We start from the raw sequence: 55,034 nt of genomic DNA, 5'->3' as shown, positions 1-55,034 counted from the left end.
GCTGCCCGCCGCGCCGGGCAAAAAGCCCACACTTGCCGCCGTTGAACTCGGCGGCGGGCCAAGGTGAGGGGAGCGCAAAAGGTTTACAATGTCGGCACTTCAACCGGACTACTGACATGACCCAACGCCTCATCCTCGCCTCCAACAACGCCGGCAAGCTCAAGGAATTCAACGAGCTGCTCTCGACCATCGGTTTTTCCGTCCACGCCCAGGGCGAGTACGCCGTGCCGGAAAGCGACGAACCATTCCACACCTTCGTTGAAAACGCGTTGCAAAAGGCGCGCCATGCATCGCGCCTGACGGGCTTGCCGGCGCTGGCCGACGATTCCGGCGTGTGCGTCAATGCGCTAGGCGGCGCGCCAGGCGTGTACTCGGCCCGCTATGCGGGCGAGCCGAAATCGGATGCCGCCAACAGCGCCAGGCTGATCGCCGACCTGGAAGCGCATGCCGACAAGTCCGCCTATTACTACTGCGTGCTGGTGTACGTGCGCCATGCGGACGACCCGCAGCCCGTGATCGCCGATGGCCGCTGGAATGGCGAGATGATTGCCGCGCCGCGTGGCAACGGCGGCTTCGGCTACGATCCGCACTTCTTCATTCCCGCGCTGGGCAAGTGCGCGGCCGAACTGACGTCCGATGAAAAGAACGCGCTGTCGCACCGTGGCCAGGCCCTGCGCGCGCTGGTGGAAAAGCTGCGATGATTCCGATCAAACTGGTGGGCGCCGTTGCCAGGTCGGCAGCCAAGCCGAATACCGCTCCCGCGCCGCAGGAAGGCATTTCCGGCGCGGCCGGAGCGGCCCTGAAATACCTGCAGCCGGGCGCGCTGAACCTGACGGCCCTGCCGCCGCTGTCGCTGTACATCCATTTCCCGTGGTGCGTGAAAAAATGCCCGTATTGCGACTTCAATTCGCACGAGGTGCGCGGCGACTTGCCGGAAGCCGAATACCTGGCGGCCCTGCGCCTGGACCTGGAAATGGCGCTGCCGCTGATCTGGGGCCGCAAGATCCACACGATTTTCATCGGCGGCGGCACGCCCAGCCTGATGTCGGCGGCGGGCCTGGACCGGTTGATGTCGGACGTGCGCACTCTGCTGCCACTGGAGCCCGATTGCGAAATCACGATGGAAGCCAATCCGGGCACCTTTGAAGCGGAAAAATTCAAGTCTTACCGTGCCAGCGGCATCAACCGTTTGTCGATCGGCATCCAGAGTTTCAATGGCCGCCATCTGCAGGCGCTGGGACGCATCCACGACGACAACGAGGCGCGCCGTGCGGTGGAGATCGCGCACGCGAATTTCGATAATTTCAATCTCGACCTGATGTACGCGCTGCCCACGCAGACGCTGGCCGAGGCGCAGCAGGACCTGGAAACGGCGCTGTCGTTCGCGCCGCCGCATTTGTCGCTGTACCACCTGACGCTCGAACCGAACACCTTGTTCGCCAAGTATCCGCCCGTGCTGCCGGATGACGACGAGAGCGCCGACATCGCCGACATGGTGGCCGCGCGCGCGGCGCAGGCGGGTTATGGCCGTTATGAAGTGTCGGCCTATGCGCAGCCGGGCCGCCAGGCCAAGCACAACCGCAATTACTGGGAATTCGGCGATTATCTGGGCATCGGCGCGGGCGCCCATTCGAAGATTTCGTTCCCGCACCGCGTGCTGCGCCAGGCCCGCTACAAGCAGCCGCGCGCCTACATGGACGCGGTACTGGCCGGTAACCCGGTGCAGGAAGAGCGCGAACTGGCGCGCGAGGAAATGGGTTTTGAATTCATGCTCAATACCCTGCGCCTGACGCAGGGCTTTGTGCCGAACCTGTTCGCCGAGCGCACGGGCCTGGCTCTCAACGCCATCGAGCAGCCGCTGAATGTGGCCGAAGCGAAAGGCTTGCTGTACCGCGACCACCAGGTCATCCGCCCGACGGCGCTGGGATTGTCCTTCCTGAACGACCTGCAGCAGATGTTCCTGGAAGACTGACGCTGCCTGATGCGCTAATGCGCGCTGGCGGCGCGCAGGCGCTGCAGCTTGGCCGCGTATAGTCCGTGCTCGCCGCGCGTGGTGCTGTTGTCCATCGCCAGTTCCAGCTGGCGTCCGGCCTGCGCCAGCTGACCCATGCGCGCATACGCCTGCGCCAGCCAGAAGTGGAATTCATGGTAGTAGGGGTCGCGCGCGATCTCGCGCTTGAACAGGCGCGCCGCTTCCTGGTAGTCGGCCGTTTCCATGGCGCGCTGGCCCTGGTTGAAAAAGTGGAACGGCGGCTCTGGCTGCAGGGCCAGCAATTTGCGCCGCAGCAGCTGCGCTTCCTCCGCGCGGCCCAGGCCGTCGAGTGCCTGCGCCAGGTTGGACAGCAGCACGGTGTTCGATGGCGAGCGTTCCAGTGCGTAAGCGAGCGTGCGCCGCGCCGGTTCGGTATCGCCGTGGCGCAGCTGGATGATACCCAGGGTATTGAAGGAGCCCGCAAACGTGGGGTCTTGCAGGATGGCGGCGCGGGCATACCAGTAGGCTTGATCGAGCTCGCCGCTGGCCATGGTTTCGGCGGCGCGATTGTTGAGGTACATGGCCAGGATGGTTGCCTCGCGCACTTCCTGCGTGCGCTGGCCGACGAGGTCTTCGCCGGGCAGGAAGTCGATGAGCAGGATGGCATCGGAATCGTAGCCGACCGCATTGCTGAGGGGGCGGCGTTCCAGCGCGAGATTGACGTGGCCGGCGACGAAATACATGTCACCGCTGCGGCTCCAGCTCTCTTCGCCCAGGACCACCTGGTAACGTACTTCCAGCCCCATCTCCTTGGCCAGTGCCGCCGTCATCAGCACCAGCGACAGGCAATTGCCGCTGCGCGCATCGAACGCCTGCGCCGCCGTGCGCGTCATGGCGGCATCATATTCCAGCTGCAGCCCGGCCCGGTTGCGCAGGGCATCGGCCAGCGCGCGGCGGGGATTCTTGCTGCGCGCCTCGCGCGCGATATCGACACGCACATAAAGCCGCATGGCCTCGCTCATGGCAAACGCCTGCTGCGGGTCGACCGGCACGGCCGGCGCGGCAAAGCTGGCATCGTTGAACAGGTCGGGCGGAGGCGGCGTGACGGGCGCCGTGGCGCAGCCGACAAGGGCTGCGCACAGCAGCAAGGGGGACAGGAAGCCCAGGCGCAGCTGTTCGCTGACGCGGCGGATACTTTTCATGTTCGTGCTCCCGCAGAACGATGTCAGGCGCAACACGTATCGCTGCCGGTGGAGCGCCCTGCCACCTGAAGCCAGTATCCTCGCGCGCCACGGCGCTGTCAAACCCTTTTGGCGGGTCCTGTTGCCAGCCTAAAACTCTTCCCAATCCTGCTCGCCAGCCACCTGCGCCTGGGGCTTGCGCGCGGCAGGCGCGCTCCTGGTCGCGATGCTGGGTTGCCTGGCGGTGGCGCTCCTGGCCGCCGGCTTGGCCAGCTGGGTGGGCGCCGGCCGCGCGGTGCGCACCGGCGCCGCCGCGGCCATGTGTTCGAGCTGGAAGCCGGCCGCCACTTGCGCCAGGCGCGCGGCCTGGTCCTGCATGCTTTCGGCCGCTGCCGCCGCTTCTTCCACCAGGGCCGCATTTTGCTGCGTCACCTGGTCCATCTGCGCGATGGCCTGGTTGACCTGGTCGATGCCCATGCTTTGCTCGGCGCTGGCGGCAGTGATTTCGGCCATGATGTCGGTGACCCGGCGCACGCTGTCGACCACTTCGCCCATGGTGTTGCCGGCCTGCTGCACCAGCCGCGTGCCGTTGTTGACCTGCTCCACCGAGTCGCCGATCAGGGTCTTGATTTCGCGCGCCGCTGCGGCCGAGCGCTGCGCCAGGCTGCGCACTTCCGTGGCGACGACGGCAAAGCCGCGCCCCTGCTCACCGGCGCGCGCCGCTTCGACGGCCGCGTTCAATGCCAGGATATTCGTCTGGAAGGCGATGCCGTCGATGACGCCGATGATGTCGACGATTTTCGTCGATGCCGTATCGATGGCGCCCATGGTGTCGACCACCTGGCTGACGATGCTGCCGCCCCGTTCGGCCACGCCGGAAGCGGCCACCGCCATCTGGTTGGCCTGGCGCGCATTGTCCGCATTCTGCTTGACGGTGCTGGTCAGTTCTTCCATCGACGACGCCGTCTCTTCCAGCGAACTGGCTTGCTGCTCCGTGCGCGCCGACAGATCCTGGTTGCCGGCGGCGATTTCGCCCGACGCCGTGGCGATCGCATTGGTCCCCGTCTGCACTTCCGACACCACCTTGCGCAGTGCCTCGTTCATGCCGTGCAGCGCGCGCATCAGGTCGCCTATTTCATCGCTGGCGGGCGTGCCGAAGTGCGTGCGCAAGTCGCCATCGGCCACCGTTTCGGCGACCTTCACGGCGGCCTTCAACGGTTGCGTGATCGAGCGCGTGATCAGCCAGGCGCAGACGCTGCCCAGCGCCACCACCAGCACGCACAAGGTCAGCAGCAGGGTGAAGCTGCGTCCGTTGGCCGCCTCGATCGCGTGTGCCGTGGCGTCGATGGCCTGGCGCTGCTGCGACAGCAGGGCCTTGACGTTGTTCTGGTATTTGGCGGCGGCCGGCGCGAAGCTGTCGCGGTAGGTGCTTTCCGCCTGCGCCGCGTCGCCGGCCTTGCGCGCATTCATCACCAGGGTCTTGGCGTCCTGGTATTTGACGCGCTCGGCGATGGACGATTTGAAGATGGCTTTTTCCTCGTCGCTGTCGAGCAGCGCCTCGATTTTCTTCAGCAGTTCGCTGCCCTGTTTGGTGCTGTCGGCGATGGTGTCGGCAAACACGCTGGACAGGGTTTCATCCGTGCTTTTGGCGATCATCGAGGTGCGCGCGATGGCCGAATAGATCAGCACGTACCAGTCCGATACGAGGCGTTCCTTGGCCAGCGGTTTTTCCATCATTTGCCGCGTCGCTTCGGCATTCACGTGAGCGCTGTACAGCGCATACGAGGTGGAGATCACGGACAGCAGCAGCACCAGCGCGAAGCCTGCAGCCAGGCGCGTGCCGATACGAAGGTGGGAGAGGGCGTGCATGGTTGGAGCTCCTGTCGCAGAGGGGATTTAATTGCCTGTGCGACATAGTATGCACTGATAAGTGACCAATAGGCGAGGGAAAAGCGCGCTTGTTTTGGCGCCTGTTGCAGTCTCGCCCGTGCTACAGGTCGAGCGCCTGGTGCAGGTCGGGCTGCTCGGCCCAGCGGGCGAAGGCGGCCGCCATGCGTTCGCTTTCCGCGATGGCGCGGCGCCAGTCGCGCATGCGCGCCGCGTGGTCTTGCCCGTAATGGGGGAAGTCGCGCCGGTCCGGCAGTTTGCCGTTCGGCAGGCTGGCCACGAAGGCGGGCGAGGGCGAGACGAGGATCATGTTGTCGAGTGCGCTATCGCCGCTGCGCGCGCGGCGCCAGGGCATGGCCTTGTCCAGCCAGCCCGGCACGATATGGTCGGCAAAATGCGGGTACAGCACCAGATCCGGTTCGCGCTGGTAGGGCAGGTGCAAATGATAGTCGACCAGGCCGCCGTCCCAGTAGCGCCCTGGCGGCGCGCCAGCGATGTCCGTCACGGCATCGAGCACCAGCGGGATGGAGCCGGAGGCGAGCAGCGCGTCGCGCAGGTTCTCTTGCGCCAGCGGCACGAAGTGGGAATGAAAGGCGTCGAAGCGCGAGCGCAGCCAGCTGGCGCCATCCGGCCCGGCATGGAACACGGCGCGTTCCAGCGAGGCGGCCAGGCGCGCGCGCGCCACGGCGTTGCCGGCGGCCGCCAGCAGAAAGCCGCGCCGGTCGCGCCATTTTCCCGGCTGCGCCAGCGCGCCGACGCCGCGCACGGCCAGCACCGACAGGCTGTGGCGCTCGTGCCGCAGCAGCTGCGCATCCTGGCCGTCGAGCACGGCGTCGAGCAGGGCGCGGCAGGTGCGGCTGACGTGCGCCGCCTCGGGCTTGTCGGGATAGCGCTGGCCCACGTATGCGCGCACCAGGCGGCGCTGCGCGGCCACCGGGTCGGGAAACACGGCGGCGGCCATGCGCCAGGCGCCGATCGAGGCGCCGACGAAGTGGCGCGGGCGCGGCGCCTGCGCCAGAAAATCACCGAACAGCCAGCAATCGAGCTGATGCAGGATCAAGCCTTTCGGCCCGCCCGCGGCGGCAGGGACGATGGCGATGTCGCTCGCGCGCAAGCCGTTTTCGGCAATGCGGGCGCGGGCGCGGCGGCCCAGGCGGATGGTGATGGCGGACGAAGCAGGCAGGGTGAAGGACATGCGCGTGGCGGCTGGTGGCGATTGCCTATTGTAGCGATTGTAGCGTCATGCCGTGCCAAAGGGCGGTGGCAGGCGTGCGACAGTTGAGAGGAAAAAGCAATATTATTTGAAAACTAAAGATGCATTGCAAGCGTGCCGTCCTTGCCTTTTTTTGACTGATAAGAGATACATGAAAAAAACCACCTGTGCCTTCAACCTTGTTCTGCCAGTCTTGCTGGCTGCCACCCTCAGTGCCTGTGGCGGCGGCTCTTCCTCCTCCGATGCCCAGGTTGCCGCGAATCCGGCCCAGCCCGTCAATCCAGTCCCCCCGGTGACACCGGTCACTCCGCCGTCCGCCGGCAGCGACACGGGCAGCGTCAACGCGCCGTTTGCGAAGGGGCTGAGCCCGCGCTACCTGCTGCTGGCCGTTGCCAGCCAGGCTTACGGTACCTTGGGCAGCGTGGCGCAAGACAGTTCCGGCGCCCTGAGCGAGATCTCGGGCGCCAGCTTCAGCGGCACGCCCGCCATCACGCGCGACATTGTCGGCGATGCGGCATTTGCGCAGGGACGGTGGTTCACCGGTACCCTCACGCGCAGCAGCGGCAGCACGGTCATGAGCGGCAACAATGCCAGCGCCCATTACAGCGTCTACAACACGGTGGCCGCCTTGCCCTTCTCCGGCACCTTCCAATGTGATGCGGGCAAGTTTACGGCGCCCAGCTATACGGGCGGCGCCAGCGTGCAGCAGGACGGCTATTACGGCACGGCAAGCGGCAGCGCCACCTTGTCCTTTGGCGCCGCGGGCGCCGCGCTGGCCATGACGGTCGATGCCACGGCCGGCGGCAGCACCGGCAAGGCCAGCGGCAGCGGCACGATCAACACGCCGGCCATGACGGTCATCAGCGGCGGCTTCCTGGGTGGCAGCTCGGGCATGCTGCTGGCGCTGGGCGACGGCGGCACGGGGAGCTACCTCGTCACGGGCGGCTACAAGGTGGTCTTGGCAAATGGCGCCAATTACCAGGGCGTAGCTACCTTCCGCTGCTCCTGATCACGCGGGCATGAAAAAAGCGGCGCCGTGCATTGCACGGACGCCGCTTTTTTTGCGGTGAGGATCAGCGATTAACGCAGTGCCGCGACCATCTGTTTCAGCTTGCCGGAATCGACGCAGAAGGCGCGGATGCCTTCGGCCAGTTTTTCCGTCGCCATCGCGTCTTCATTCATCATGAAGCGGAAGGCTTCTTCGTTCAGCGACATTTGCACGATGTTGGTCGACGGCGCCGCTTCGGCGCTCAGCTTGCGTTCCACCGGCGCATCGCTGTCGGCCAGCTTTTGCAGCAGGTCGGGGCTGATGGTGAGCAGGTCGCAGCCGGCCAGTTCGAGGATTTGCGACGTGTTGCGGAAGCTCGCGCCCATCACCTCGGTCTTGTAGCCGAACTTGCGGTAGTAATTGTAGATGCGGCGGACCGATTGCACGCCCGGATCTTCCGCGCCCATGTAGTCGATGCCCGTCGATTTCTTGTACCAGTCGTAGATGCGGCCGACGAACGGCGAAATCAGCTGCGCGCCCGCTTCGGCGCAGGCGATGGCCTGGGCCAGCGAGAACAGCAGGGTCATGTTGCAGCGGATGCCTTCCTTTTCCAGGATGGCGGCGGCGCGGATGCCTTCCCAGGTGGAGGCGATCTTGATCAGCACGCGCTCGCGGGCAATGCCGGCGTTCGAATACAGGGCGATCAGGTCGCGGCCCTTGGCGACAGTACCTTCCGTGTCGAACGACAGGCGCGCATCGACTTCGGTGGAGACGCGGCCGGGGATGGTTTGCAGGATTTCCACGCCAAAGGCGATCAGCAGGCGGTCGATGATTTCGGCGGTCGAGGCGTTCGGATGGTCGCGCACGGCCTTTTCCAGCAGCGGCTTGTATTCATCCTTTTGCACGGCCTTCAGGATCAGCGACGGATTCGTCGTCGCATCGCGCGGCGTGTAAGCCTGGATCGATTGGAAGTCGCCGGTGTCGGCCACCACGGTAGTAAATTGCTTCAGTTGTTCGAGTTGGTTCATGGCTGCACGGGAAAGAGTGAATGGGCTTGCCGGAGTATTGTACCGAATCCATTGCCCGAAGCATCGACTATTGTCTTCCCCGCGCACTACTTGTTCAATTGAATCTTGCTTTTTTGAGAACTCGCGCATAATTGCCTGGACTTGTTTATTTTGCACATTGTTTTGATAAGCAATGTGTGATGCCACTTTCCAGATGAAGAGCATCCTTTGACACAAGATATCGTTAGCGCGGTAGCCGCCTTCAATGGTGCGACGCGTCTGTATGCATTGTCCATCGGCGATGATGGACAGGACGGCGGCTTGCTGGTCGAAGCCTTCGCCGCCGATGACCGGCTGCAGGCGGTTGGCGCGCGCGAGATTATCGCCTTGTCCACGAATGCCCATGTTGCGCTGGCCTCCCTGCTGGGCCAGCCTGCCAGCCTGCATATCAGCCTGGCCGACGGCACGCGCACGCAGTTTTCCGGCTATATCAGCGCAGCGGCCATGCTGGGCAGCAATGGCGGCCTGGCGCGCTACCGCTTGCGCATCACGCCCTGGCTGTGGCTGCTGACGCAAGTGCGTAACAGCCGCGTATGGCAAGACCGGAGCGTGACGGCCATCGTCGACGAGGTATTGCAAGCCTATGCGCCGCATGCCCTGTGGCAATGGAGCGACGAGGTGGCGCAGTGCATGCGGCAGGCGGGCGAGCGCAGCTATTGTTGCCAGTACCGGGAATCGGACTACGATTTCGTGCGCCGGCTGCTGACGGAAGAGGGCATCGCCTGGCGCTTCGAGGCGCACACGCTGATTTTGTTCGCCGACAGCAGCCAGCCCTGCGCCACGCCCGAGGACGCCAGCAGCGCGCAAGGCGGCGGCTTGCGCTTTCATGGCGCCAGGGCCGGCGAAGCGAGCGACAGCGTGCAAGCGCTGTGCGCGCGGCGCAGCCTGCACGTCGGGCTGAGTAGCGTACTGAGCTACGATTACAAGGCCAAGAAGGCGGTCGCCGCCAGCGTGCCGACGAATCTGGCCATCGGCGGCAAGCATGCCACCGTGCTGGAAAGTTACGATACGCCGGGCCAGTACTGGTATGCGAATGGCGCGCAGGCGCAGCACTATGCCGCGCTGCAGATGCAGTCGCGCGAAGCGCGCGCCCAGTTGTGGCAGGCGCGCTCGACGGTACGCACCCTGCGCGCCGGCACGCGCTTTACCCTGACGCAGGGGCCGTTGCCGCAGGCCGACGGCGCCGCATCCGACTATGTCGTGCTCCGCGTGGCCAGCATCGGCATCAACAACCTGCCGGCGCCCGCGTCGCAGGCGCTGGCAGAACTGTTCGGCCCAGTGCCCGAACTGCTGCAAGAAGCCATGCCTGGCCTGGGCGACGGCTTTGCCGACTTTGCCGCCGCGATTGCCCAGGCGAAAGCCAGCGGTTACGCCAACTGCATCGAGATGCTTGCCGCGGCAACGCCATGGCGCCCCGTGCATGACGGCGGCGACGCGCGCCACCACCCGAAACCGACGGCCTGCGGCAGCCAGAGCGCCATCGTCGTCGGCGCCGACGGCGGCACCAGCGCCAGCGGCGGCAGCGAAATCCATTGCGACAAGCTGGGCCGGGTGCGCATCCGTTTCCACTGGCAACTTGACGGCAGCGCCACCTGCTGGGTGCGCGTGGCGCAGCGCTCGGCCGGCGGCGGCATGGGCAGCCAGTTCCTGCCGCGCATCGGCCAGGAAGTGCTGGTGCAATTTCTGGAAAACGATATCGACCGGCCCATCATCGTCGGCGCCCTGTACAACGGGCAAGGCGAGGGCGGCGTCGCGCCCACGCCGGGCGGCATCACGGACAAGCCCGCGGACGCCAGCGTCTTCGAGCCGGCGCGCGACCATGCGCCATCGGCGCAGGGCAACGTGGCTGGCGGCAACAGTCCGCTCTGGCATGGCGCGGCTGGCGGCAGCGCGGGCCACCGCAACGGCGCGGCGCAATGGGGCATCCGCAGCAAGGAATTCGGCGCCGCCGGCTCCGGCTCTGGCTACAACCAGTTGCTGTTCGACGATACCGACCAGCAAGGGCGCATCCAGCTCAAGAGCAGCCATGCGGCAAGCGAACTCAATCTTGGCCACCTGATCCATGCGGCCGACAATTACCGGGGCAGCCTGCGCGGCACGGGCGCCGAGCTGCGCACCGACGCTTACGGCGCCGTGCGGGCCGGCGCCGGCCTGCTCATTTCCAGCTACCTCGTCAACCACGACGCGCAGGCGCGCGATCCGGCCGGCGACAATGCGCCCGGCATGGTCTTGCTCAAGCAGGCAGCCAAGCTGGGTGCAACCTTCAGCGCCGCCGCCGTCACGCACAAGACGGTCGCGTATGCCAGCCACCTGGGCCCGGCCAAGGCGAATGCCAGCGTGCTCGACGAAAAGGCGGCGCCCTTGCCGGCGTTCCTGACCAGCGTTTCCGGCATGCTGAGCCAGGAAAATACGGCCGCCGCCAGGAGCGACGCGGCGGGCAAGCCGACCAGCCCCGGCGACGACAAGCTGCCGCACAGCAGCGACGCCATCATCGCCATCGCCGCCCGCGCCGGCCTGGGCGTGCTGGCGGGCCAGGATATCCAGTTGGCGAATGGCGAAACCACCTCCCTGATGAGCGGCCAGGACACCCAGTTCGTCGGCGGCGGCCAGTTGCGCGTGCACAGCGGCCAGGCCATCGGCGCGCTGGCCGGCGTGGTCAAGGCGGGCGAGAACAATATCGGCCTGCAACTGATCGCCGCCAAACAGGCCATCGACCTGCAGGCGCAGGCCGACGTGCTCAACGTGCAGGCGCGCGAGGAAGTCAATATCGTCAGCGCCGCCGCGCACATCGACTGGGCGGCGGCGAAAAGCATCCGCCTGTCGACGGCGGGCGGCGCCAACATCACCATCGAGGGCGGCAACATCACCGTGCAGTGCCCGGGCAAGATCACGGTGCATGCCGGCAAGAAGAGTTTTATCGGGCCGGAGCGGCTCGCTTATCCATTGCCGGCGCTGCCTGCCAGCGTCTGCAAAGCGTGCCTGCTGGCGGCCTTGCGTAGCGGCAGCCCGTTTGTCGCGCCCACGGCAGCCTAGAAAAGGAGCCATGATGTACTTTGCCATCGATCTTCCTGACCCTGCAGTTCCAGCGCAGATCGCACAGCAACTGCAGGCCTTGTGCGCGGAAGCGGCGGTGGCGAATGGCGGCCAGCCCTTGCATTTGCTGGCGCTGCTCGACGGCGCCTGCGATGAGGAGTTTTTCACCAAGCGTTACCCGAGCCGTTTGCGGCGCCAGTCGCTGTATGCGTATACCTCGCTGCAAAACTTCAAGAGCGCTGCACCGCATTTAATGGCTGCGCCATCGGCAAGCCGCGAGCAGGCCGAGTGGCTGCAGCGCCTGTTTTCGCTGTGTGCAGGCAAGCCCATGCTCAGCATCATCGCCAGCACGCTCGATATCGACCAGCTGGAGCAGCATCTGCGCCCCTATTTGATTGCCATCACGCCAGATACCGTCGAATGGCCCGTGCGCTGGGCCGATAGCCGCACATTGCCGGCCTTGCTGGCAGCCTTGACTGAAACGCAGTCCGCGCATTTGCTGAGCCCCATCTACCACTGGTGGTCGCTGCAGCGCGATGGTTCGTTGATCAGTTGGCAGGGCGAGGCGCAGCCCAGTCCCGTCCCTGCGGAGTTTGATAAATTCCCCCTCGGCGACGCCGCCTTCGCCGCCCTGGTGGATAGCGCCGAAGCCGACGCCATCCTTGCCAATCTGCATGATGTGCAGCCGGACCTGTTTCACTCCGGCACTCCGGCCCAGTGCCACGCGCGCGTGGCGCGTCATTTACTTGTAGCAAACGCCAGCGGCATCGAGGCGGCGGGCCAGCGTCAGCATTTCAGCGCCCTGGCCTTGATGCTGGCCGATGATTTCACCTTGCATCCTGCGATGGCCAGCCTGTTGCGGCGCACGCGCCAGGGGGCGAATTACCTGTCCGAGCTCGACACGCTGCCCGACGATTTCTGGCGGGCGCGCTCGGCTGCCTAGCCTTGTTCATTCAACTGCTTACTTTGATAAAAGGAAAATCATGAAATGGATTATGTATCTTGGCACTGCCTTGCTGTTGAGCGGCTGCGCCCTCAAGGCCAGGCAGGTTGAGCAAGCTGGCCCAAGTCCTACCGCGACAGCGCAGGTGGGTATTGTGAATCATACCGGGAATTTCATTTACTCCGCGTCGGTGGATGGGGCTGGAGGTGCGGATATGGCCAGATGGGGGGCGGGGGGAGCAGAAATCTGTTGCGCCTCTATCCCGAGAGTGTGGTATCCGGGAATGATGGTTCGGGTGCGGTGGGATATGCCGGATGGACTAAAACATATTATTAAAGAAAAAATGGTGGAAGTGGAAAAATACGATGAGCCTGGCGATATCTATATGCATTTCTTCCCCAATGATAAGGTGAGGGTTGTCGTGTCAAATGCTGGAGGGGGGGCAAAAACTCATCCTATTCTTCACTCCGGAAAACCTGCCAATATTCCTTGATATTATGATCAGTGAAACTCCAAATTCCGCGCCGTTTCCCGTCGATTTTTTTTTAAATCCGTCGATGAAAGAACAATCCGAAATTGCCAAGGAGGCATGTGCTAATGAAGGTAGCGCGCCGTGCAGTATTCCAGTGAGGGTTGGGATTTTCTTTGATGGAACCAATAACAATCTGGAGCGCGATAAGAATGGGGTTAGAACGGGCGTACTCGATCAAAAAACAAAGAAACCCATACCTATTGATGATGTTGTAGTAGATCCCAATGACGCCAGTCATAGCAATGTGGCGCGTCTATTTTCTGCTTTTCCATCTGATAAGCGGGGTGCCGGGTATTACCGATATTACATTCCTGGCGTGGGAACGCCATTTAAGGAAATTGGTGAACTGACTGAGTCTGATGAGGGGAAGGCTTTTGCCAAAGGAGGGCAGCCACGCATTATATGGGGGTTGTTGCAGGTTTTAAATGCAGTTCATCGAACGGTATACGGAGATGAAACTCCATTATATAAATCAGATAAGGCTGGCGAACTTGCCCGTACTTATGATAATGACGTAGGCCACAAAAAGGTGCCGCATCCCTCAACTGGCAGGGAGCGTTTCATGACCCACTCTGACTGGTTCGCTGAGCATATTGAAAAACTCAAAGCGGCGATGGCGGCACAACCGAAGCCGCATATTCCATCGCTGACCTTGTCCGTGTTCGGTTTTTCGCGTGGCGCCGCCGAGGCGGTGGCGTTTTGCCAGTTGTTTGCCGATTTGCTCACACCGCCCAAAGATAAGGTGCAGAAGTTTGCCGGCATCCTTGCCAGCATCGATTTTCTTGGCGTCTTTGATACGGTGGCAACCGTGGGCAGTTCGGGGTCGGTGGCGAAAACCACGATCGCGCCTGGCGCGATGTTCGATGGCCATTGGGCCTGGGCCAATGAATTGCTCAAGCCATTGCCGTCCTGCGTCCAGGCAGGTCTGCATTGTATTGCCACGCATGAGCAGCGCATGAATTTTCCCGTCACGCGCCTGGAAGGGAAAATCGAGGAAGTATATTTTCCTGGCGTCCACTCCGATGTCGGGGGCGGTTATGGCCCGGGCGAGCAGGGAAAGGGGCGTGGCGGACAAGCGGCCTTGCTGTCGCAAATTCCGCTGGCGCATATGTTCAAGGAGGCTCGCCTCAAGGGCGTGCCTTTGAGGCCGTTCAGCAAACTGGAAGCTACGGTGCAAGTTGATTTCCAGGTCAGTCAAGAGCTTGCCAAGGCATGGGAAGCATATACCGCCGAGCTTAACAAGCAAGGCGGTTTGCTGAGCAAGCACATGGAGCTGTATTACCGCTGGCGCGCCGTGCGCGTCAAGACCTTGGAGGCCACGGCCAGCTTCAAGGCGGCCAGCGCGCAGGAGCGGGAGGATCTGGGTTCCTATAACCGCTTGCTGGCAGGCGATCTGGAAGCGCTGCGCGCGCGCAAAGCCTTCCTTCATGGCGATGAGGGGCAACCGTTCAGCGCCCGGGACATTGCGCGCATCAATCACTGGCAATACTATCGCGCCCAAAATCACATCTCCTTGGATGATTGGGAAGCATGGGCGCTCGACATATTCGATCACCCCAAACCGCTGCCGCCCGAAGTGATGCGTTTTTTTGACGACTATGTGCATGATTCCCTGGCCGGCTTTTATATGGCAGGCGAAGTGACGGAATACGACAAGCGGGCCAGGATCGCCTCGTTCGCCGATAAACCGCCTAAAGACGGCTTTTATAAACGCGTATATGAGCTCAGCCGAAAGACGGAAGCCGCGCAACTGAAACAGAAGAATGGCGAAGCATTGACGCCGGAAGAGGAAGCACTGGTCAAGGAAGTGCAGTATGGCACTCCCTATCCGATCCGTACGGATGCCGACAGCGCCGACATGCGTAGCAGGCTGATCACCACGCAAACCTATACGCGGCGCGAGGGTGGCGGCTATATCTTGCGCCGAGGCTATTACCCGCAAAGTGGTTTCTTCCGGAAAAGCGTGCACGAGAAGGAGCTGCAACGCATGCCGACGGCCGGCATCGAGGCGAAAGAAGCACCCGAAGAATTTGTGTGGAGCGAAAACTTAACACAGGATATTGCGCAAGCCAAAGCCGATGAAGAGATTTACCTGGCGCAGCAGCGCTATGCAACGCGTGCCGAGGCGCTCGCATAGAGCGTGATTTCAGCGCGGCTGGAGCCGGGTAGATTCATTTGGCGATTTTATAGATAGCGATGACATCATGACGACGTTGCTCAAGCACCATTGCTGGCGAGTCCTCTTGCTGGCCGCATGTTTACCCGGCGTCGCCACGGCCGCGAGCATTCAGGCGCTGAATTATTCTTCGCGCGAAGTCGATTACATCGCGGTTGAAAATCCTGGCAATACCAACAGCGCCGGCGGTGGCGATTCGATCCGTCCATACGGGCAGGGCGGATCGATATGCTGTTTCAGCGTGCCGGAAAAGTGGCATGCGGATTTGAAGGTGGTGGTGGTCTATCAGTTGTCCCCGGACCCGACCTTTCATCGCGAGACGGTCAGTGTTCCACAGTATCCGGATGGGAAGGCGGGCGATATCTGGCTGATCGTCTATGAAGATGGCAGCGTGGGAGCCGTGGTGTCGCTTTACGGACCGAGCCGACCGGAGTGGCCGGGAAAAATCAAGGGGTATCCGGTGCCGACGAAGGAGTATCGGGATGAGCGTCGTAAAGATAAAATAAAGAGAGAGAGAAATACGCTCGATTTTTTGGAAAAAAGATTGCAGCGTGATTTTTATACTCTGTCAGATGAAAAGATAAAAGAAAAAAAAGAAATTATTGAATTTCAAAAAAAAGTTGTCCAAAGTTTAGATGGGAATGTGCGATGACAGATTTTTTGGCCGAAAGCTATTCTGTAGATAAAAATGATCCATCTGACAAGGAACGTTTTTTTGATGGAATTAATGAAATGGATGAAATTATAGGATTTATGAAGAAGCGTGAGTGCCCACTTCCCGGCTTCCCTCCCCCATGTGATGTCAATCTGTTTTTCGGCTTCTTCTTCGATGGCACCAACAATAAATGAAACGGGATGTGCCGTTTCATTCGCACAGCAACGTGGCGCGCTTGTATCGTGCATTTTCAGGTGATAAAGACACGCATGGCAGTGACGCCAGGCTATGCAAACTGGATACGCAACTGAACGTTAGTAAGGGCGTCAAGGCACGCGCTCTGAGTCTTGGCATTTATGCATAGGGATGAAACCATGAATACCTTACTCAAGAGCCAACTATGGCGAGGGCTTTTGCTGGCCGTATGCTTACCCGGCGTCGCCATGGCCGCGAGCATTCAGGCGCTGAATTATTCTTCGCGCGAAGTCGATTACATCGCGGTTGAAAATCCTGGCAATACCAACAGCGGCGGCGGTGGCGATTCGATCCGTCCATACGGGCAGGGCGGGTCGATATGCTGTTTCACCGTGCCGGAAAAGTGGCATGCGGATTTGAAGGTGGTGGTGGTCTATCAGTTGTCCCCGGACCCGACCTTTCATCGCGAGACGGTCAGTGTTCCACAGTATCCGGATGGGAAGGCGGGCGATATCTGGCTGATCGTCTATGAAGATGGCAGCGTGGGAGCCGTGGTGTCGCTTTACGGACCGAGCCGACCGGAGTGGCCGGGAAAAATCAAGGGGTATCCGGTGCCGACGAAGGAGTATCGGGATGAACGCCGCAAGGAAAAAATAAAAAGAGAAAAGGCTGTTCTACATTCTATGGAGAATGCATTAGATGGCGATGTGAGTGACCTAACTCCTGTAGAGTTGATGAGATTGAAGGGGACAATTGAATATAGTAAAAAGATTATTAATATTCTTGAGGAAAGTGATAAATGACTGCTTTTTTAGTTGATATTTGTCCAGCTATAAAAAATGATCCTCCTGATTTCATTGTTTTTTTTGGCGCGAAAAATGAAAAACCAATTCTTGGTGATTTTGCAAAGGATCGTGAATGCCCATTTCCAGGTTTCCCTCCGCCATGTGATGTCAATCTGTTTTTCGGCTTTTTTTTTCGACGGCACCAATAATAATATGAAACGGGATATGGCATTTCATGCTCATAGCAATGTGGCGCGTTTGTATCGTGCATTTTCAGGTGATAAAGACACGCATGGCAGTGACGCCAGGCTATGCAAACTGGATACGCAACTGAACGTTAGTAAGGGCGTCAAGGCACGCGCTCTGAGTCTTGGCATTTATGCATAGGGATGAAACCATGAATACCTTACTCAAGAGCCAACTATGGCGAGGGCTTTTGCTGGCCGTATGCTTACCCGGCGTCGCCATGGCCGCGAGCATTCAGGCGCTGAATTATTCTTCGCGCGAAGTCGATTACATCGCGGTTGAAAATCCTGGCAATACCAACAGCGGCGGCGGTGGCGATTCGATCCGTCCATACGGGCAGGGCGGATCGATATGCTGTTTCACCGTGCCGGAAAAGTGGCATGCGGATTTGAAGGTGGTGGTGGTCTATCAGTTGTCCCCGGACCCGACCTTTCATCGCGAGACGGTCAGTGTTCCACAGTATCCGGATGGGAAGGCGGGCGATATCTGGCTGATCGTCTATGAAGATGGCAGCGTGGGAGCCGTGGTGTCGCTTTACGGACCGAGCCGACCGGAGTGGCCGGGAAAAATCAAGGGGTATCCGGTGCCGACGAAGGAGTATCGGGATGAGCGTCGTAAGCAGAAATTGAAGAGAGAAAAAGCTAGCTTACTTACGGTGGAAAGAGGACTGTTGCTTAGAGGGAATTCTTTGCCAGATGAGAAGGTAAAGGAGATTCAGGAAATCATTGAGTTTCAGAAAAAAGTCATCCAAAGCTTGGAAGGAAATCCATGATTGCTTTTTTAGCCAAAAGCTATTCTGTAGATAAAAATGATCCATCTGATAAAGACCGTTTTTTTGACGGAATAGATGAAATGGATAAAATTATAAAATTCATGAAGGCGCGTGAGTGTCCACTTCCAGGTTTCCCTCCGCCATGTGATGTCAATCTATTTTTCGGTTTCTTCTTCGACGGCACCAACAATAATATGGAGCGGGATGTGGCGTTTCACTCGCACAGCAACGTGGCGCGCTTGTATCGTGCATTTTCCGGCGGTAAAGATACGCATGGCAGTGACGCCAGGCTATGCAAACTGGATACGCAACTGACCGTTAGCAATGGCGCCAAGGCACGCGCTCTGAGTCTTGGCATTGATACATAGGGGGAAACCATGAGTGCGTTACTCAAGAGGCAACTATTGCGAGGCCTTTTGCTGGCCGCATGCTTACCCGGCGTCGTCATGGCCGCGAGCATTCAGGCGCTGAATTATTCTTCGCGAGAAGTCGATTACATCGCGGTTGAAAATCCTGGCAATACCAACAGCGGCGGCGGTGGCGATTCGATCCGTCCATACGGGCAGGGCGGATCGATATGCTGTTTCAGCGTGCCGGAAAAGTGGCATGCGGATTTGAAGGTGGTGGTGGTCTATCAGTTGTCCCCGGACCCAACCTTTCATCGCGAGACGGTCAGCATCCCGCCGTATCCGAATGGGAAGGCCGGTGATATCTGGCTGATCGTCTACGAAGATGGCAGCGTGGGAGCCGTTGTGTCGCATTACGGACCGAGCTTGCCGGAGTGGCCGGGGAAAATCAAGGGGTATCCGGTAGCGACGAAGGAGTATCGGACACAGCGTCGTAAAGCAAAAATAGAATTGGAAAAAAAATGGTTAGATACTATGGAAAAAGGATTGGCACGTAATAGTAATAAGATGACGGTCACTGAAATTGATGAATTAAAGGATGTAATTGAGTATAAGAAGAAACTCATTCAGAGCCTTGAGGGAATGCATCCATGACTGCATTTTTGGCCACTATTTATTCTGCTGAGAAAAATGAACCAGCAGATTCAGCTAAATTTTTTGATGATGAGATAGAACTGAAAATATTGGGTGATTTAGTCAAAAAAAGGGAATGTCCGGCCCCAGGATTTCCCCCCTCATGCGATGCGAATCTGTTCTTTGGCTTCTTCTTCGACGGCACCAACAATAATATGAAGCGGGATGTACCGCTTCATTCGCACAGCAACGTGGCGCGCTTGTATCGTGCATTTCCCGGGGGAAAAGACACGCATGGCAGCGAGGCGTGGCCGGACTTGGAGGAAAAATACCACAAGAGTTACTTTCGCACCTATGTTCCCGGAGTGGGAACACGCTTCGACGAGGTTGGCGATACGGGCGAGGGATTTAGCATCCTCACCAGCGACCGGGCGCGCGGCCTGGCCTTCGCCTACAAGGGCGAGAATCGCATCATCTGGGCATTGGTGGAAGCATTGAATAATGTGCACAGATATTATACCGATGCTCCCCTGGTGGATGACAAGACGTTTAAACAGGACTTCAATACGCTCAGTTTGCCCAGCAAAGTGCAGCCTTCACAGGCGCTGGTGAACGCTTTCACGCAGGCCTTGCAAAAGTTGCACAGCAATTTGCGGCCATTTGTTCCAACCGATGCGCCGGCGAAAAGCGTCAATAAGGGCAAGGTGCTCAATATCTTCGTGTCGATGTTCGGTTTCTCGCGTGGCGCAGCCGAAGCGCGCTCGTTTGCCTACTGGTTCATCTGGTTATGCAAGCTCGATGCGCAACTGACCGTTAGCAAGGGCGTCAAGGCTCGCCAGTTAAGTATTGGCACTATCGAGGTGACCTTCGACTTCATGGGCCTGTTCGATACCGTCGCTTCGGTTGGCTTGGCGGCTTCAGTACCCCTCCCGAACAGGATGGTGGATGGACATGGTGGCTGGGCCGACGCCGAAGTGTCGCTCAGAATACCTACGTCACCGGGGCCAAGCAAGTGCCTGCATCTGGTGTCGGCGCATGAAGTGCGCCGGTCTTTTCCCTTGGACTCCGTTGCTCACCTGGGCAATATTCCCCCTAATTGTATGGAAATTGTTTTTCCTGGTGTTCATTCGGACATCGGAGGCGGCTATCTGCCGCAAGAACAAGGGCGCGGTACAGATCCAAGCGGAGGCGACTTGATGTCGCGCATTACGTTGGCCACGATGTACCGGGCTGCCCGCCTGGCCGGGGTGCCGCTGAAGCTGGAAGAGGCCAGTGAAGCGACGAAGCGGGCCTTTCGCATCAATCCGCGGACTATAACCACCTTCAATGCGTATATCGGCTTTTGCCATGCGCAGCAAGGCGCTGAACCCTCATTGCGGCTACATAGAATCATGGAATTCCAGCATATGCTGTACATACAGTGGCGCAAGAAAATGCTAGGCAAGATGGGAAATTTACCGAATGTCAAGAATTTGGCAACAAGCTATAAAAGCGGGAAATTTGATTTTACTGATCTCACGATGGCGGACAAAGAGCTGGAGGAAGAGGTTGCGAGCTTTGAGAAGTGGCGCATCGATCAGCGCACGACCAATAGTAGAGGGCAGCCCCGTAATCCTGAATGGAAACCTATTGCCGAATTTTGGGACAAGCCGGTACCACCCGCCGAAGTAAATAACTTTTTTGAGCAGTTCGTGCATGACTCGCGCGCGTGGTTCAAACCGCTGGGGAAAGACATTCCCGACTTGTGGTACGCGCTGGAATTGCTTGTGGCGCAGGAAGAGCGAGCCCGTGACTGGGAGAGCGGTCCGGAGGCAGACCCTGGGAAGCTCAATCCCTATAATTTGAGCACGAAGGAAAAAGAGCAATTGCTGCGATACAAAGCTGTCAAAGGCACCGAAAATGAAATGGATGCGATCGAACCGGACAAGGGCGGACGCGAGAGTAAACTCATGGGAGGTGGCTATTTGCGTTTCCGGTCAATTTACATGGGATCGGATACCTTCAAGCCGTCGGGCGCTCAGTATGCGGGCATGCTACCTGTTTTGCACAAGGAACAGCGCGGTATCGCGATGGCCGATCACAGATCTGCCGATGCGGTGGAGCGGGCGAAGACGGTGTAAGTCAAGCTAGGTCATTGAGCTAGCCGTGCGCCCCGGCGGAGTTTGATAAATTCCCCCTCAGCGACACCGCCTTTGCCTCCTTGGTGGATAGCGCCGAGGCCGACGCCATCCTGGCCAATCTGCATGATGTGTAGTCGGACCTGTTTCATTCCGACACTCCGGCCCAGTGCCACGCGCGCGTGGCGCGTCATTTGCTTATGGCAAACGCCAGCGGCATCGAGGCGGCGGGCCAGCGTCAGCATTTCAGCGCCCTGGCCTTGATGCTGGCCGATGATTTCACCTTGCATCCTGCCATGGCCAGCCTGTTGCGGCGCACGCGCCAGGGTGCGAATTACCTGTCCGAGCTCGACACGCTGCCCGACGATTTCTGGCAGGCGCGCTCGGCTGCCTAGCCTTGTTCCTTCAACTGCCTATTTTTATAAAAGGAAAATCATGAAATGGATTATGTATCTTGGCACGGCCTTGCTGCTGAGCGGCTGCGCCTTCAAGGCCAGGCAGGCTGAGCAAGCCGGGCCAAGTCCTACCGCGACGGCGCAGGTGGGTATTGTGAATCATACGGGCGAATTTATTTACTCCGCGTCGGTGGATGGGGCCGGAGGAGGGAATATGGCCAGATGGGGGGCGGGGCTTGCCAATATTTGCTGCACATCCATTCCTCGAGTGTGGTATCCGGGAATGATGGTCTTGGTGCGGTGGGATATGCCGGATGGACTAAAACATATTATTAAAGAAAAAATGGTGGAAGTGGAAAAATACGATGAGCCTGGCGATATCTATATGCATTTCTTCCCCAATGATAAGGTGAGGGTTATCGTGTCAAATGCTGGAGGGGGGGCAAAAACTCATCCTATTCTTCACTCCGGAAAACCTGCCAATATTCCTTGATAGGATGATCGATAAAATTTCCATTTCTGGACCGCTTCCGAGCACTTTTTCTTGAAGCATCCACGTGTGGACAGTCCCTTATTTTCTATTGCCGTATATGGTAGTAAAGTAGAAAAACCACGTAGCATTTTTTGCAAGGTGAAAATCATGAAATGGATTATGTATCTTGGCACTGTCTTGCTGCTGAGCGGTTGCGCCCTCAAGGCCAGGCAGGTTGAGCAAGCCGGCCAAAGTCCTACCGCGACGGCGCAGGTGGGTATTGTCAATCATACGGGGAAGTATATTTATTCCGCATCGGTGGATGGGGCGGGAGGGGGGAATATGGCCAGATGGGGGGCGGGACTTGCCAATATTTGCTGCGCATCCATTCCTCGTGTGTGGCATCCGGGTATGAAAGTCCTGGTGCGGTGGAATATGCCTGAGGGGCATACCGACGTTGTCAAAGAAAAAATGGTGGAAGTGGAAAAATATGATAGACCAGGAGATATTTATATGCATTTTTTTGAGAATGACGAGGTGAGAGTGGTTGTGTCAAATGCTGGAGGGCCTAGCAAAATTCATCCTATTCTTCACTCCGAAAAACCTGCCAATCTTCCTTGATAAGATGATCGATAAAATTCCATTTCTGGACCGCTTCCCAGCATTTTTTCTTGACGCATCCACGCATGGGCATCCCCCTATTTTCTATTGCCGTATGTGGCGGTAAAGTGAAAAACGACGTGGCATTTTCTGCAAGGTGAAAATCATGAAATGGATTATTTATCTTGGCGCTGCTTTGCTGCTGAGCGGCTGTGCGTTCAAGGCCAGGCAGGTCGAGGAAGCCGGCCCAGGTCCTACCGCGATAGCGCAGGTGGGTATTGTGAACCATACCGGGAATTTTATTTACTCCGCGTCGGTGGATGGAGCCGGAGGTGCCAATATGGCCAGATGGGGAGCGGGAGGACCTGAAGTTTGCTGTGCCTCCATTCCGAGAGCGTGGTATCCGGGAATGATGGTGCTGGTGCGGTGGGATATGCCGGATGGACTAAAACATATTATTAAAGAAAAAATGGTGGAAGTGGAAAAATACGATGAAACGGGAAGTATCTTTATCCATTTTTTTCCAAACGATGAAGTTCGGGTTGTGGTTTCAATTTATCCCGGATATAGCACTGCTCATCCGATACGCCACTATGGGAAACCAAAGGATCCCATTTCTTAGACAAGGATGGTGGGCTGATTTTTCGATGCAAAGGCTGCGGGTGTACCGGTTCCTCCTGTGAAATCAAGGAAGAGACATCCCGGTCGAATGGAGACGTTTGGATAAGGAGCGGCTCCGGCGATGCTGGAGCCGGCAGGGTATCAGCCAGATCAGCCGATGAAGGAATCGAACTGCATGTCGAATTCCTGCAGCGCCTTCTGTGCATTTTGCATTTTCTTGCGGAACTCGGGGCCCCGCTGCAGGGCCAGGCCCACGGCCAGCACGTCGATCACCACCAGATAGGCCAGACGGGCGGAAATCGGCGTGTAGGGGTCGGTGTTGAAGACCAGGTCGATCGGGATCAGCACGGTTGCCAGGTCGGCCAGCGGCGTGCCCGATGGGGCCAGCACGACGACGTCGGCGCCGCCGCGGCGCGCCAGTTTCACGGAGCGGACCAGGGCGGGGCTGTTGCCGCGCTGCGAGATGGCCACCAGGCAGTCGCCGCCGCGCAGCAGGGCCGCGGCGATGCTGTGGATGTTCGGATCGCTGTAGGCCACCGTCGGCACGCCCGAGCGGAAGAACTTGTGCTGCGCGTCGGCCGCCACGATGCCCGATGTGCCCTGGCCATAGAATTCGATCTTGCTGGCGCGTGACAGGATGTCGAGCGCGCGCTGGATCGCTTCCGGGTTCAGGTTGTTGCGCAGGTCGAGCAGGGTGTTGATCGAGCGGCTGCAGATTTTATTCACCAGGTCGGCCGCCAGGTCGTCCTGCGCCGGCTGCTCGTTCGCGCCCGGCATGGCCAGGGCCAGGCCCTGCGCCAGCTTCAGCTTGAATTCATGCCAGCCGTCATAGCCCAGGGTGCGGCAAAAACGCACCACGGTCGGTTCCGACACCTGCGCGCTTTTCGCCAGCGCCGTGATGTTCTGGCTGACCGTCTGGTTAGGCTGGTCAAGCACGGCCAGCGCGACCTTCTTCTCCGACTTGGAGAGCGAATCGAGCTGGGTGCGGATGGAGTCAAGCAGCATTAAATTAGTCTTCTGATTTCGGGAAGCGGTGAAGCAGGGAATTCGCGGAGCACAGCTCCGCGCCTGCGTAACGGCCGTGCCTTGCAAGGCACGGCTCCTTGCCCTGCTAGATTAGTCTTCCGGCAGGGCTTCTTCACGCCACTGCAAGCCATCGCGGCCGATCAGGGCGCTGGCGGCCGCGGGGCCCCAGGTGCCTGCCGTGTACGGAATCGGCGCGCTGTCGTTCTGTTCCCAGTTGTCGAGAATCGGCTCGACCCATTCCCAGGCCGCTTCCAGTTCGTCGCCGCGCATGAACAGGGTCAACTGGCCGCGCAGGACGTCGAGCAGCAAACGCTCGTAGGCGTCCATGCGCGGGGTCTTGAACGACTCGCGGAAATCGAGTTCCAGTTCCGCCGGTTTCAGGCGCATGCCGTCGCCCGGGGTTTTCGCCATCAAATTCATGCGCAAGCCTTCGTCCGGCTGCAGACGGATCACCAGGCAGTTCGGCTGGAAGCTCGACGTGGGCTGGTTGAAGATCGAGTGCGGGATCTGTTTGAAGCGCACGACGATCTCGGCCAGGCTGTCGGCCATGCGCTTGCCCGTGCGCAGGTAGAACGGCACACCGGCCCAGCGCCAGGTGTCGATTTCCGCCTTCAGGGCAACGAAGGTTTCGGTGCGCGAATGTTCCGGCGCATCCGGTTCGTCGCGGTAGCTCGGCACGGTGGCGCCGTCGACGTGGCCAGCGCGGTACTGGCCGCGCACGATGTTTTGCGCCAGGGTGGTGGGCGTGAATTTTTTCAGCGAGCGCAGCACTTGCAGCTTTTCATCGCGCACGGCATCCGGCGCGATCGAGGTCGGCGGTTCCATGGCGACGATGCACAGCAGTTGCAGCAAGTGGTTTTGCAGCATGTCGCGCAGCGCGCCCGAGGTATCGTAGTAACCCATGCGGTTGCCCACGCCCAGCTTTTCGGCGATGGTGATCTGCACGTCGGAAATCCATTCCCGGCGCCACAGCGGTTCGAACAGGATGTTGCCGAAGCGCAGGGCCAGCAAGTTCTGCACGGTTTCCTTGCCCAGGTAATGGTCGATACGGTAGATCTGCGATTCCTGGAATACCTTGCCCACTTCGGCATTGATCTGCTTGGCGCTGGCCAGGTCGCGGCCCAGCGGCTTTTCCAGGACCACGCGCGAATTCGGCGTCACCAGGCCGTTGTCTTCCAGGTTGTCGCAGATCAGGGCGAACAAATGCGGCGGCGTCGCCAGGTAGTACACGCGCGTCAGGTCGGCATCGCCGCGCAGCGCTTCGACCAGCGGCGCGTACGTGGCCGCATCGCTGGCGTTGAGCGACACATACACGATGCGCGCGCAAAATTTGCTCCAGGTGGCGGCATTCAGGGTGCTGGCCTTGATATGGGGACGCGAGTTGGTCTCTACCATTTTCAGGAAGGCATCCTGGCCGCTGTCCTGGCGGCCCACACAGATGATGCGCGCCGTCGGCGGCAAATCGTTCGCGACGTCGCGCGCATACATTGCAGGCAACAACTTGCGCATTGCTAAATCGCCGCTGCCGCCAAACAGGACCAGGTCAAAATCGGTAAGTGCCATAAGTGAGTGTCGTCGCAAAAGTAAAAGGGCCGGAGCGGGGAGAAAGCCGACCGGAAGTGCCAGTCTGTCGCTACTATAATCGATGGTGTAAATTTACTACGTAGAACAGGCAATTGCAAGAAATTTTACTACATTCCATCCGCTGCCGTCGCCATTTTGCCCGGTATGCTTGCCAGTGCTGCCAGCATGGCCATTATATGCCGTTCGCCGCTGCTGGCGCTGCGCCATGCTTTTCACCTGGCTTTTCAAAGCAACCATGGTTGCCAGGGAAATTTTCGATTCTCTCCGTCATCATTTGCGCTGTAGCAACAAGCAAATCAAGAAATGCTGTCCGGATCGCCGTTGGCAGCGTAAAGTAGCTTTGAAGAAAGTAAAAAACCGTATAATTCAAGCTGGAATCGATAGCAACTATTGGTTGTAAGAAATTGTACGATACACACTGCACCGCTAGCGCCGGCCATGCCCCGAACCCGCCATCCGACGTCCATGCGACGTGCAGTCCGCACTGTCCGCAGCATCAGGGACAGGCGACTTAACTTTACAAGACGGCTCAAGGGGACACAATGAATTCAATGCAGCAAGATGTCGATGAACGCACCAGCCTGACAGGCAATAATAAATTCGAACTGTTCCTGTTCAAGCTGGGCACCAGTGATCACTCGACCAGCCGCGAACTGTTCGGCATCAATGTGTTCAAAGTCCGTGAAATCATGGAAATGCCGGCCATCACGGCCGTGGCCGGTTCGCACCCGCACATGCTGGGCGTGGTCAACATCCGTGGCCAGATCGTGCCCGTGATCGACTTGCCGATGGCGGTCGGCTGCAAGAGCAATGGTTTGAAGATCCTGATGGTGACCGAATTTGCCCGCTCGACACAGGCGTTTGCCGTGGAAGAGGTCGATGAAATCGTGCGCCTGGAATGGAATCAGGTGCTGTCGGCCGAGTCGAGCGTTGGCGGCGGCCTCGTCACCAGTATCGCGCGGCTCGATGGCGACACGGACAAGACACGCCTGGCGCAAGTGCTGGACGTGGAACAAATCCTGCGCAACGTGCTGCCGTCGGGCGACCCGGACGTGGACGAGAACAGCATCGGCCCGCAAGTGCGCTTGCCGGCCGGCGCCGTGATCCTCGCGGCCGACGATTCCTCGCTGGCCCGCTCGCTGATCGAAAAGGGCCTCGAAGCGATGGGCGTGCCTTTCATCATGACCAAGACGGGCAAGGAAGCGTGGGAACGCCTGCAGGCGATCTCGGCTCAGGCGGCGACGGAAGGCAAGACGGCGAAAGACAAGGTCGCGCTGGTGCTGACCGACCTGGAAATGCCGGAAATGGATGGTTTTACCTTGACGCGCAACATCAAGAACGATGGCCGTTTCTCCAACATCCCCGTGGTGATCCACTCGTCGCTGACGGGCTCGACCAACGAAGACCACGTCAAGGGCGTGGGCGCCGATGGTTATGTGGCGAAATTTGTGGCGGCTGAATTGGCCGAGACGATACGCAAGGTATTGTCGCGGTAATCCGACGCGGCCATGATCAACACTGTTGTCGGATTACGCGGGCCTTCGTCCCGCTAATCCGACCTTCGCCGTTGCGCAAGAAAAAGCGCCGGACCCTTGCGGGTGTCGGCGCTTTTTCTTGCTGGCAAACGGTTGAGACTGGTCCGCCACGCCTCTGGGCATGTGGCAGTCCGGTAGGTCGGATTAGCGCAGCTAAGCTGCGCGTAATCCGACGCCGCCACGGTCAACAATGGTGTCGGATTACGCGGGGCTTTGCCCCGCTAATCCGACCTACGTGACTGGCAAACGATTACGCCTGGTAAGCTGTTTCCGGCTGGCCCGCCACGTCCACGCGCACGGACAGCACGTGGCCCGTCAACGGGTAGTCGGCGATCTCGGCGGCGGAGCGGTTGTGGCTGGCGCTGGTGATGTACAGGGTGCGCAGGTCGGGGCCGCCGAACGTCACCATGGTGGGGCAGCGCACGGGCACGGTAATTTCACCGAGCAAATGGCCATCGGGCGCGAAGCGCAGGATCTTGCCGCCTTCAAACATGGCCGACCAGTAATTGCCTTCGCTGTCGACGGCCGCGCCATCGGGGCGCCCGCCGTAATCAAACGCTTTCTTGTCCGTGGAAAAGCGCTGGAACGGTTGCGGCGCGGAAATGGCGCCCGTGGCCGCGTCGAAATCGAAGCGGTCGATGCGATGCGTGGTGGTGTCCGAGTGATACATGGTGCGCTTGTCCGGACTGAAGCCCAGGCCGTTCGACACGGTCATGCCGCCCGACCAGACCTTGCGTACTTGTCCCTTTTCCAGCACGAACATTTCTGCAGCATCGGCGTTGCGCGGCTCGAAAATCGTGCCGACCCAGAAGCGGCCGGCCGGGTCGACCTTGCCATCGTTGAAGCGCGTGGTGGCCATGTCGAACGGCGCCGGGGCGATTTCCGCCAGGCTGCCCGTCTTCGTGTCGAGGTGGGCGAAGCCGCTGCGCAAGGCCACGAGCAGGCCGCCGCCGGCGTTGATCGCCAGCGCCGACGGTTCGGTCGGCATGTTCCATTGCTCATGCTTGCCGCTGGCCGGGTGCAAGCGGTGCACGGCGCGGCCATCGATATCGACCCAGTACAGGGCCGCTTCCTTGCCATGCCATAGCGGGCATTCGCCCACTTGCATGGCTTTGTCACTGACTACTTTGATTTCGTAAATATTCATCTATCTCTTTTTAATATGCTGCTTTTGCTGCTTTAGCCAAGGCAATCAAGCCATTGGTCGAGCTGTCGTGGTGGTCGGGACGGGCTTCGCCCGTCAGTTCGGCCTGGATTTTCTTGGCCAGTACCTTGCCCAGTTCCACGCCCCACTGGTCGAAACTGTTGACGTTCCACAAGACGCCCTGCACGAAGGTCTTGTGTTCGTACAGCGCGATCAGGGCGCCCAGGGTGGTCGGGGTCAGCTGGTCCATCAGGATGGTGTTGCTGGGGCGGTTGCCGGGGAAAGTCTTGTGCGGCACCAGCGCTTCGATCTCGCTTTCCGGCAAGCCTTGCGCCTGCAAATCAAGGCGCACTTCATCACCCGTCTTGCCCGTCATGAAGGCTTCCGACTGGGCGAAGCAGTTCGCCAGCAGGGCGTCGTGGTGGCCCGGTAAATCGTGCGTGGCGCGCAGGGCTGCGATGAAGTCGATGGGCGTGATGTCTGTGCCCTGGTGCAGCAGCTGGAAATACGCGTGCTGCGCATTCGTGCCGCAATCGCCCCAGATGACGGGACCGGTCGGCACATCGACGGGCACGCCATCCTTGGTGACGCGCTTGCCGTTGCTTTCCATGTCCAGCTGTTGCAAGTAGGCGGCAAAGCGGCTCAAATCCTGGTGATAAGGCGCGATGGAAACGGAGCCGCAATCGAGGAACTGGCGGTTCCAGAAGCCGACCATGGCCAGCACGACGGGCATGTTCTGTTCCAGCGGGGCCTCGCGGAAATGCTGGTCCATCGCATGCGCGCCGGCGAGGAAATCGCTGAAGTATTCAAAGCCGACGGACAGGGCCACGGCCAGGCCGATCGACGACCAGACGGAATAGCGGCCACCGACCCAGTCCCAGAACGGGAACATATTGTCCGGCGAAATGCCGAAGTCGACGATGGCTTGCGTGTTGGTCGAGACGGCCACAAAATGCTGGGCCAGATCCTTTTCTTCGCCTTCGAGCAGGAACCAGGCGCGCGCCGTGTTGGCGTTGAGCATGGTTTCAGCCGTCACAAAAGTTTTCGAAGCCACGATGAACAGGGTCGTTTCCGGATCGACCTTGGACAGGGTCGCTTCCATGTCGTGGCCGTCGACGTTGGAAACAAAGTGCATTTCCAGGCCCGGGTTGGCGTAGGAGCGCAGGGCCAGGCACGCCATTTTCGGACCCAGGTCCGAACCGCCGATGCCGATGTTGACGATGTCGCAGATCGGCTTGCCCGTGTAGCCGAGCCAGCTGCCATTGCGTACCTTGTCCGTAAACGCCTTCACGCGTTGCAGCACATCTTGCACGTCGGCATCGATATCCTGGCCATCGACGACCAGCCTGGTGCCGCGTGGCGCGCGCAAAGCCGTATGCAGAACGGCCCGATGTTCGGTAAGATTGATTTTCTCGCCAGTGAACATGGCTTCGCGCTGCGCTTCCACGCCGCGCTCGCGGGCCAGGTCCATCAGCAGCGCCATGGCGGTGGCGTCGACGCGGTTTTTCGAATAATCGAGCAGCAGGCCGGCCGCATCGACGGTCATGCTGGAAAAGCGGGCGGGGTCGGCCGCGAACAGCTGGCGCAGATGCACTTCGCGCAGGCTGGCGCTGTGCGCTTGCAGGGACTGGAAACTGGCGGTGGCGGTGATGGCAGGAGTAGGTGCTGGCTGGCGCATGGCGGTCGGCTTGGGTGCTTGTCTCGGTTGAAAGGAGCGCGGCGCGTTCGTGGTGGCGAACAGCGGATCCGGCATTGGTATGAGAATAATACATCAGAAAAACGTAATTTCACTACAGTTTGTGACGTGAAGCCAATTTTGTTGTGCTTTTTTTAGCGATTGCCCTCGTGACATATAAGGGCCGTGTTGGCAGGTGCGGCTACGCGATATTGCCCGGGTTTGCCTTGATACGCCGCAATCCGTCGCTTATTTGTGTTGTTGGCCCATGCAAGAGTGCTTCTTCTTCACCATTTTGTAGTAAAATTTCACGAAATACTCATTTTTAAGGAAATCCATATGGCGCTGCATCCAGTAGTCGAATCCGTAACAGCGCGCATCATCGCGCGCAGCCGGCCATCGCGCGGCGCCTACCTGGCGCATCTGGATGCGGCCCGCATCCAGGGCGTGCAGCGCGGCGCCCTGTCGTGCACCAACCTGGCGCACGGCTTTGCCGCCTTTCCCGCCAACGACAAGCTGTCGCTGAAGGAATACAAGAAGCCTTCCGTGGCCATCGTGTCCTCGTACAATGACATGCTGTCGGCGCACCAGCCTTTTGAAGGCTTTCCGCAGATCATCAAGCAAGCCGTGCGCGAAGTGGGCGCTGTCGCCCAGTTCGCCGGCGGCGTGCCTGCCATGTGCGATGGCGTGACGCAAGGTCAGCCGGGCATGGAACTGTCGCTGTTTTCGCGCGACACCATCGCCATGTCGACGGCCGTGGCGCTGTCGCACAATATGTTCGACTCGGCCCTGTACCTGGGCGTGTGCGACAAGATCGTGCCGGGCCTGTTGATCGGCGCCTTGCACTTCGGCCACTTGCCAGCTGTCTTCGTGCCGGCCGGTCCGATGACGTCGGGCCTGTCGAACCAGGAAAAAGCCAAGGTGCGCCAGCTGTATGCACAAGGCAAGGCCACGCGCGAAGACTTGCTCGAAGGCGAATCGAAAGCCTACCACGGCGCCGGCACCTGTACCTTCTATGGCACGGCGAACAGCAACCAGATGCTGATGGAAGTGATGGGCCTGCACTTGCCGGGCGCCGCCTTCATCACGCCAAATACCCCGCTGCGCGATGCGCTCACAAGAGCCGCCGCCCAGCGCGCCGCCGTCATCACGGCGCAAAGCGCCAGCTACTTGCCAGTCGGCCATATCGTCGACGAGAAATGTATCGTCAACGCCGTCGTGGGTCTGCTGGCCACGGGCGGCTCGACCAACCATACCCTGCACTTGGTGGCGATCGCCAAGGCGGCCGGCATCGTCATCGACTGGAACGATTTCAATGAGTTGTCGGCCATCGTGCCGATGCTCACGCGCATCTACCCGAACGGCGACGCCGACGTGAACCATTTCCACGCGGCCGGCGGCACCGGTTACCTGATCCGCGAACTGCTGGACGCGGGCTTGCTGCACGAAGACGTCAACACCATCCTGGGCCACGGCTTGCGCGCGCATTGCATGGAGCCATTCCTCGGCGAAGACGGCAAGGTCTTCTGGAAAGATGCACCGGCCGCCAGCGCCGACGAGAACGTGCTGCGCCCCGCCTCGAACCCGTTCGCGCCGGACGGCGGTATGGTGCTGGTCGCGGGTAACTTGGGCCGTGCCGTGATGAAGGTCTCGGCCGTCAAGCCGCAGCACCGCACGGTCGAAGCGCCTGCCCTCGTGTTCAATTCGCAGGAAGAATTCATGGCCGCCTACAAGGCGGGCACCCTGGACCGCGACTTCGTCGCCGTGCTGCGCTTCCAGGGCCCGCGCGCCAACGGCATGCCGGAACTGCATGCGCTGACCCCGGCGCTGGCCAACCTGCAGGATGCGGGCCGCCATGTGGCGCTGGTCACCGATGGCCGCATGTCGGGCGCGTCGGGCAAGGTGCCGGCCGCCATCCACGTATCGCCAGAGATTCTCGCTGGCGGCCCGCTGGGCCTGGTGCGCGACGGCGACATCATCCGCCTCGACGCCTTTACCGGCGTGCTCGAGGCGCTGGTGCCGGCCGACGTCTGGCACGCGCGTGCGCTGGTCACGGCCGACCTGTCGCCGAACCACGTCGGCATGGGCCGCGAGCTGTTTTCCATGTTCCGTTCCACCGTCAGCGCGGCGGAAGAGGGTGCCACCACCTTCGGCCTGCCGTCGCCGATTCCCACCACCGTCGCCTTGCACGACGCCGACAATGTCGGTGATACCGTACCTGGTTCCGATGAAGACTTTTTGGCTAGGAAATAAGAGATGACCATGACACTACTGGAAATTATGCGCACCTCGAGCGTGATCCCCGTGATTGCGATCGACGATCCTGAACATGCCGTACCGCTGGCGCGCGCGCTGGTGGCGGGCGGCATCCGCGTGCTGGAAGTGACCCTGCGCACCAAGCACGGCCTGGAAGCGATCCGCGCCATGTCGGAAGTGCCGGGCGCCATCGTCGGCGTCGGCACCCTGACGCGTCCCGAGGAATTCGCGCAGGCACGCGATGCGGGCGCCGTCTTCGGCGTCTCGCCAGGCCTGACGTCGGCCCTGGTGGCGGCGGCGAAAAGCAGCGGCTTGCCTTTGCTGCCAGGCGTGATGACGCCAGGCGAAGTGATGGCGGCGCGTGAAAACGGCTTCCAGCAGCTGAAACTGTTCCCGGCCGTGCCGGCGGGCGGCATCGGCATGCTCAACGCGATTTACGGCCCGCTGCCGGACATCACGTTCTGCCCGACGGGCGGCATCTCGCAAGAGACGGCGTCGCAGTTCCTGGCGTGCAAGAACGTCGCCTGTGTAGGCGGCTCGTGGCTGACGCCGAAAGACGCGATCGCGGCCGGTAACTGGGACCGCATCACGGAAATCGCCAAGGCTGCCAGCGGTTTACGTTCGGTTTAAGCTGTACCGGCGCGGCAGGCTCTACGCTTGCCGCGCTTTCTTCCCTATTCTTTATGCGAGTCTTGCGCCGCCCCCTCACCATCGGCGAAACCGCCATGGCCCGCAGCGTCTTCCAGGGCGCCATCGACTACGCGCGCGTGCGCGTCGTGCGCGGCTCCTTTCTACCGTTCGGCTTGCAGGACCAGAACACGGCGATGACGCCGCGTGGCAGCCTGTATTTCATGCCGGCCCAGTACCGTGACGATTTTTCCCGCGAAGGCAACAGCGGCAAGCTGTTCTTCATCCACGAGATGGTGCACGTGTGGCAGTACCAGCTTGGCTACAGCGTGCTGCTGCATGGCGTGCTGCTGGCGCTGTGCGGCGGCTACATCCGGCAGCGCGCCTACCGCTATGATGCGCAGGCGGGCGGCGTCCTGTCCGACTTCAACATGGAACAGCAGGGCGACATCATCGCCCACTACTTTGGCGCGCGCCAGCTGGGCATTCCCGCCTACGTGGCGAAGCTGCCGCAGCTGCAGGACATCCTGCAAGGCTTCCTGATCAACCCATCCGACCGGCGCCTGCTGCCGCGCTGATTTCACCGTTACTGCGCCAGGTTCGACGCCAGGCGCACGTCCGGTGCGCGCAGGCTGGCTGGCACATCTTTGCCCAGCAAGATACGCAAGTCGGCGCCCGCGCCGATGCCGCTGTCGCCGGCCGCCTGCACTTGCGGCATGCCGCCCAAGGCCAGGGCCAGGGCGGCGGCCGCCTCGGCGTGGCCGGGCCGGTAGACGATGCTGCTGGCCTGCACCATGTACGGCCGCTGGTTGCCCAGCCGCAGTACGCTGATGCCCATGCTGCCCAGCATGCCGCGCATGCGCGCCGCCATTCCCGTTTCGCCATTGCCGTTGATGACTTCCAGCCGTGGCAGCGCTGCCGCCGTCGCTGCCGGTTTTGCCGGGGCTGGCAAGGCGGCGCGTGCCGCCACGCGAGCGTCGCGCCAGCTCAGCGTGAAGATATTCGGCTGCGACTGCGTCAGCTGCAGGCGGCTGGCCGGCGCCGCTGGCGTGGGTGCCGGCGCCAGGTCGGGCGCGATGGTCTCCGCGGTGGCATCGACTGTGACGATGCTGCGCGCCAGCGCCGCGATGCTGAGATCCAGGTTGGCGCGCGCCGGCTGCTGACCGTTGTCGAGCTGCAGCGACTGGCGCAGTACGCTGGCCGCCTGGGCATAGTCTCCCTGCAGGTACAGCACGTAGCCGAGATTGTTGTAGGTCCTCGCCGTCGGCGCCTCTTGTGCCAGCGCCTGCAGCATGGCGCGCGCCGTTTCCAGCTGGCCCAGCTGCGCGTGCAGCACGGCGGCGCCGTTGCGCGCATCGGCCGAGCCGGGCGTCAATAGCAGGGCTTCGCGGTAGGCCGCCAGCGCCGCGCGCGCGTCGCCCACTTCCTGCAGGCGCTTGCCCAGCTTGCAGAACGCGGCGCTGCGGGTGGCGGCGCTGTCCTCGATGCGCGCCTGCGGTGGAGGCTCCCGGTGACCTTGGCTGGCCGGGCCGGGCAGGTGGCCGCAGGCGGGCAGCAGGCCGGCGCAGGCCAGCATGAGCATCAGGGTGGTGTGCTGTGACATGGCGGTTCTCCGGTCAGTTGCCGCTGCCCATGCTGGGCAGGAGCACGCGGTAGATTTGCAGGAAGGCTGGTCCCATCAGGACGACCAGCAGCGAAGGGAAGATGAAAAAAATCAGCGGAAACAGCAGCTTGAGGGCGATCTTCGCCGCTTCTTCCTCGGCCAGCTGGCGGCGCTTGGTGCGCAGCTGATCCGACTGCACGCGCAGCGAGGCGGCGATGCTGGTGCCGAAGCGCTCGGCCTGGATCAGCATGGCCACCAGCGCGTCGACATCCTCGACGCCCGTGCGCAGGGCCAGGTTGCGCAGGGCACGCTCCTTGGTGTTGCCGGCGCGCAGTTCCAGCATCACCAGATGCAATTCCTCGGCCAGCACGGCGCTTTTCAGGGCGATTTCGGCCGCCACCCTGGCCAGCGCCGCATCCATGGCCAGGCCCGCTTCCACGCACACCGTCATCAAGTCCAGCGCATCGGGAAAGCTTTCAAAGATATCGCGCTGGCGCCGCTTGATCATTTGTGCCAGGACGATATTGGGCAGGTAGTAGCCGATGGCGGCCACGATCAGCAGCCAGAACAGGAGAGCTTTGCCCGCCATCTGGCTGCCCGAGGCGCTCAGTCCCAGGAACAGCAGCAGGGGCAAGCCGATGGCCAGCATGGTCTTGGCGGAAAAGAACAGCACGGGCGCCGACGCGTGGCGCAGGCCGGCATTCATGAAGCGCCGGCGCATCACGGAGCCTTCCCAGCCCTGGTCGGGAATCGACAGTTTGGCCAGCGGGCCGCTCAGGCGCACCATGCGCGCCAGCCAGGGGCTGGGCGCGGAGGCGCCAGGCGCCGCCGCGTTCTTGCCGGTGGCGTTGTCCATGCGCTGGCGCAGTGGATCGGGGGCGAAGCTGCGCATGGCCACCAGCACGGTGCCGAAGACGGCGATGAAGAGCAGGGCGAGAAAGGCGTAATGGACGGGATTCATGAGGGTTCTCCTTGCGTGCTCAGACACGGATGCGGATGATGCTGCGCATGACCAGGACGCCGCACACCATCATCACCAGGGCGCCGACCAGCATCTTGCGTCCGCCCGGGTCGACGAACAGCATTTCCAGGAACTGCGGATTGGTCAGGTGGATCATGGCCGCCGCGCCGAAGGGCAGCAGCGACAGGATCCAGGCCGACAGCCGGCCTTCGGCCGACAGTACGCGCACCTGTCCCAGCAGCTTGATGCGTTCGCGGATGATGCGGCTGATGCTGTCGAGCAGTTCGGCCAGGTTGCCGCCCGTTTCGCGCTGGATCAGCACGGCGATGACGAAGTAGCGCAAGTCCGTGCTGGGCACGCGCGTGGCCAGGTTCATCAGCGCGTCCTGCATGGCGATGCCGAAATTGACTTCGTCGAAGGTGGCGCGAAATTCCACGGCCAGCGGCGCGTTCATTTCATCGCCGACCATTTTCAGGGCCGTGGGGAAGGCGTGGCCGGCGCGCAGGGCGCGCGCCATCAGATCGAGCGCATCGGGCAATTGCTGCTCGATGCGCTGCAGGCGCTTGGCCTTGGCGCGCAAGACCACCAGCAGCGGCAGCAGGGCCGCGCCGGCCACCAGCGGCAGGCGCAGCAGCCACGGCACGCTGAAGTAGCTCAGCAGCAAAAACGCGGCGCCGGCCGAGGCCAGCATCACGCCGGCGAAGCTGGCCACGCTCCAGCTCAGGCCCGACTGTTCCAGCAGGCGGTCGAGCGCATGCACGCGGGGCACGCTGAGCAGCACGCGCTGCAGGGCCGGGGTGTCACTCAGCAGGCGCTTCTTGATCATCGAGCTGCCAGCATCGCCATGCGCGCCGGCCGACATGATGCGCAGGCGGCGCGCGACCCGTTCCGCTTCCGGCCCGCGCGAGGTGTTCCAGGCCAGGTACAGTCCCTCGATCAGCAGCACCACGGCGATGAAGGTGAGGATGGCGAATACGTAATAGAGATAGTCCATGATGCTCCCCTTAATGGTACTGGCGGGCGGGATCGAACAGGGTTTCGGGCAGGCTGATGCCGAAGGCGCGCAGGCGTTCCAGGAAGTGCGGCCGCACGCCGCTGGCATGGAAATGCCCCTGTACCGTGCCGTCTTCGCCGATGCCCGTCTGGCGGAAGGTGAAGATTTCCTGCATGGTGATCATCTCGCCTTCCATGCCCGTGATTTCCTGGATCGAGATGATCTTGCGCTTGCCATCCGTCAGGCGCGCCACCTGCACCACCACGCTGATGGCGGAACTGATCTGCTGGCGCATGGCTTTCATGGGCAGGCCCGCCGAGGCCATGCTGATCATGTTTTCCAGCCGCGTCAGCGCGTCGCGCGGGGTGTTCGCGTGGATGGTGGCCATCGAGCCTTCGTGGCCCGTGTTCATGGCGCCCAGCATGTCGAGCGCCTCGGCACCGCGCACCTCGCCGAGGATGATGCGGTCGGGGCGCATGCGCAGCGCGTTGCGCACCAGCGCCCGCTGCGTCACTTCGCCCTTGCCCTCGATGTTCGCTGGCCGGGTTTCCAGGCGCACCACGTGCGGCTGCTGCATCTGCAGTTCGGCCGCGTCCTCGATGGTGACGATGCGTTCGGCCGTGCTGATGAAGCCGGAAATCGCATTGAGCATGGTGGTCTTGCCGCTGCCCGTGCCGCCCGAGATCAGGATGTTGACCTTGGCCTTGCCCAGCGCCTGCAGGGTGGTGCTCATTTCCTCCGTCAGGCTGTGCTTGAGCATCAGGTCGGCCAGGCGCAGGGGCTGGGCCGAGAAGCGGCGGATCGACATCACGGGGCCGTCGATGGCCAGCGGCGGGATGATGGCGTTGACGCGCGAACCGTCGGGCAGGCGCGCATCGACCATGGGACTCGATTCGTCGATGCGCCGGCCCACGCGCGAGACGATCTTGTCGATGATTTTCATCAAATGCGCGTCGTCCGTGAAGCAGACGTCGCTCAGCTCCAGGCGCCCATGGCGCTCGACATACACCTGGCGGTAGGTGTTGACGAGGATGTCGGACACGCCGGGATCGGCCAGCAGCGGTTCGAGCGGGCCGAAGCCGAGTACCTCGTCCTGGATGTCGCGGATCAGCGAGCGCCGTTCCAGCTCGTTGATCACCACATTGTCTTCCGTGAGCACGTCGCTGACGAGGATTTTCAGCTCTTCGCGGATCTGCTCGCGCGACAGGCGCTGCATGCCTTCGAGGTCGACCCTGTCGAGCAGCGCCTGGTGGGTGCGGTGCTTGAGTTGCTGGTAGCTGTGGCTGGCTGCGCCCTGGTGCGCGGCATCGTCATTCAGGCTGGCGTCATCCTGGGCATAGCCCAGGCGGTCCCGCAGGGTGAGTTTTTCGGCAGTCATGGTCGGTCTCCGGTAAATGTAGGGGGATCAAGCGCGCGCCAGCAGCCGCGAAACCCAGCCTTGCGCGGCGGGCGGGGTTTCGCCGGCCAGGCTGGCGGCCAGTTCCTGCAGGGCGCGCGAGACGGCGTTGTGCGGCGTCAGCTTGAGAATGGGCACGCCCTGGCTGACGGAGGCCGCCACCGCCTCGTAGTGGTTGGGGATGGATTTGTAGACGTGCTTGCCGTACGCCGCTTCCAGGTCGGCCACGCGGATGCTGTCGCTGCTGGCATAGCGGTTCAGGATCAGGCGGATCTTGTCTTCGCGGTAGCCGAGCCCGCGGAACACGTCGAGCAGGCGCTTGCCGTCGCGCACATACGGCAACGTTGCCTGCAGCACGGGGAAGATCAGGTCGGCCCGGTCCAGCGCGCGCACGCTGACGGGGTCGAGGCCGCGTCCCACGTCGAGCAGGATGTAGTCGTACTGGCTGCGCGCCAGCGTCAGCAGCCGATCGATATGCTCGGCTTCGACGTCGGCCGCATGGGCGGGATCGTCGGCGGCGGCCAGCACGCTGTAGGCGGGCGTGATCTGGATCATGCTGGCGGTCAGCAGCGAGGCGTCAAGGCGCACGATCTGCTGCGACAGCTGCGACAGGGTGGTGGCCGGCTTGTGGTCCGAGACGAACAGGGCGGCGTCGCCGAACTGCAGGTTCAGATCGAACAGCGCCACCTTGCGCTGTTCGCCGGCGGCCAGCGCGTAGCCGAGGTTGGCGGCGATGAAGGTGGCGCCGCTGCCGCCCTTGCACGAGACGAAGGCCAGCACCTGGCCCTTGCGCGTGACCTGCTTTTGCAGCTTTTCCTCGATGCGGCGCAGCGCGGCGCACAGGGCCGCGTCGTCGTCCGGCAGCAGCACTTCGCGCACGCCGGCGCGCATCGCGCGCAGCAGGAATTGCGGACTTTGCTGCGGACATTGCACGATGATGGCCAGGTTCGGATGGCGCCCGCCCAGCAGTTCGAGCCGTTCCAGTTCCGTCTCGCCCGCCTGGTCCTGCTCCAGCAGCAGCAAGTCCGGCGTGGCGCCGTTGTCGAATACATCGGGTATGCTCGCCAGCAGCGCGACGCGGTCGGCCGCGCTGCGTTCGCGCAGCAGGCGCGTGAGCCGCTTGAGCTGGGCTTCATTTTTCGAGACGATGACGATATTCACGTGGTACTCCCTGGTAAAGGCGTTCGGTAAAGGCGTTCAGTTGATCTGGAAGCCCAGGCTCTCGGCGTGCATGACGACGACCGAGGCGGGCACGGCGATATTGAGAAAACCGAACAGGCTGACCATCGGCGTATAGCTGACGTTGTCGATCGATACGCGCACGCTGTCGATGCAGCTGGCCGTGCGCGTGATGTCGCCGCAGGCCGACAGGTTGTCGCCCGGATCGAGCGGTGGCAAGGTCACTTCGGCGCCGCTCTTGTTCAGGTAGCGGATGGTGATGTTGGCGGCCGTCAGTTCCGGCGCGGCCGGCAGGGCCGTGCCGCCGAACAGGGCCAGGGTCTTGATGGCGTCGGTCTGGTCGATCCAGCGCACCACCGCTTCGCGCGCGGCGCGGCGGCTCACTTCCTGCACCGTGTTGTACAGGTACAGCATGCGGCCAAATTCGAGGATGCCGAACAGCAGGGTGAAAAACAGCAGCGCCACCAGGGCGAATTCGACGGCGGCGGCGCCGCGCTGGCGGCCAGTTCGGACGGCAAGTGGAAGGCGGTGGCGCATGGCGTTCTCCTTACAGCATGTAGCGCATGGTGGTGCGCGGCGACAGCGGCGTGGCATAGCTGCTGGCCGCGCCGATCACGAAGGGCAGGTACTGGCCCACCGACAGCGTGTAGTTGACGACTTCGACGCGGATGCCGCCCGGCGCCGCGCCATCGGTGCAGCTGCTGTCGTTGAACGCCGCGTCCAGGCAGGTGACCGTCACGTTGGCCGTGGTGAAGTCGCTGATGCCGGCGCTGACGGCCGCATCGACCACCGTCTGTCTGGCCGCCGGCACGCCCTGCGAGGCGATGCCGGCCTTGGCCTTGACGGACATATTGCGCGCCGCGTCACGCGTCGCCTTGGTCAGCGCGTCGTAGTACCAGAAGGCGCGGCCGAAGCCGAAGATACCGGCCAGCAGGGTGACCAGCAGGGCCAGCACGATGCCGAATTCGACGGCGGCGCCGCCGCGCTGGCTGAAGTGGGAATGGTGGGTGCGCATGGCCGCCTCACTTGTAGAGTTTGATTTCGGAATTCGGCACGGGCTCGATCAGGCCCGCGAACTCGACGTCGAGGCGCTTGGTGCCGCCGCTGAAATCGGCTTTCATCGTCATGAAGAATTTGCCGATGCCCACCGCGTTCATGGTGCCGCACGAAGCCGGCCCCACGGGCGCCGTGCGGCAGTCGACCAGCACCACGTTGAGGATGCGCCGGTTGCGCTGGCCCGGATGGGCCGCCGACGGCGCCTGGAACGTGGGGCCGCTGGTCTGGTTGTAGGGCGAAGGCGGCGTACTGGCGGGAAAACCCGCGCCGGGGCTGACGGGGTAGCTGGCCGTGTCGAAGTAGTTCGCCTTGGCCGTGCTGTACATGGGGTTGGCGTTGCCGTCCGCGACGCTGTACGCCGTGCCGGCCTTGGCCGGGGTGGCGCCATTGCTTTGGTAGGCGGGACCATAGGACCACAGCACGCCGTAGCCGGCGAACTGGGCGAACGTGGCCGAGGGGGCGGGGACGGCGCCGGCCGACGGCAGCTGGTAATTCGGCTTGTTGCCGGCCAGGCTGACGGGCTGCTGGCTGGGCAGGGTGCTGGCGCCTGGTTGCATCCAGCTGGCGGGCGGCGAGCTGGCGGCAGCGGCGGCGCAGGGCGACGCGGCGCCCACGCAAGGATATTCCTTGATGTTGGTGTCGGGCGGCGCCGTGGCGGGGTCGCACACAGAGGGGCCGCCGTAATCGTCGAAGCGCGAATTGAGCGAAGCGGCCAGCGATGCGGACAGGCCCGTGTTCGTGTAGACCTGGCCCGTGCCGCTGGTGATGACGGCGCTGCTGCCCGTGCACATGAACGGCGCGGTGGAGGCGGCGCTCGAATGCGAGGCGCTGCAGCTGCCGGGCGGGGCGTCGACGGGATTGATCAGGTAGGGATCGGACGGGCCGCCCAGCGGATTGAGACCGAACAGGTTGTAGGTGACGCCGCGGCGAAAACCGAATTCCAGCAGCTCCGTCAGGCCCGTGCCGGCTGGCGCGGCCGGATATGTGTATTGCGCCGTCTTGTTGGCCGGATCGACGGCGCACACGCCGATCGGCGTGACGTCGTTGACGAAGCGGCCCGCCACGGCCACGCCCGAGGTGCTGGTGCTGGCGATGCCGGCGATGCCCATCAGGTAGGTGGCAAACGTCTTGCTGCCCGTGTCGACGCGGATGAAGGTCTGGCCCGCGGGGCTGGTGCGGGCGCTGGCGCCGGACGACCAGGGGCCGTCGGGGCCGGGGCCGAACTCGATGTTGGCGGCCGTGATGGTCAGTGCGGTGGAAAAATCGTAGCGGTTCTTTTGCGCGATGGCGATGGCCTTGGCCTGCGCATTGTCGATGCCGGCGGCGCTTTGATTGAGTTCCACGGCGCCTGCCAGCGCCGAGCTGTCGGCGCCGTTCTGCAGCTCCGTCTTGGCGATGTACAGGTGGCCCAGGTCCAGCACCAGGCCGCCCATGGCAAACAGCACCACCAGGGTCAGCCCCAGCACGATGGCGATCGCGCCTTGCTGCTTGTCGTGCCTGCGAAATGCGGTGTTCATGGCTGTCTCCTGGTGGCCTGGGGGGAATGCATCGCGGGACTGGCGCCTACTGGCGTCCGCCCACGCCGATGGTGAAGACATTCGGTTGCGGTTCCGGCGCCGCGAACGATTTCTGGTAGCGCTGGTAGGCGCTGGCGCCGGCCTTGCCGTCGATGCCGCTGACGGGGTTGGCATTGCGGTAGGCGTCCGGATACATGATCTGCTGGGCCTTGAGCAGGGCCACCGATTCGCCGAAGTGCGAATCGAGCACGGGCGTGGTGGTGGCGGTGCAGCCGGCCAGCAGCGACAGCAAAGACAGCAGGGCGGCGCAAGGCAGGCGATGTGCGGTTTTCATGGTGTTCTCCTATTTGAAGTCGAAGCCGGCGGCAGGCTGGGGCGCGGCCGCTTGCGGCGGCATGGGTGCTGCTGGTGCTGCTTCCTGTGCCGCTGCGGGCGCCGGTGCGCTGCCTTCCATTTTTCCCTGCATGAACATGTCGCCGCGCGTCGGCTGGATGTAGCCGTCGGTGGGCAGCTTGTAGTCGGGCGGCAGCGGCTTGACCAGGTGCGGCGTGATGATGAAGACCAGTTCCGAGCGGTCCGTCTGGAAGTCCGTGCTGCGAAACAGGGCGCCCAGCACGGGCACTTCGCCCAGGCCTGGCAAGGCCTTGATATTGCTGGTCACGTTGTTCTTGATCAAGCCGCCGATGGCGAAGCTCTGGCCGTCGAACAGCTGCACCGTGGTGGTGGCGCGCCGTGTCGTAAACGAAGGCAGGATGGCCGTGGCCGAGATGCCGGTGGCGGTGATGCCGATGCCGTCCTTGTTCAGGTCCGACACTTCCGGCGCCACTTTCAGGTTGATGCGTCCCCCTTCGAGCACGGTGGGCGTGAATTTCACGGCCACGCCGAACTCCTTCTCTTCCAGGGTGATGGTGGGCACGCCGCCATTGTTGGTCTGGCTGACGGGGATGAAGATCTTGCCGCCGGCCAGGAAGCTCGCCTCCTGGCCGCTGATGGCCATGATGTTCGGTTCGGCCAGCACCTTGATCAGGCCATCGCGTTTTTGCGCGTCGAGGTTGAAGAAGTTGTTCTTGCTGGCGCCGCTCAAGCCGCTGGGATTGTTGCTAAGCAGGCTGGACAGCAGCGAATACGACCAGCTGCCGATGGTCTTGTTGATGCCCAGGCTGGCGCCCAGCTGATCCACCAGCACTTTCGACACTTCGGCCACCTTCACTTCCAGCATCACCTGCTGCGGCGCGGCGATCGACAGCAGGTTGATCACGCGCGGCATGTTCGCATCGGGCGCGGCGCCCGAGGAGGCGCCGCCGCTGCGGCTGCTGCGCTGCACATAGGCGTTGGCCAGCGACAGGGCCTGATCGGCCTTGACGACATCGCTGACCATGCCCGACAGGATCAAGGTGTCGCCCGCCACCGTGACGTGGATCTTTTCGTTCGGCAGCAGCTCGGCCATGCGTGCCTGCAGGCTGCTGCTGTCGATGCCGACGGCCAGGTCGATGATGGTGGCGTCATTGCTCTTGTTCCACAGGATCAGGTTGGTGGTGCCGACGGAGCGTCCCAGCAGGTAGACCTCGTTGGGGTTGAGCAGGATGACGTCGGCGATGCGCGGGTCGCCGACGGACATGCGGCTGGCGGCGAACGGCAGGCGCATCAGGGTCGACTTGCCTTCGGCCAGGCTCATTTGCGGCGCCATCTCGGTGCGCCCGGCGCGCGATTCGCTTTGCGGCGGCGTGGACTTGGGACGGACGGCGGCGCGGTTGCTCCGGACCGCGCCCGTTTCGGCGGCAACGGCGGTGGCGGCCGTGGCGGCGGCTGCGGCTTCGGCGTGCGCCCGGGGCGCCAGGGCGCCGATGGCGGCGATGGCAAGCGCCAGGTGCAGGCCCCGGATGCCGCTTGCTGTGCGATATGTACTCATGGCGTGGCTCCTCTGGTGCAGGTTAGAATTGTTGGGAGCTGCGTTCCAGCCCCTTGATGACATCGACCCTTGGACCGGCCTGTGGCGCTGCTGCGGCGGCAGGACGGCGGCGGGGGAGCGGCTTGGCTTGCACCATGGCGGCGGGGGCCGCCATGGCGACTTTTTCATCGAGCAGGGTGCTCTTGGTGGCGCCTTCCGTGTTGACGGGCTTGTCCTCGATCTGGTTGCGCAGCACCAGCGACAGGGTGCCCACGCTGCGTGCCAGGTCGAGTTTTTCAGCCTGCTCCGGGGTCAGTTCCAGGGTCACGGCGTTGACGACTTTCGGCTTGGTGTCGTCGCGGCTCGATTCCTGGGCGATGGCCAGCACGAGTATGCGTTCGAGCACGATCTTGGAAATATTCGGATCGCGGTCCGGCGTCTTGCGCGCCCCTTCGCCCTGGGTGTTGACGAGGATGTCGACGAAGTTGCCGGGCAGGGCGAAGCCGGCCACGCCCACCACATCGTTGACGCGCACGGTCATGGCGCGCTTGCCCTCGGCGACGACGGCCGACAGGCCGCCTTGCGTGCCGGGAGGCGCCAGCTTGCCTTCCATGATAGGTTCGCCGTGCTGGATGCTGGTGCGTGTGACGCGCGTTTCCAGCAGTTTCGGATCGTTGATGGCGCCCGGCGGCAGCGCGTTCGATGGCCAGTCCACCATGCGCACCATGTCGGGCGTGAGGCGCGCGCCCAGGCTGATGTCGACCTGGGCCACGGCCACCTTGTTGATGTTGCCCGAGGCTTGGGCATTGATCCAGCGCGCGGCCACGATGACCGCGGCGAACGCCAGGATGACCGCAATGGCCATCATCGTCAGTGCGCGTGCGTTTCTCATTTTGCTTCCCCTTTGTGCTGGACCGCTGCCGGTCCGTTATGTGTGCTTGCAAGGTCGTCATCGCTGCCGAAATAGTTTTTCCATGCCCACAGCAGCACTTCCGGATTCAGTTGCGCCGCGTGGTCTTCATAGCGCGCCTGGTCGCACACCTGCGCCAGGATGTCGCGCGGATAGCAGGCCAGCAAGGGCCGCTGGTACTGGCTGTGCAGGTGCAGCAGGTAGGCGTAGGCGGCTTCGTCAAAATTGATGCCCAGCTGGGCGCAGGTGCTGCGGAACACGGCCAGGTAGTGGTAGGCGCTCAGGGGGCCCACGTGGATCTTGTAGCCGATGCGGCGCAGGAAGGAGTCGTCGGCCAGGTGCTGCGGCGCCAGGTTCGACGAGAACACGACGATGACGTCGAAGGGCACGGGGAATTTGTAGCCCGTGTGCAGCGACAGGTAATCGATGTGGCGCGCCATCGGCACGATCCAGCGGTTCATCAGTTCCACGGGCGAGCAGCGCTGGCGTCCCAGGTCGTCGATGATGAAGATGCCGTTGTTGGCCTTCAGGTGCGGCGGCGCCTGGTACAAGCGGGTGCCCTGGTCGAATTGCAGGTCCAGCATGTCGAGCGTCAGCTCGCCGCCCGTCAGCACGGCGGGGCGCTCGGCGCGCACCCAGCGCGGGTCGGACGGCACGGGGCCGCCGCGCGACAGGGTGTGCAGCATGGGGTCGAGGAAGGGCAGCACTTCGCCGTCGACCATCACGGCATGGGGCAGGGCGATGGCGCCGCTGAGCAGGCCGTTCAGGCGCTCGGCCAGGTAGCTCTTGCCGCTGCCGGCGGGACCGTGGAAGAACAGGGCGCGCCCGGAATTCATGGCCGCGCCCAGCTGGTCGAGCACGGCCGAACTGGCCACCACGTCGCGAAATTCGCGCTGCACGTCGTCGCGCGTGACCTGCATGTCCGCCACGCTTTGCGCCAGCACCTGGTTGCTGTAGTCGGCCAGGGTGACGGGGGCGGGGCCGCTGTAGGCATTGCGGCGCATGTACTCGGCGGCGCGCAGGCGGCCCTGGTCGCCCAGCAGGTAATACAGGTCGGCGTCGGTGCCGCTGCCGCCGTTGCGGCGCGCTTCGCACAGTTTTTCGGCGCGCATGAAGGTGAGCAACGGTTCGAGCACGCCGGCGCCCAGTTTCACGTGCGTCGACAGGGCGGGCAGGCCGATCTGGCCGCGCAGGAAGAGTATCTTGACCAGCAGTTCGACCAGGAACAGGAAGGGCAATCCCGTTTCCTCGACCGTGCGTGGCGCGCGCCTGGCCGCCGGCTCGATGCCGCCGCCGTCGCTGCGTTCTGGATAGGTGTCAGGCATGATGGATACTCCTCGTTCGGGTGGCCGGTGATCAGAAAATGAAGGGCAGCAGGCGGTACTTCACCTGGCGCATGTAGACGCGGTAGCGCACGTCGCTGGACAGGAAACGCTCTTCGCGCAGCAGGCGCATCACCATCATGCTCATCGTCGCGACATAGATGATGCTGTTGGCGGGCGAGGTGTTGGTCAGCAGGTAAGCGCTCAGGGAAATCAGGTAGCTGGCGTACAGCGGATGGCGCACCACGCGGTAGACGCCGCCCGTCTTGATCTCGCGCTGCGCCGCCACCAGGCCGAAGCTGCGGTTCAGCGACAGCAGGCCGGCGATCTGCAGCAGGCTGCCGACGGCCAGCAGGTAGCGCGCGCCGGGCCAGATGGCCATGTCGGCGGGCGAGAGCAGGAAGGGCGCGAAGGTGGCGCCGATGGCCAGCAGCCAGTCGCCCGCATCGGTCGAGACGCTGACGGGGGCCGAGCGCACGACGAAGAACAGGGCGGCCAGGGTTTCGGCGGCGCAGAACAGCACATAGCTCCAGTCGCCGCTGTGCAGGAATCCCACCACGTGGGCGCTGGCGAAGAACGTCCACAGGCAAGCCATGGCGATGCTGGTGAACAGGCTGGCGTGGCGCGAGTGGCAGAGGGTGGCGAGGGTGTGCATGGTCGGATCCCGTGGTGGCTGGTGGTCGAAGCGGCGCGTTTCAGCGCAGGCTCCACAGATGGTGGTATTGCAGGAACACCTGCAGCGCGGTGCCGCTGGCAATGGCGAAGGCGTAGGCCAGCTTGCCCGTGGCTGGCGGCGGTTCGGCGATCGTGGCGGCACCGCCGGCCAGGCTGTGCAGCAGCGCGCCCAGCATCATGTGGTAGGTGTTGCGCAGCACCAGGCGCAGGCGGCGGCCTGCCAGCGCGGCGGCCAGGGCCAGCACGCCGCCGCACAGGAAGGTCAGCAGGGCCGCTTCGAGCACCGCATCGGGGCCGAGGAAGGCGCCGCACATGGCCATCAGTTTGACGTCGCCAGCGCCCAGGGCGCGCAGCAGGTACATGGGCAGCAGCAGGGCCAGTCCGGCAGCGGCGCCGGCCAGCGCCTGCGGCAGTCCCAGGCCGCCGAAGGAGGAATCGAACAGGCCGGCGCCGGACGGCGTGAAGCTGTTCAGCGCCAGGCCGGCCAAGGTGCCCCACAGCACCAGCTGGTTCGGGATGCGGCGCGTGCGCAGGTCGTGCCACAGGGCGGCAGCGAGCAGGCTGGCCAGCACGGCCAGGCACAGCAGCATGGGCAGGCGGGCGTTCATGATGTCAGTCCTCCCTTGCCCATGCAGGGCGCGGTGGCCATGTGCATGCTGGGGGCTGCGGCCTGGCTGCCCAGCAGCCGTCCCACCAGCTGCCACACGAGCGCCGCGCCGGCCGCGCCCACATAGCCGTCGAGCGCATAGTGCCAGCCCAGGTGAATGGAGCCGAGCAGGATCAGCACGGCGAAGGCGGTCAGCGAGATGCCGGCGGCGCGGCTTACTTTCCAGCCCATGATCGCCATCAGCACGGCGGTGGCCACATGCATGCTGGGCATGGCGGAGATACCCAGTTCGCCGTTCGCGCCCTTGCTTTGATAGCCTTGCCACAGCATCTCCTGCACCTGCAGGGCCCAGACGGGCACGTGCCCGTTGGCCTCATGCAGGTAGGCCATCAGCGGCGCATACGGGTCGCTGGCGTGCAGGTGGCCGTAGTAGCAGGGGCCGACCGAGGCAAACAGCACCGCCATGACACTGCCCAGGGCGATCCAGGTCAGCGCAAAGCTGAGCAGGAACTGCATGCGCAGCAGCGGGCGGCGCGTGTCGAGGATGAGCCAGTACAGGATGGCGTAGAACAGGAAGAACCAGAAGTGGTAGCTGAAGTTGAGCAGGCCCGTGACGAGCGGGTGGCCCAGCAGCGGCTGCAGCCTTTCCCATGGGGCCTTGCCGCCATGCAGCGCGATGTCCCAGGCGGACAGGCTGGCATCCCAGGTGTACGGATGCAGGCGCGGGATGGCGGCCTTGAAGACGGTGAAGCTGGAGGCGAAGACGGGGATCAGCAGCATGGCCGGCAGCGCGTGCAGCAGGCGCTCGTTGCTCAGGTAGTGGCGCAGATCGTGGTACAGATAGTGGCACAGGCGGTGCGGGCGTTTCACCACCATGACGTGGATGGTGTAGCCGCACAGGATGAAGACGGGGCCCGTGAGGATGGCCACGAGGAAGCCGGCCAGCACGTTGAGGGTATCCGAGGCGCTGGGCAGGCCGCCGGCCAGCAGGGCCGCCGCGGCGGCATACAGCAGCACGATCAGCAGCAGGGCGCGGTGGGTGCGCAGCGAGGCGCGCAGGGTATTCATGACAGGGCCAGGACCACCTGGTCCTTGACGTAGACAAACAGCAGCCGGACCTGGTCACCGAGCAGGGTGATCGTGATCACCAGCACTGCCGCGATCAGGCTCGCCAGCAGCGCATACTCGATCGCCGTGACGGCGGACTCGTCGGATAAACGGCTGAAGAGAGATTTCACGATGGGCCTCTGATAGGTGAGCAGGAGAAATGAGCCTGTGGCGTTGACCTGGCGGTAACCGGACTGGCGACGTGCCAGCCCGGAGTACCGTGTTCAGGCGGCAGCCGTATTGGCGGAGGTGAGCTTGGTGCCGATGGTGCTGAAGGTTTTTTTCAGCTGCGTGCCGACGATGGTGACGGCGGCGATGATCACGACGGCAATCAGGGCGGCGATCAGGCCGTATTCGATTGCGGTGACGCCATCTTCTTCGCGGATAAAGTTTTTGATGAGGTTCATGACAACTCCTGGTGGTGGTTAAGGTACAGCGGTGGGTAAAACGGCATGGCAGCGTTGCTTCCTGGCGTACTCATGGGCTCTCGCCCAGTGCCAGCAGTCCGATGATGCAGACCACCGCCATGAGGGCCGCCACCAGGGCATAGCGGTAGAACGCAGCCTTTTCCTTGCCCTGCAAATAGGTGATCAGGGCTGTCGGAAGAAACTTGTCAAAGCGCATGCTGTGCTCCGTGTCGTGGTGGGCCGCGCGGTGATTTGCACTCCGGTAAATCCACTATAGAAGTCGGCACCTTGATCTACATCAGAAGAACATCCTTTTATTGCGGGGAGGAACTGCTTGTTTTTTTCGTGACAATTGTCATGCTTGCGTCTGGCGCGCAGACGCAATGGCCGTGCCGGTGGTGGGCGCAGGGGGAGGCGGGGAGGGTGGGCGCGGCCGTGCGGTGGCCGCGCAGGGGGACTGTGGCGTCAGGCGCCGGGCGGCAATTGGCCCAGCTGGTGCTTGGTGGCGTAGGCGTACAGTTCCAGGCGGTTGTACACGCCCAGCTTGCGGTAGATCGACGTCAGGTGGTTGCGCAAGGTGTGTTCGGAGATGAACAGCTGGTCGGCCAGCAGCTTGGCCGGCGTGCCGCTGCCGTGCACCAGCGCGGCGATGATCTTTCTTTCCTTGAGGGTCAGGCTGGCGACGGCGATGGCTTGCGCCGAGCCGCCTCCGGGCTGGGTCAGCTGCGTCAGCATGCGTCCCAGCATCGCGTGTTCCAGCCACAGCTCGCCCTGGTACACTTTTTCGATGGCCTTCAGGACCATCTCCGCCGGCGCGTCCTTGCTGACGATGCCGCGCGCGCCTTTCAGTACCGTCTGGTCGAGGACGGCCTGGTCGTGGCTGGCCGTCAGCACCAGCACGCGCGTGCCGCCGCACTGCGCCAGCGCGGGCAGGATGGCCAGCGAACTGATGCCGCCCAGGTCCAGGTCCAGCACGATCACATCCGGTTGCAGCGCCTTCGCCTGCTCCAGCGCCTCGGTGCTGTCGGACGCAGTGGCGACCACGCGCATGCCCGAGTGCTCGCCGCCGATCAGCCGCTCCAGGCCCCACAGCATGGTCTTGTGGTCATCCACCAGCATGACGCTGATGACATGGCTGGCCGGTGGCATGTGGCGTATGTCGTTCATATGGGGATCTCGATCTGTACGGAAGTGTTGCCCAGCATGCCATGCGTGACGCGTGCCGTGCCGCCGAGGGCGGCGGCGCGCTCGGCCAGCGAGTCGGGCAGGAAATCGGGGACGTGCGCGGCGGCGCATTCGTTGTCGATGCTGATGTGCAGCGCGCCCTGCACGCAGGTCAGCTTGACGGCGCCATGGCGCGCCGACGTATGCTTGCGGATATTGCTCATGCCTTCGTTGACGATCTGGAACACCTCGGCCGCCAGGCGGTCGTTGATGTGCAGATCGCCTTCGATGTGCAGGGCGATGTCGATGCCATAGAACTCGCGGATCTGCGTGGCCTGGCGGCGCAGCGCGACCAGCAGTTCCGGCTCGCTTTGCACCTGGCCGTTCTTGAACGTGCGCGCATAGCTGCGCAGGTCGGTGATCACCTGGCCCGACATGATGATCAGCTTTTCCAGTTCGGGCAGCAGCGGGTTGCCCGGCGTGGCTTCGTTGCGCAAGGCGGCCAGGCCGTGGCGCAGGCCGATATACGGCTGCACGGCCGTGTCATGCAGGTCGCGCGCGATCTTTTCGCGCTCGCGCGAGGCTGCCTGCGACGCCAGGCGGTCGAGCAGGTCGATGTTTTCAATGACGGGAAACGCCTGCGCGCCTATATGGCTGAGAAACAGGGCGTCCGTCTTGCTCATGCTGGTGGCGGACACGACAAAGATGCGGCCTTTGCCATTGCGCAAGGGCAGCGGCGCGCTGATGAAGGCGTGCGCTTCGAGCAGTTCGGCCAGGCGGGCGCCTGCCGCGTCGTCATGCCGCAGCCAGCGCCCGCTGTCGGGTTCGAGCATGCGCGCGCCGCCGGTCCACGGCAGCCAGCGCCCGGCGGGCTGGTTGTACAGGGCGATCTTGTCGTACGGAAAGGCGAGCAGGGGGCTGGCCGCGTCGTCGCTGAGGAGCGAACTCGTATGCACGACGCCCGTGCCCGTATGGATCACGCTGCGCAGCGACCAGACCCGCGTGCCCTTGTCCTGCATGATTAGCAGGCAACTGCGGCCGTTGAAGTAACTGCGGGTTTTTTCCAGCACCGAGGTGATGGTCTGGTCGACGCCGAAGCGGGGATTGGACAGCTGGCTGACATCGCGCAGCAGCGCCAGGTGGCTGCGCTGGGTGATGGCCGAGCCACCCCAGTAGGCGATCATGTAGCCGAGCGCCAGCAGGAAGGTGGTGCGCAGCAGCAGGCGCGACAGTTCGGCATCCGTTTCGCCGAACAGGGCCGTGGCGGCGAACAGGCCGGCCGAGGCCAGGGTGACGCGCGCGCCTTCCTCGAAACCCCGCTGGAACGAGGAGGTCAGGATGGCAAAGAAAAAAAACAGGAAGAATAAATTGTTGTGGCTGCTGGTGGAAAACACGATCAGCGCATACCAGGCCACGTCCAGCCAGTACAGCAGGATGTCCTGCGGCAAGCTGAGGCCCAGCAGGGCCAGCACGTAGAGCAGCAGGCTGTGCATGGTATACGCGGAAAAGATCAGCCAGGTGATTTTGCTCAGCTTGCCGGCGCTTTCGGGGTCGATGAACAGGGTCAGCAAGGTGGCGCTCGACAGCAGCAGGCGCATGCCGTTCACCATGGTCGTATCCATGCCGGCGCCCGGCAAGCCGGATCTGAGGGGAGGATCGAGATTCACAAGCGCTCCTGGCCATGTCCCGCATGGGTGGGCCATGCGCAGGGATAGATACCACAGATAAATTCTTGTTGTTGTTGCTGCAATCAGTAACGAGTCTACGCACACGCCGTAAAGATGTCTACAGGAATCCTTTGCCTGGCGTTGCTTTTTTTATAGCGGCTGCACCATCACGCGGTTGCGCCCGGCGCCCTTGGCCAGATACAGGGCGCGGTCGGCGGCGCCGATCAGGGCGGAGATGGCCAGCGGCTGCTGCGGCTGTTGCGTGGCGATGCCGATGCTGACCGTGACGTGCCTGACCTCATTGCCCGTCTTGGCATGCGGAATGCGCAGGTCGGCCGCATGCTGGCGGATCGCCTCGGCCATGCGCAGCGCCTGCGCCGCGTCCGTGTCGGGCAGGATGGCGGCAAACTCTTCGCCGCCATAGCGGGCCAGCAAGTCGGTCGGGCGCTGCAGCATGGCGGCCAGTTCGGCCGCCACGCGGATCAGGCAATCGTCGCCCTGCTGGTGGCCGTAATGGTCGTTGTAGTCCTTGAAATGGTCAATGTCGATCATCAGCAGCGACAGCGGGCTGCTGGTGCGCATGGCGCGCCGCATTTCCTTCTCGATCGCCACGTCGAAGTGGCGGCGGTTGGCGATGCCCGTCAAGCCGTCGGAAAAGGTTTGCGAGCGCAAGACCATCGTTTGTTCGCGCAGCAGCTTTTCGCGCCCCACGGCGATGGTGACGTCATTGATCTGGATCAGGCAGTGGCGCGGCGAACCGGGCAGGTTGATCGGCGTGACGGCGATGGCTTGCTGCATGCGTTCCTCGCCATCGCTGCCGCCCGTGGCCGCGCCATGCGTGTACAGCGCAAACGGCGCCTTGTGCAGGGTTTGCGACAGCAGCGACTGGAAATTGTCGCGCAGTGCCTGGGTGATGGCCGAATCGATGCGCTTGTGCCGCATTTCCGGGAAGACGGCGAAGAAATCCTGGCCCAGCACGGCGTCGGCCGGGCGGGCCGAGTGGCGCGCCATCCAGCGGTTCCACAGCACGATGCGGTGCTGCTCGTCGAGCACAATGGCGCCCAGGTTCACGGCGCCGAGTATGCTCTCGAGCAGGGCGAGTCGGTGCAAGGCATCCGGCATGATCGTCACGCCTGTCCCAGCACCTTGGCCAGGTAGCGGCTCACTTGCTGCTTCAGGTCGTGCAGGGCGGACAGGTCGAGCACGAATGCCACATAACCGTGGATCTGGTGCTTGGACAGCACGAAGTCGATATGCAGCATCAGCACGACGGCTTCATCATCCTGGCCGCCGAACGAGGACAGGATTTCCGCGCTGGTGCCCACGTGGTACAGGGGCAACGAGCCATGCAGTTCGCTGTCGAACAGGTTGGCCAGGGTGCCCACGCAGGAGTTGAGGATGATGTTGCCGATCTCGCTCATCGCTTCCTGTTCCATCTCCGTCAGTTCCTGCAGCGGCATGGCGTCGCCCACCATCAGGCGCACGATTTCCAGGCTTTTATCTTCGGGAAACATCAGGATGGCTTCGGTGGCGAAAGCGCCATCGTAATGCTGGCTGACGCCGCAGATGCGTTCGCCATCCTTCTTGCTGCCCAGCAAAGCGGCCGCGTCGGCACGGTTCAGGAAGGTGATCGACGGCACCGACATGGTGACTTCTTCATTCACGATCTCGCTCATGGCCGCCGCCGCATGGCCCACCCCGATGTTGAATATCTCTACCAGGGCGTCGTTCTCGAGTTCGGAAAGATTGACCATGCTCACAGTCCCAGTGATTCGATCAGCTGGTGGATGCGTGTTTCCGTGATCGGTTTTTCCATGAAGCCCACGCCCAGTTCGCTGGCGCGGTTGCGCGTGGCGTTCTGCACATTGGCCGTGACGAGAATGATGTGCGTCTGCGGGCACAGCGCGCGCAATTGTTCCGCGGCCGCGATGCCGCCCATGCCGGGCATGTTGACATCCAGTAGTATCAGCACAGGAGTGACGGTCTTGACCTTTTCCAGGGCTTCCTCACCCGTCGCCGCCTCAAGCACTTGCCAGTCGGCATGTTTGCTGAGGATGAACTGATGCGACATCAAACGTGAAACCCGGCTGTCATCGACAACAAGTACCTGTTTACTGTGAGTCATGTGCTATTCCTGAAACGTCATATCGGTGTATCGTTTCATTTTCGCATATTTTAGAGGGCATAGAGTGTAATTGGGTGCGCAATTGCCCTAGGGCAAGGTTTTCCCGTTTAGCTGTTGTATCGCGTCGCAGCGTCGGTCATGATGGCCGGCTGGCCGGGCCGGCAATCCGTTAAAATAGCGCCATTCCTCACTTTAGCCTGAATGCCATGACCCAAGACGAATTGAAGCAAGCCGTAGCCCGCGCCGCCATCGCCTATGTAGTTGAAGGTGAAATCATCGGTGTCGGCACCGGTTCCACCGCCAACTTTTTCATCGATGAACTGGCCAAGATCAAGGACACCATCAAGGGCACGGTCGCGTCGTCCGAAGCGACGGCCGCGCGCCTGGCCGGCCATGGCATTCCCGTCTTCGACCTGAACGATGTTGAATCGATCGCCGTCTACATCGATGGCGCCGATGAAATCACGGCCAGCGGCGCCATGATCAAGGGCGGCGGCGCGGCATTGACGCGTGAAAAGATCGTTGCCTCGGTCTCGAAACAGTTCGTCTGCATCGCCGACGGCTCCAAGCTCGTCGAGACCCTGGGTGCTTTCCCGCTGCCGGTGGAAGTGGTGCCGATGGCCCGCGCCGCCGTCTCGCGCCAGCTGGCCGCGCTGGGCGGCACGCCCCGTTTGCGCCTGAAGGCCGGCAGCACGGAAGCGTTCATTACCGACAACGGCGGCGAAATCATCGACGTGCTGGGCTTGCAGATTGCCGACCCGGTGGCGCTGGAACAGCAGATCAACCAGATCGTCGGCGTCATCGCCGTCGGCCTGTTCGCCGTGCGCGGCGCCAATGTCTGCCTGCTGGGCATGCAGGAAGGCGTGCGTACTTTGGCGTACTGATACGCAGCAGAAATCCGGGGTCAGTCACTGCGTGATCGGAATGCGCCTCACTGGGGCGCATTCCCCCGCCGGGTCTGACCCCAGCCTTCACTTTGCACAGCCCGGTACACGGCCACGGTGCGCAGCAAGCCACCGAGGAAGATGCCGCTGAAGCAGCCATAGGCGAGGCAGACGGGCACGCTGAAGCCGGGCGCATGGGCATAGGCTGGTGCGATGGCCAGAGTCACGGCGACCGCATATTTCATGCAGAAAATGCTCATCATCAGGATCAACGGCACCCAGCTGCCGGGACGCTGCACGCTGGCCCGTGCGGGAATGGCGACGATCTTGCGCGCATCGGCCAGCGTCCAAGCCAGCGCCGCGCCGGCCAGGGCGCCGGCGGTCCAGGCGAACGGCGCCACGCCATCGAAGCCGAAACTGCCATGCACGCCGCTCAGCGACAAGCCCAGCATGACGAGGGGAATGATGCACAGCTTGCGCAAGGTCACTTCGCGCGCCCGGCTGGCCAGCACGCCCCGATAGACGAGAAAGCCCAGGATGGCCCAGACGTAGAGGGGAGTGTGGCTGAAGATTTGCTGCAACATGGTGTCCGCCTTGGAATGAGGTTGTCGATGGACGTACTGTGCCAGCCGACGGCGCGGGCGGCGAGCGGTGTGCGACGAAACGGGGAGGGATGGCCGTGAAACGGCGGGGGCGGGCGTGAAACGCAGGTGAAACTGCCCGTGACGTAGTCACGGGCATGCTTGAAACTTACTCGGTAGGGGGAACGTAACCCATGGCCGCATCGGCGCCGTCGCCGAAGAAATGCTTTTCCATCTGCGTGGCCAGGTATTTGCGGGCGCGCGCGTCGGCCAGGTTCAAACGGTTCTCATTGACCAGCATGGTCTGGTGCTTG

The 55,034-nt window shown here is 62.4% G+C and carries 58 protein-coding genes (1 of these 58 only partly in view); 24 read left to right on the top strand and 34 right to left on the bottom strand.

Translation table 11 applies throughout. The features are described from left to right. Positions 1–116 precede the first annotated feature (116 nt). Positions 117–701 carry an RdgB/HAM1 family non-canonical purine NTP pyrophosphatase gene (gene rdgB / locus FG13_RS12625; protein ID WP_035821320.1) on the top strand — a complete coding sequence of 195 codons (585 nt, stop codon included), beginning with the start codon at positions 117–119 and terminating at the stop codon, positions 699–701. Beyond that, entirely contained in the window at positions 698–1,972 is a 1,275-nt protein-coding gene (hemW, locus tag FG13_RS12620; protein WP_035821318.1) for a radical SAM family heme chaperone HemW, read from the top strand. The genes rdgB and hemW overlap by 4 nt, the downstream gene beginning before the upstream one ends. A 14-nt stretch (positions 1,973–1,986) precedes the next feature. On the opposite strand, the gene FG13_RS12615 is transcribed toward hemW, so the two are convergent. The 3 genes from FG13_RS12615 to FG13_RS12605 form a co-directional block, all read right to left on the bottom strand. Next, positions 1,987–3,174: a tetratricopeptide repeat protein gene (locus FG13_RS12615; RefSeq protein ID WP_152598760.1), complete on the bottom strand. Its 1,188-nt coding sequence runs from the start codon at positions 3,172–3,174 to the stop codon at positions 1,987–1,989. A gap of 129 nt (positions 3,175–3,303) precedes the next feature. Further along, positions 3,304–5,022, bottom strand: coding sequence for a methyl-accepting chemotaxis protein (locus tag FG13_RS12610; RefSeq protein ID WP_035821316.1), 1,719 nt, complete (start codon positions 5,020–5,022; stop codon positions 3,304–3,306). A 121-nt stretch (positions 5,023–5,143) separates the two neighbouring features. Continuing rightward, positions 5,144–6,235, bottom strand: coding sequence for a patatin-like phospholipase family protein (locus FG13_RS12605; RefSeq protein WP_035821314.1), 1,092 nt, complete (start codon positions 6,233–6,235; stop codon positions 5,144–5,146). A gap of 169 nt (positions 6,236–6,404) precedes the next feature. Between FG13_RS12605 and FG13_RS12600 the strand changes: the two genes are divergently transcribed. Further along, entirely contained in the window at positions 6,405–7,262 is an 858-nt protein-coding gene (locus tag FG13_RS12600) for a hypothetical protein (RefSeq protein ID WP_035821312.1), read from the top strand. 71 nt (positions 7,263–7,333) lie between these two features. Here FG13_RS12600 and tal read toward each other — a convergent pair whose 3' ends face one another. Further along, positions 7,334–8,269, bottom strand: a complete 936-nt coding sequence (gene tal / locus FG13_RS12595; RefSeq protein WP_035821310.1) for a transaldolase — start codon at positions 8,267–8,269, stop codon at positions 7,334–7,336. 207 nt (positions 8,270–8,476) lie between these two features. Here tal and FG13_RS12590 point away from each other — a divergent pair, with 207 nt between their 5' ends. The 16 genes from FG13_RS12590 to FG13_RS29465 all read left to right on the top strand — a co-directional run bounded on the left by FG13_RS12590 (position 8,477) and on the right by FG13_RS29465 (position 22,831). Continuing rightward, on the top strand, positions 8,477–11,341 hold the full coding sequence (locus FG13_RS12590) for a type VI secretion system Vgr family protein (protein ID WP_035821307.1): 2,865 nt from the start codon (positions 8,477–8,479) through the stop codon (positions 11,339–11,341). Between the two features lie 10 nt (positions 11,342–11,351). Then, complete coding sequence (locus FG13_RS12585) at positions 11,352–12,284, top strand: DUF4123 domain-containing protein (RefSeq protein ID WP_235211724.1); 933 nt, start codon at positions 11,352–11,354, stop codon at positions 12,282–12,284. A 40-nt stretch (positions 12,285–12,324) separates the two neighbouring features. Continuing rightward, positions 12,325–12,777 (top strand): DUF3304 domain-containing protein, encoded by a 453-nt coding sequence (locus tag FG13_RS29475; protein ID WP_158300203.1) that lies wholly within the window; start codon positions 12,325–12,327, stop codon positions 12,775–12,777. A gap of 4 nt (positions 12,778–12,781) precedes the next feature. Continuing rightward, positions 12,782–14,953, top strand: a complete 2,172-nt coding sequence (locus FG13_RS12580; protein WP_081922560.1) for a phospholipase effector Tle1 domain-containing protein — start codon at positions 12,782–12,784, stop codon at positions 14,951–14,953. 67 nt (positions 14,954–15,020) lie between these two features. After that, positions 15,021–15,644, top strand: a complete 624-nt coding sequence (locus FG13_RS12575; RefSeq protein ID WP_035821303.1) for a DUF3304 domain-containing protein — start codon at positions 15,021–15,023, stop codon at positions 15,642–15,644. Beyond that, a complete protein-coding gene (locus FG13_RS30065; protein ID WP_152598759.1) occupies positions 15,641–15,841 on the top strand; it encodes a hypothetical protein in 201 nt (66 codons plus the stop codon). Before FG13_RS12575 ends, FG13_RS30065 begins: the two co-directional genes overlap by 4 nt. A gap of 180 nt (positions 15,842–16,021) precedes the next feature. Continuing rightward, positions 16,022–16,645, top strand: a complete 624-nt coding sequence (locus tag FG13_RS12570) for a DUF3304 domain-containing protein (RefSeq protein ID WP_035821301.1) — start codon at positions 16,022–16,024, stop codon at positions 16,643–16,645. Between the two features lie 75 nt (positions 16,646–16,720). Then, positions 16,721–17,014, top strand: a complete 294-nt coding sequence (locus tag FG13_RS30675) for a hypothetical protein (protein ID WP_152598758.1) — start codon at positions 16,721–16,723, stop codon at positions 17,012–17,014. 10 nt (positions 17,015–17,024) lie between these two features. Then, the gene (locus FG13_RS12560) at positions 17,025–17,645 is read left to right on the top strand and encodes a DUF3304 domain-containing protein (RefSeq protein WP_035821297.1); all 621 of its coding nucleotides are present in this window, start codon (positions 17,025–17,027) and stop codon (positions 17,643–17,645) included. Next, a complete protein-coding gene (locus FG13_RS30670) occupies positions 17,642–18,013 on the top strand; it encodes a hypothetical protein (protein WP_035821294.1) in 372 nt (123 codons plus the stop codon). Before FG13_RS12560 ends, FG13_RS30670 begins: the two co-directional genes overlap by 4 nt. A gap of 9 nt (positions 18,014–18,022) precedes the next feature. Beyond that, positions 18,023–18,646, top strand: coding sequence for a DUF3304 domain-containing protein (locus FG13_RS12550; RefSeq protein ID WP_035821292.1), 624 nt, complete (start codon positions 18,023–18,025; stop codon positions 18,644–18,646). Beyond that, positions 18,643–20,745: a T6SS phospholipase effector Tle1-like catalytic domain-containing protein gene (locus FG13_RS12545; protein WP_035821290.1), complete on the top strand. Its 2,103-nt coding sequence runs from the start codon at positions 18,643–18,645 to the stop codon at positions 20,743–20,745. Before FG13_RS12550 ends, FG13_RS12545 begins: the two co-directional genes overlap by 4 nt. Positions 20,746–20,942: 197 nt before the next feature. Next, positions 20,943–21,137, top strand: coding sequence for a hypothetical protein (locus tag FG13_RS30460; protein ID WP_051958984.1), 195 nt, complete (start codon positions 20,943–20,945; stop codon positions 21,135–21,137). Positions 21,138–21,177: 40 nt separating this feature from the next. After that, entirely contained in the window at positions 21,178–21,630 is a 453-nt protein-coding gene (locus FG13_RS12535; RefSeq protein WP_035821288.1) for a DUF3304 domain-containing protein, read from the top strand. A 147-nt stretch (positions 21,631–21,777) separates the two neighbouring features. After that, positions 21,778–22,230 (top strand): DUF3304 domain-containing protein, encoded by a 453-nt coding sequence (locus FG13_RS29470; RefSeq protein WP_081922555.1) that lies wholly within the window; start codon positions 21,778–21,780, stop codon positions 22,228–22,230. A gap of 145 nt (positions 22,231–22,375) precedes the next feature. Continuing rightward, a complete protein-coding gene (locus tag FG13_RS29465; RefSeq protein ID WP_081922554.1) occupies positions 22,376–22,831 on the top strand; it encodes a DUF3304 domain-containing protein in 456 nt (151 codons plus the stop codon). A 149-nt stretch (positions 22,832–22,980) separates the two neighbouring features. Here the strand turns inward: FG13_RS29465 and FG13_RS12525 are convergent, their stop codons facing one another. From FG13_RS12525 to FG13_RS30055, 3 genes are all read right to left on the bottom strand, one after another. Beyond that, positions 22,981–23,835, bottom strand: a complete 855-nt coding sequence (locus FG13_RS12525; RefSeq protein ID WP_034750862.1) for an SIS domain-containing protein — start codon at positions 23,833–23,835, stop codon at positions 22,981–22,983. 111 nt (positions 23,836–23,946) lie between these two features. Then, the gene (gene zwf / locus FG13_RS12520) at positions 23,947–25,419 is read right to left on the bottom strand and encodes a glucose-6-phosphate dehydrogenase (RefSeq protein WP_034750861.1); all 1,473 of its coding nucleotides are present in this window, start codon (positions 25,417–25,419) and stop codon (positions 23,947–23,949) included. A 193-nt stretch (positions 25,420–25,612) separates the two neighbouring features. Further along, complete coding sequence (locus FG13_RS30055; RefSeq protein ID WP_152598756.1) at positions 25,613–25,810, bottom strand: hypothetical protein; 198 nt, start codon at positions 25,808–25,810, stop codon at positions 25,613–25,615. A 172-nt stretch (positions 25,811–25,982) separates the two neighbouring features. Here FG13_RS30055 and FG13_RS12515 point away from each other — a divergent pair, with 172 nt between their 5' ends. After that, positions 25,983–26,936, top strand: a complete 954-nt coding sequence (locus tag FG13_RS12515) for a chemotaxis protein (RefSeq protein WP_035821285.1) — start codon at positions 25,983–25,985, stop codon at positions 26,934–26,936. Positions 26,937–27,225: 289 nt separating this feature from the next. Here the strand turns inward: FG13_RS12515 and FG13_RS12510 are convergent, their stop codons facing one another. Together FG13_RS12510 and pgi are read right to left on the bottom strand one after the other, a co-directional pair. Further along, the gene (locus tag FG13_RS12510) at positions 27,226–28,122 is read right to left on the bottom strand and encodes an SMP-30/gluconolactonase/LRE family protein (RefSeq protein ID WP_035821284.1); all 897 of its coding nucleotides are present in this window, start codon (positions 28,120–28,122) and stop codon (positions 27,226–27,228) included. A gap of 10 nt (positions 28,123–28,132) precedes the next feature. Then, positions 28,133–29,797 (bottom strand): glucose-6-phosphate isomerase, encoded by a 1,665-nt coding sequence (pgi, locus tag FG13_RS12505; protein WP_035828017.1) that lies wholly within the window; start codon positions 29,795–29,797, stop codon positions 28,133–28,135. A 336-nt stretch (positions 29,798–30,133) separates the two neighbouring features. Between pgi and edd the strand changes: the two genes are divergently transcribed. The 3 genes from edd to FG13_RS12490 all read left to right on the top strand — a co-directional run bounded on the left by edd (position 30,134) and on the right by FG13_RS12490 (position 33,255). Continuing rightward, the gene (gene edd / locus FG13_RS12500; protein ID WP_035821281.1) at positions 30,134–32,047 is read left to right on the top strand and encodes a phosphogluconate dehydratase; all 1,914 of its coding nucleotides are present in this window, start codon (positions 30,134–30,136) and stop codon (positions 32,045–32,047) included. 3 nt (positions 32,048–32,050) lie between these two features. Then, positions 32,051–32,680, top strand: coding sequence for a bifunctional 4-hydroxy-2-oxoglutarate aldolase/2-dehydro-3-deoxy-phosphogluconate aldolase (gene eda, locus FG13_RS12495; protein WP_035821279.1), 630 nt, complete (start codon positions 32,051–32,053; stop codon positions 32,678–32,680). Positions 32,681–32,742: 62 nt separating this feature from the next. Further along, positions 32,743–33,255, top strand: coding sequence for a hypothetical protein (locus tag FG13_RS12490; RefSeq protein ID WP_081922553.1), 513 nt, complete (start codon positions 32,743–32,745; stop codon positions 33,253–33,255). A gap of 8 nt (positions 33,256–33,263) precedes the next feature. On the opposite strand, the gene FG13_RS12485 is transcribed toward FG13_RS12490, so the two are convergent. From FG13_RS12485 to FG13_RS12385, 23 genes are all read right to left on the bottom strand, one after another. Continuing rightward, positions 33,264–34,280, bottom strand: a complete 1,017-nt coding sequence (locus FG13_RS12485; RefSeq protein ID WP_035821271.1) for a LytR C-terminal domain-containing protein — start codon at positions 34,278–34,280, stop codon at positions 33,264–33,266. A 13-nt stretch (positions 34,281–34,293) separates the two neighbouring features. Beyond that, a complete protein-coding gene (locus tag FG13_RS12480) occupies positions 34,294–35,241 on the bottom strand; it encodes a type II secretion system F family protein (protein ID WP_035821269.1) in 948 nt (315 codons plus the stop codon). A 19-nt stretch (positions 35,242–35,260) separates the two neighbouring features. After that, entirely contained in the window at positions 35,261–36,235 is a 975-nt protein-coding gene (locus FG13_RS12475; protein ID WP_035821267.1) for a type II secretion system F family protein, read from the bottom strand. Between the two features lie 10 nt (positions 36,236–36,245). Continuing rightward, positions 36,246–37,613, bottom strand: a complete 1,368-nt coding sequence (locus FG13_RS12470; RefSeq protein ID WP_035821265.1) for a CpaF family protein — start codon at positions 37,611–37,613, stop codon at positions 36,246–36,248. Between the two features lie 27 nt (positions 37,614–37,640). Continuing rightward, a complete protein-coding gene (locus FG13_RS12465; protein ID WP_035821262.1) occupies positions 37,641–38,792 on the bottom strand; it encodes an AAA family ATPase in 1,152 nt (383 codons plus the stop codon). A 36-nt stretch (positions 38,793–38,828) separates the two neighbouring features. Further along, the gene (locus FG13_RS12460) at positions 38,829–39,347 is read right to left on the bottom strand and encodes a TadE/TadG family type IV pilus assembly protein (RefSeq protein WP_051958982.1); all 519 of its coding nucleotides are present in this window, start codon (positions 39,345–39,347) and stop codon (positions 38,829–38,831) included. Positions 39,348–39,357: 10 nt separating this feature from the next. Continuing rightward, entirely contained in the window at positions 39,358–39,825 is a 468-nt protein-coding gene (locus FG13_RS12455; protein WP_035821260.1) for a TadE/TadG family type IV pilus assembly protein, read from the bottom strand. Positions 39,826–39,832: 7 nt separating this feature from the next. Further along, on the bottom strand, positions 39,833–41,383 hold the full coding sequence (locus FG13_RS12450) for a Tad domain-containing protein (RefSeq protein WP_035821258.1): 1,551 nt from the start codon (positions 41,381–41,383) through the stop codon (positions 39,833–39,835). A 46-nt stretch (positions 41,384–41,429) separates the two neighbouring features. Then, positions 41,430–41,717 carry a hypothetical protein gene (locus tag FG13_RS12445; RefSeq protein WP_035821256.1) on the bottom strand — a complete coding sequence of 96 codons (288 nt, stop codon included), beginning with the start codon at positions 41,715–41,717 and terminating at the stop codon, positions 41,430–41,432. Positions 41,718–41,726: 9 nt separating this feature from the next. Then, positions 41,727–43,292 carry a type II and III secretion system protein family protein gene (locus FG13_RS12440; protein WP_035821254.1) on the bottom strand — a complete coding sequence of 522 codons (1,566 nt, stop codon included), beginning with the start codon at positions 43,290–43,292 and terminating at the stop codon, positions 41,727–41,729. A 22-nt stretch (positions 43,293–43,314) separates the two neighbouring features. Continuing rightward, complete coding sequence (cpaB, locus tag FG13_RS12435; protein WP_035821252.1) at positions 43,315–44,163, bottom strand: Flp pilus assembly protein CpaB; 849 nt, start codon at positions 44,161–44,163, stop codon at positions 43,315–43,317. Next, positions 44,160–45,506 (bottom strand): ATP-binding protein, encoded by a 1,347-nt coding sequence (locus tag FG13_RS12430; protein WP_200880280.1) that lies wholly within the window; start codon positions 45,504–45,506, stop codon positions 44,160–44,162. Before FG13_RS12430 ends, cpaB begins: the two co-directional genes overlap by 4 nt. 31 nt (positions 45,507–45,537) lie before the next feature. Then, positions 45,538–46,158, bottom strand: coding sequence for a methyltransferase family protein (locus FG13_RS12425; protein WP_035821250.1), 621 nt, complete (start codon positions 46,156–46,158; stop codon positions 45,538–45,540). 40 nt (positions 46,159–46,198) lie between these two features. Next, positions 46,199–46,786: a prepilin peptidase gene (locus tag FG13_RS12420; RefSeq protein WP_200880279.1), complete on the bottom strand. Its 588-nt coding sequence runs from the start codon at positions 46,784–46,786 to the stop codon at positions 46,199–46,201. After that, entirely contained in the window at positions 46,783–47,853 is a 1,071-nt protein-coding gene (locus FG13_RS12415) for a phosphatase PAP2 family protein (RefSeq protein WP_051958980.1), read from the bottom strand. Before FG13_RS12415 ends, FG13_RS12420 begins: the two co-directional genes overlap by 4 nt. After that, positions 47,850–48,023, bottom strand: coding sequence for a Flp family type IVb pilin (locus FG13_RS29460; protein ID WP_081922552.1), 174 nt, complete (start codon positions 48,021–48,023; stop codon positions 47,850–47,852). Before FG13_RS29460 ends, FG13_RS12415 begins: the two co-directional genes overlap by 4 nt. 93 nt (positions 48,024–48,116) lie before the next feature. Continuing rightward, positions 48,117–48,299: a Flp family type IVb pilin gene (locus FG13_RS12410; protein WP_035821247.1), complete on the bottom strand. Its 183-nt coding sequence runs from the start codon at positions 48,297–48,299 to the stop codon at positions 48,117–48,119. A gap of 70 nt (positions 48,300–48,369) precedes the next feature. Then, positions 48,370–48,516 carry a hypothetical protein gene (locus tag FG13_RS30455; protein ID WP_158300249.1) on the bottom strand — a complete coding sequence of 49 codons (147 nt, stop codon included), beginning with the start codon at positions 48,514–48,516 and terminating at the stop codon, positions 48,370–48,372. Between the two features lie 248 nt (positions 48,517–48,764). After that, positions 48,765–49,466, bottom strand: a complete 702-nt coding sequence (locus FG13_RS12405) for a response regulator (RefSeq protein WP_235211723.1) — start codon at positions 49,464–49,466, stop codon at positions 48,765–48,767. Next, complete coding sequence (locus FG13_RS12400; protein WP_035821245.1) at positions 49,463–51,130, bottom strand: sensor histidine kinase; 1,668 nt, start codon at positions 51,128–51,130, stop codon at positions 49,463–49,465. The genes FG13_RS12405 and FG13_RS12400 overlap by 4 nt, the downstream gene beginning before the upstream one ends. A gap of 150 nt (positions 51,131–51,280) precedes the next feature. Further along, positions 51,281–52,252, bottom strand: a complete 972-nt coding sequence (locus FG13_RS12395) for a GGDEF domain-containing protein (RefSeq protein WP_035821244.1) — start codon at positions 52,250–52,252, stop codon at positions 51,281–51,283. Positions 52,253–52,257: 5 nt separating this feature from the next. Beyond that, the gene (locus FG13_RS12390; protein ID WP_034786994.1) at positions 52,258–52,884 is read right to left on the bottom strand and encodes a chemotaxis protein CheC; all 627 of its coding nucleotides are present in this window, start codon (positions 52,882–52,884) and stop codon (positions 52,258–52,260) included. Between the two features lie 2 nt (positions 52,885–52,886). Further along, entirely contained in the window at positions 52,887–53,255 is a 369-nt protein-coding gene (locus FG13_RS12385; protein ID WP_035821243.1) for a response regulator, read from the bottom strand. A gap of 206 nt (positions 53,256–53,461) precedes the next feature. Here FG13_RS12385 and rpiA point away from each other — a divergent pair, with 206 nt between their 5' ends. Next, positions 53,462–54,139, top strand: coding sequence for a ribose-5-phosphate isomerase RpiA (rpiA, locus tag FG13_RS12380; RefSeq protein ID WP_035821242.1), 678 nt, complete (start codon positions 53,462–53,464; stop codon positions 54,137–54,139). 47 nt (positions 54,140–54,186) lie between these two features. Here rpiA and FG13_RS12375 read toward each other — a convergent pair whose 3' ends face one another. Together FG13_RS12375 and FG13_RS12370 are read right to left on the bottom strand one after the other, a co-directional pair. Further along, positions 54,187–54,723, bottom strand: coding sequence for a DUF6622 family protein (locus FG13_RS12375; RefSeq protein ID WP_051958976.1), 537 nt, complete (start codon positions 54,721–54,723; stop codon positions 54,187–54,189). A gap of 166 nt (positions 54,724–54,889) precedes the next feature. Continuing rightward, positions 54,890–55,034, bottom strand: the 3' portion of a protein-coding gene (locus FG13_RS12370) for an oxidative damage protection protein (protein ID WP_034750797.1). 128 nt of this gene lie beyond the right edge of the window; 145 of the gene's 273 nt are visible here — the last part of the coding sequence; the start codon falls outside the window, past its right edge; it ends in the stop codon at positions 54,890–54,892.

Source organism: Janthinobacterium sp. RA13 (assembly GCF_000745325.1).
In the GTDB taxonomy this organism is placed as follows: domain Bacteria; phylum Pseudomonadota; class Gammaproteobacteria; order Burkholderiales; family Burkholderiaceae_D; genus Janthinobacterium; species Janthinobacterium rivuli.
Note: the sequence above shows the minus strand (reverse complement) of the source record. Positions and strands in the feature narration are given on the sequence as shown.

What these genes read in the sequence shown, in the direction of transcription:
- FG13_RS12405 (WP_235211723.1), bottom strand. Translation starts at nt 49,466, where the DNA reads ATGAACGACATACGCCACATGCCACCGGCCAGCCATGTCATCAGCGTC.
- cpaB (WP_035821252.1), bottom strand. Translation starts at nt 44,163, where the DNA reads ATGAGAAACGCACGCGCACTGACGATGATGGCCATTGCGGTCATCCTG.
- FG13_RS12525 (WP_034750862.1), bottom strand. Translation starts at nt 23,835, where the DNA reads ATGCTGCTTGACTCCATCCGCACCCAGCTCGATTCGCTCTCCAAGTCG.
- FG13_RS30065 (WP_152598759.1), top strand. Translation starts at nt 15,641, where the DNA reads ATGACAGATTTTTTGGCCGAAAGCTATTCTGTAGATAAAAATGATCCA.
- FG13_RS12600 (WP_035821312.1), top strand. Translation starts at nt 6,405, where the DNA reads ATGAAAAAAACCACCTGTGCCTTCAACCTTGTTCTGCCAGTCTTGCTG.
- FG13_RS12445 (WP_035821256.1), bottom strand. Translation starts at nt 41,717, where the DNA reads ATGAAAACCGCACATCGCCTGCCTTGCGCCGCCCTGCTGTCTTTGCTG.
- hemW (WP_035821318.1), top strand. Translation starts at nt 698, where the DNA reads ATGATTCCGATCAAACTGGTGGGCGCCGTTGCCAGGTCGGCAGCCAAG.
- FG13_RS12510 (WP_035821284.1), bottom strand. Translation starts at nt 28,122, where the DNA reads ATGAATATTTACGAAATCAAAGTAGTCAGTGACAAAGCCATGCAAGTG.
- FG13_RS29470 (WP_081922555.1), top strand. Translation starts at nt 21,778, where the DNA reads ATGAAATGGATTATGTATCTTGGCACTGTCTTGCTGCTGAGCGGTTGC.
- FG13_RS12450 (WP_035821258.1), bottom strand. Translation starts at nt 41,383, where the DNA reads ATGAACACCGCATTTCGCAGGCACGACAAGCAGCAAGGCGCGATCGCC.
- FG13_RS12575 (WP_035821303.1), top strand. Translation starts at nt 15,021, where the DNA reads ATGACGACGTTGCTCAAGCACCATTGCTGGCGAGTCCTCTTGCTGGCC.
- FG13_RS12480 (WP_035821269.1), bottom strand. Translation starts at nt 35,241, where the DNA reads ATGAATCCCGTCCATTACGCCTTTCTCGCCCTGCTCTTCATCGCCGTC.
- FG13_RS12570 (WP_035821301.1), top strand. Translation starts at nt 16,022, where the DNA reads ATGAATACCTTACTCAAGAGCCAACTATGGCGAGGGCTTTTGCTGGCC.
- FG13_RS12415 (WP_051958980.1), bottom strand. Translation starts at nt 47,853, where the DNA reads ATGAATACCCTGCGCGCCTCGCTGCGCACCCACCGCGCCCTGCTGCTG.
- FG13_RS12430 (WP_200880280.1), bottom strand. Translation starts at nt 45,506, where the DNA reads ATGCCTGACACCTATCCAGAACGCAGCGACGGCGGCGGCATCGAGCCG.
- FG13_RS12515 (WP_035821285.1), top strand. Translation starts at nt 25,983, where the DNA reads ATGAATTCAATGCAGCAAGATGTCGATGAACGCACCAGCCTGACAGGC.
- FG13_RS12545 (WP_035821290.1), top strand. Translation starts at nt 18,643, where the DNA reads ATGACTGCATTTTTGGCCACTATTTATTCTGCTGAGAAAAATGAACCA.
- FG13_RS12610 (WP_035821316.1), bottom strand. Translation starts at nt 5,022, where the DNA reads ATGCACGCCCTCTCCCACCTTCGTATCGGCACGCGCCTGGCTGCAGGC.
- FG13_RS12455 (WP_035821260.1), bottom strand. Translation starts at nt 39,825, where the DNA reads ATGCGCACCCACCATTCCCACTTCAGCCAGCGCGGCGGCGCCGCCGTC.
- rdgB (WP_035821320.1), top strand. Translation starts at nt 117, where the DNA reads ATGACCCAACGCCTCATCCTCGCCTCCAACAACGCCGGCAAGCTCAAG.
- FG13_RS30670 (WP_035821294.1), top strand. Translation starts at nt 17,642, where the DNA reads ATGATTGCTTTTTTAGCCAAAAGCTATTCTGTAGATAAAAATGATCCA.
- FG13_RS12535 (WP_035821288.1), top strand. Translation starts at nt 21,178, where the DNA reads ATGAAATGGATTATGTATCTTGGCACGGCCTTGCTGCTGAGCGGCTGC.
- FG13_RS12475 (WP_035821267.1), bottom strand. Translation starts at nt 36,235, where the DNA reads ATGGACTATCTCTATTACGTATTCGCCATCCTCACCTTCATCGCCGTG.
- FG13_RS12605 (WP_035821314.1), bottom strand. Translation starts at nt 6,235, where the DNA reads ATGTCCTTCACCCTGCCTGCTTCGTCCGCCATCACCATCCGCCTGGGC.
- FG13_RS12385 (WP_035821243.1), bottom strand. Translation starts at nt 53,255, where the DNA reads ATGACTCACAGTAAACAGGTACTTGTTGTCGATGACAGCCGGGTTTCA.
- FG13_RS12425 (WP_035821250.1), bottom strand. Translation starts at nt 46,158, where the DNA reads ATGCACACCCTCGCCACCCTCTGCCACTCGCGCCACGCCAGCCTGTTC.
- FG13_RS12580 (WP_081922560.1), top strand. Translation starts at nt 12,782, where the DNA reads ATGATCAGTGAAACTCCAAATTCCGCGCCGTTTCCCGTCGATTTTTTT.
- edd (WP_035821281.1), top strand. Translation starts at nt 30,134, where the DNA reads ATGGCGCTGCATCCAGTAGTCGAATCCGTAACAGCGCGCATCATCGCG.
- FG13_RS12550 (WP_035821292.1), top strand. Translation starts at nt 18,023, where the DNA reads ATGAGTGCGTTACTCAAGAGGCAACTATTGCGAGGCCTTTTGCTGGCC.
- FG13_RS12410 (WP_035821247.1), bottom strand. Translation starts at nt 48,299, where the DNA reads ATGAACCTCATCAAAAACTTTATCCGCGAAGAAGATGGCGTCACCGCA.
- FG13_RS30460 (WP_051958984.1), top strand. Translation starts at nt 20,943, where the DNA reads ATGGCAAACGCCAGCGGCATCGAGGCGGCGGGCCAGCGTCAGCATTTC.
- tal (WP_035821310.1), bottom strand. Translation starts at nt 8,269, where the DNA reads ATGAACCAACTCGAACAACTGAAGCAATTTACTACCGTGGTGGCCGAC.
- FG13_RS12615 (WP_152598760.1), bottom strand. Translation starts at nt 3,174, where the DNA reads ATGAAAAGTATCCGCCGCGTCAGCGAACAGCTGCGCCTGGGCTTCCTG.
- FG13_RS29475 (WP_158300203.1), top strand. Translation starts at nt 12,325, where the DNA reads ATGAAATGGATTATGTATCTTGGCACTGCCTTGCTGTTGAGCGGCTGC.
- FG13_RS12395 (WP_035821244.1), bottom strand. Translation starts at nt 52,252, where the DNA reads ATGCCGGATGCCTTGCACCGACTCGCCCTGCTCGAGAGCATACTCGGC.
- FG13_RS29465 (WP_081922554.1), top strand. Translation starts at nt 22,376, where the DNA reads ATGAAATGGATTATTTATCTTGGCGCTGCTTTGCTGCTGAGCGGCTGT.
- FG13_RS30675 (WP_152598758.1), top strand. Translation starts at nt 16,721, where the DNA reads ATGAAAAACCAATTCTTGGTGATTTTGCAAAGGATCGTGAATGCCCAT.
- FG13_RS30455 (WP_158300249.1), bottom strand. Translation starts at nt 48,516, where the DNA reads ATGCGCTTTGACAAGTTTCTTCCGACAGCCCTGATCACCTATTTGCAG.
- FG13_RS12440 (WP_035821254.1), bottom strand. Translation starts at nt 43,292, where the DNA reads ATGAGTACATATCGCACAGCAAGCGGCATCCGGGGCCTGCACCTGGCG.
- pgi (WP_035828017.1), bottom strand. Translation starts at nt 29,797, where the DNA reads ATGCGCCAGCCAGCACCTACTCCTGCCATCACCGCCACCGCCAGTTTC.
- FG13_RS12420 (WP_200880279.1), bottom strand. Translation starts at nt 46,786, where the DNA reads ATGAACGCCCGCCTGCCCATGCTGCTGTGCCTGGCCGTGCTGGCCAGC.
- rpiA (WP_035821242.1), top strand. Translation starts at nt 53,462, where the DNA reads ATGACCCAAGACGAATTGAAGCAAGCCGTAGCCCGCGCCGCCATCGCC.
- FG13_RS12375 (WP_051958976.1), bottom strand. Translation starts at nt 54,723, where the DNA reads ATGTTGCAGCAAATCTTCAGCCACACTCCCCTCTACGTCTGGGCCATC.
- eda (WP_035821279.1), top strand. Translation starts at nt 32,051, where the DNA reads ATGACCATGACACTACTGGAAATTATGCGCACCTCGAGCGTGATCCCC.
- FG13_RS12485 (WP_035821271.1), bottom strand. Translation starts at nt 34,280, where the DNA reads ATGTCACAGCACACCACCCTGATGCTCATGCTGGCCTGCGCCGGCCTG.
- FG13_RS12460 (WP_051958982.1), bottom strand. Translation starts at nt 39,347, where the DNA reads ATGCGCCACCGCCTTCCACTTGCCGTCCGAACTGGCCGCCAGCGCGGC.
- FG13_RS12470 (WP_035821265.1), bottom strand. Translation starts at nt 37,613, where the DNA reads ATGACTGCCGAAAAACTCACCCTGCGGGACCGCCTGGGCTATGCCCAG.
- FG13_RS12560 (WP_035821297.1), top strand. Translation starts at nt 17,025, where the DNA reads ATGAATACCTTACTCAAGAGCCAACTATGGCGAGGGCTTTTGCTGGCC.
- FG13_RS12390 (WP_034786994.1), bottom strand. Translation starts at nt 52,884, where the DNA reads ATGGTCAATCTTTCCGAACTCGAGAACGACGCCCTGGTAGAGATATTC.
- zwf (WP_034750861.1), bottom strand. Translation starts at nt 25,419, where the DNA reads ATGGCACTTACCGATTTTGACCTGGTCCTGTTTGGCGGCAGCGGCGAT.
- FG13_RS12585 (WP_235211724.1), top strand. Translation starts at nt 11,352, where the DNA reads ATGATGTACTTTGCCATCGATCTTCCTGACCCTGCAGTTCCAGCGCAG.